This window comes from Gammaproteobacteria bacterium, assembly GCA_035546635.1.
Taxonomy (GTDB): Bacteria; Pseudomonadota; Gammaproteobacteria; order JAURND01; family JAURND01; genus DASZWJ01.
Window position 1 is genome coordinate 1 of record DASZWJ010000024.1, and the last position, 40481, is coordinate 40481.

A 40481-nucleotide genomic window follows, 5' to 3' on the forward strand; every position below is an offset into this window, starting at 1 on the left:
ATCTTTTTAAAGTGGATGGTGTTTTTAGCTCAATAAATGGCGCTGGTTTTGTGGACATATATTTCTCCAAAATGTTTTATATTTTGGAGAGTTTAAATGTTTGATGCGTGGTTATTAGGTGGGATTATTAGGGGTTTACGATTTAAAGCAACAATCCGATAATTTTCGCGCGGGGAAGCAAAAAACTCCAATTGATAATCCTCATTTTTTTATCGCTAAAAACCCGCAATTGCAGGATGAAATATTGGGTAAAACAGAAAGCAAATTGAAATCAGATAGGGTTGGATTACTTGAAGGAGGTCTATCTCAATTGGCGATGGACTATGCGCGGCGCTTTCGAAAAAATGGCTATACCGAGCCGGATAACAATGATCGCAGCCCAAAAGAATTTAAAAATTTACATGACTTTCTAAATACGCTGCTAGAAAACAATGAACAGACAATACAAGATACTTTAGATTGGCTGAATAAACACCACGGACGTGTCACCAGCCAAAAAGCATTAGAATATGGAGCCGAGATGCATACAGATATCGTAGCGACAAAATCTACCTTCTTGGCCAATTGCGATCAAATGGGATTGCTGGTATTAGATTTTTTAGAGCAACTTGGGTACAAAGGAGCTGCTGCTCTTGTTGAAATTATTGAAGACCAAGAAGAACAGGAGTCTACAACTGATAAAGCAGTGCAGGGTCATACTTTTGTTGTAGTAAATACAGATGCTGGACAGCAAATTTGGGATCCCTGGACTAATAAAGCCTATTTTCTTAATGAACAAAATGCAATGGATCATTTAAAGATCTGGAAGTGGGGTACCAAATCCAATGGCACAGCCAATCATCAGTTGGAACCATATCACCCTGAGAAACATGAACTGTCACCCATTCCATTTCGTACTTTGGAAAACCTAAGATCATTTCGCGAGGCTATGGCATTGGCTCGTGAAAATGAACTTGGACAAACCCAAGCGGATAGTAAAATCATTGCGAGCACTATACAGCCCTCTGATACTGAGCCTAAAATAGCAGACAATAAGGAAACAGCCGCTTCACTGTCTCAACAGACACAGCCCGTCAGTGATATCCCCATACCCGATGAAGCAAAGATAAGCTTATCTGCGCGAGATACACTTTCAGTACAAGTTTTGTCCCAAAAAGGAAGTCCAGCAATGTTTGGATTAAAAGGTACTACAGAAAACCCTACAAAAACCGTTTACACGCCGCCTACACCGCAGAACGGCATTCATTGCAATATGCGATTTTCATAATTTGTCACTCTATTCATCATCAACTTAAATAAAGTTGTCAAAAATAATTTTGTGATTCCTGTCACCAAACCTCCCCAAATGGCCGTATTTCCACTTCAAAAGACCATGTTGAAACCGGCTGCTCGGTTAACCAAAACGCATTGGCTGCCACATCTTCCGGCTTAATAAAAAAAGACTCCGGTTTATCAGGCATTCTCTTTCGGGTACTTGGCAAGTCAATAACACCATCAATAATTATTAAAGACACATGAATACCCAAGGGACCCAAATACTTAGCCATTGATTCCGCAAGGCTGCGTTGTGCTGCTTTTGCAGATGCAAAAGCTGCCGTTTGAATTTTACCTCTTTTGGAAGAAGTGGCGCCAATGATGACAATATTTCCCGATTTGTTTTGTTTCATCATGGGAAGAACTTGTTGACTAACCAACATTAAACCCAAAGCATTCACCTGCCAACATGACTCAAAATCCTCGGGTTTAATTTCTTCAATATTGCCCCAAACTCCTTTGCCTGCGTTGTAAATAACTATATTAATTTGACCAAAATCCTGCTTAATTTGTGCAAAGGCTTTTTCGATAGAAACATGACTTGATACATCGCAGACATAGGCTTTAGTATTTTCCAATTCCATCGCAAGCTGCTGAATAAAATCAGTGGATCTGGCTAATAAGGCCAAAGAGTAGCCTTCTTTGGCAAATCGTTTCGCAAAAGCTGCGCCGTTGCCTGGTCCAACGCCAACAATCACACATACCCCTTTTTTCATGTTTTGCTCCTTTTAAAGTTTGATTGCTCAAGCTAATGAGTTTTGTGAAATATTCTAGCACTTTTGATAGAACCTGCATAAATAACCCTCGACAACACCAACAGTTGCCGCCTGGGATATTGCTCAAATGACATTTCATAATTCGAACTATGTCACCTGAAATGCGATTAATGAGACTTATACTAGGGAATTTCAAAGGAGTTTTTTTCTATTTCACCTTTTGATTTAGCACCCGATATCCTGGGTAAACTTGATGGTGCTTCAAACTTTATTCGGGAAGGATTGGATGCAAAATTTAATGATTGAAATTTCTGCTCTTGTTCTAGATTTTTTTTCAGCGTGATCGCATCTTCATTTCCATGTCGAGCAGCAATTTCTATAAGCCGAATAGCTTCTGAGTCATGCTTTAGTACTCTACCACGTTCATCCAGTAACAATTTAAATTGCGCCTCTATATGCTCATGGTCGGTAGCAAGGTAATTATAGAGTTCTAGCGCTTTCAACCGGTTTTTTTTGACACCGCGGCCTTGTTCATAACAAATACCTAAACGATAAGTTGCCCACACATGGCCTTGCTGGGAGGCACGCTTATACCAATATGCAGCTTTTCTCACATTTCTTTTAACTCCTTGGCCTTGTTCATAACACAAACCCAAATGATATTGCGCAGATACATGCCCCATTTTCGCGGCAAGACTGTATCGATAGACTGCTTCTTTTAAATCTTTTGGTATGCCTCGACTTTGTTCATGACAGAGAGCCAAGTGATAGTGTGCGGCTGCAACCCCCTTCTGTGCCGCAAGCTTATGCCAGCTAAGTGCTTTGCCTATATCTTCTTTAACCCTTAAAGCAAACTCATAGCAAAGGGCTAAACGGTATTGGGCTAAAGGATCATTTTCAGAATTGTCCAAGCAATGTGCACTGACATCTTTTTTAATTTGATTTGGTTTTAATGATCTAAAGATAATGGAAAAAGGCTTAAACTCAGACTGCACATCCAAGCCTTGGTCGACAGCTAATTGATAACATGCTTTGGCTTTAGTTGTATTTCGCGGCACGCCCCAACCATTTTCATAACATAAACCTAAATGGTATTGCGCCGGCACATGATCTTGGTCAGCAGCCAAACGATACCAGTGTACCGCTTCTCCTAAATCTTTTTTAACACCTTGACCTTGCGCATAACAGCGACCTAATGCATATTGTGCCAAAGGATGACCCTGATCGGCAGCAAGACCATACCAACGTACAGCTTGTTTCATATCCTTTTCGACACCTTGGCCATTTCCGTAGCACCAACCTAAATGATATTGCGCGCCAGAATGATTCTGATTAGCTGCCTGCTCATACCAATGTACAGCTGTCTTTTTATCTTCTTCGATACCCCGGCCTTCTTCATAACACAGCGCTAAATGATATTGCGCGGCAACATGACCTTTCTTTGCGGCAGAATGATACCAGTGCACAGCTTGCTTCATATCCGCAGGACCATCATCCTGACCACTTGCATACAACATGCCGAATTTAAATTGCGCATCAGCATTATCCTGGGCAATGCCAAGATTAAACCAATGCAGAGCTTGTTCTTGGTTTATCTCAACGCCTCGACCGTGTAAATAGCATTCGCTCAAACGGTATTGTGCATCCTTCAAACCTTGTGTAGCCGCAAGCGTATGCCAGTGTATGGCGGCTTTTCTATCTTGTTCGACACCCCGCCCTTGTTCATAACAAAGACCTAAACTAAATTGGGCAGGTGCATAACCTTTTTCAGCGGCAGGATAATACCAGCGTACTGCCTGCTTCATATCTTCGGGAACACCACAACTATGTTCATAGCACCAACCGAGATTTAATTGCGCTTCAGGGAAGTCCTGAACCGCCGCCAAATTTTCCCAATATATAGCTGCTTTCACATCCTGCGCAACACCCAACCCTGTTCTGTAGCAATGCGCAATTTTATGTTGCGCCCGCGCATCCCCCTCTGTAGCTGCGAGCTGCAACCAATACACAGCCTCCTGTGGATTTTTTCCCACACCTAAGCCGTCTAGATAACACTGACCCAAGGCATATTGGGCATCAACCATGCCTTGTTTAGCAGCGGACAAAAACCAATGCACTGCTTCTTTCATGTCTGCTATAACCCCTTTGCCTTCGGCATAACAGCAGGCTAAAAGGTGCTGTGCCTCTTTATCGCCTTTTTCAGCAGCAAGACGATACCAACGTGCGGCCTGCTTCAAGTCCTTATCAACGCCTTGACCTTGTTCATAGCATAAGCCCAAATTCAACTGCGCAGTTAGCTCATCTTTTTCGGCAGCAAGTCTATAGCAACGCACAGCCTCTGACTGATCTTTTTCAACCCCCTTGCCTTGTGCATAACAGTAACCCAAATAGCACTGCGCCGCTGGATGACCGCCCTCTGTCGCAAGTAAAAACCAATAAACAGCTTCTCGTTCATTTTTTGCGACACCCTGGCCTTGGAAATAACAGTCACCTAGCAGAAATTGTGCCTCAACAAAGCCTTGATTAGCCGCCAATTGTAACCATTTAAATGCTTTTGACGGATTGCTTGGTACACCAAGACCGTCTTTATAACAGCATCCCAAATGATACTGAGCACCGGCATGGCCTTGTTCCGCCGCGAGATAAAACCAACTTACCGCTTCCTTATAATCCTGTTTAACTCCTATCCCGCGTTCATAACAAAGACCTAAATTACATTGCGCAGCTGGATCAGCTCTGCCTTCTTTAGCATCAAGATAATGTATCCTGGGAATTTCTTGTATCACTTTCACTTCAGCACTCATTATCAATTCTCAATCAAGCCTAAAATGTTTGCTATCTTCTGGTTGAACCTCAAGCCGCTTAGCTGTAATTAAACTGGCTCCGGTATAGAATTTGATTCGGCACTCCCTTGGCAGTTTTGGAATCTCTTTTTTCATCTCCTCTATCTCATCTTTATTTCCGTATCCCAATATTTCATTTAACAATAACAGCCCGGTCTTTGAATCGGGTTTAGGATTCTTTTCTAGATAACTCGTTTCAAGTCTTAATAAGTCTAAAGCGATTTCGGCAGATGCCTCATATTTACGTGCAGATTTTAAATAATCTGCAATTATCGAAGATTTTTTAAAAAAGATACTGTGATTTTTCTGAAAAAGATCTGCGTTAACTAAGGATTCAATGGCATCAGCGCGAATGGATTGAATTGCTTCACTGTCTCTATCTTTGGGAATTTTTTCATAACTTGTTGATGACATAATAATACCTTTAATAATTCATTAATGTTGTGGAAGCTTTGTAATTCTCAACACATAGTCTTGCAATAAGGAATATTACTAACGCAGAATTAACAAATTATTAATATATATGTCATGAAACACTCAACTTAGCAAAAACGATCAAAACTGATTGTGATTTCATTGCTATATTTACCTCGTTCTTAAATCAATGGGCGGAAGTTAAAACATGAACTGTCACCAGCGCTTAGAAAAAGTCATTACTTTTATCGGTGAGCATTTAGATAAAGATATGTCTCTTGAACAATTAAGCGCCGTTTTTTGTGTTTCAAAGTTTCACTTCCACCGTTTGTTTACAGCACTCACGGGATTATCCTTGCAGCAATATATTCGTTGGCTGCGTTTAAAACGCACGGCCTACCAGCTGATTATTTATCAGGATCAATCCATTATTCATAAATATTGGCGAGACTGTTTATCCATTATATAGAGATTGGTTACCTAATTCTGGAGAACAGTTAGGCGATTTGCCTTGCATTTTTTGTTATTACAATTTCGATTATGAAGTGGCTGAAACTGAGGCGTTGACAGAAATTTGGCTTTTGTTGTGTTGAAGTTTTAAGACCTTTACCCTTGCGGGCTGAGGAATAGCCATAAATTTAGCAAGAGAAAAAAATCCTTAAGTTAGCAATTAATGCTTGAGTGCAGTCCGCCTGAGATCCCGCAATCAAGTCGCGGGATGACGAGTATTTTGGATAGCTTTCGTTGCTTTTAGCTTAAAACCTGCGATCTTGAGTAGGGAACCGAACCTTTACAAATTAATCATTTCCCTTCCCACCCAAGCCAGGAGAAGAGCCACTGTTACTTACTCCCATTGTCTCACTAGCCGAGCTTGAAGCAGAGTTTGATATTGTTGCTGAACTTGAAGAAGAAGATGACGATGATGGTGGAAAGCCAAATTTACTAACCAAATTGACTTTGACCTCTTCTAATTTTCTTGTAACTTCTGCATTTGATCTTTTAGGAGACCTAGCTGGTAATGGTGGTGGTAAATCTGGTGTTGTAAAACTCGATGAGGAATAACTGGGAGAAGAAGGAGTCCTGGGAGTCGTCGGGCTAGTCCTAGCAGAAGAAGTAGGAATACTTAGAACTGATGGCACATATGTCCTGAAAGCATCTAAAATTTTTCGATTATCATCTATTTCAAATCGTTTGTGCAGTAATTTTAACAAAGCTGCCGAAAACTTAGGTATAGGATTTTTTCCTATATTCTCATTTAAATGTTTATAAATAATTCCAGCAGCTTGCACAGAAGTAATGCTTAGGTTGTCGGTTAAATCCTTAACTACTTCACGAGAACCTTTTTTCTTATCATTGATTGAACCACCTGGGTGGCTATTAGTAAATGCATCCTTAGCCATACGCACAATTTCAAGCTGGCCATCTTTATTTCGTGTTTCCAAAAGAGACTGCATTACCGATGTTATCTTAGCTTCCTCGGAAACTCCAACCTCTGTTGTTTGGGCTTCCCCCCTTAATTGCTGGATTTTTGCTTTAAGAGTAACTAAGGAGCTTTCAACTGCTGATCCTATTGAATAAGTCCATATGTCTTTCCCCTTCAAATCCTTCATTTTTTCCTCGATGGGAACTGGTGCTTGCTCTTTCAGAGTTTCTTTGAGTAATGCTTTCTTAGGTTCACGTTCTTCACTAGAAACATCTTTCAAAAAATTACGTTTAGCCATTTCGAAGGCTTCGAAAGCTTCCGTTTATTCTAACAACTTATGGGCTATTTCTAATACTTTATTGGAATCAGGAGGGGGAATTGATGTTTCTGAGGAGAACTTCTTTGATGATAAAACTTCGGTTTCAGTCTGTTTATACTCTTTATCAGCTGCTTTGACCCTTTTCTCTATCTTATATATTATTTTATATAGTTCTGTATACCTTCCTATGACATCCTCTAAATCTGTTTTGTGCTTTATTTCATTAGGTCTACTAGACATTTTCTTAATCTCCGAGTTCAATTATTATTTATGCAAATACTCATGATTACGTTTTATGACTTATGCTATATTTATGTTCGCATATTATCGATATACAAGTAAAGTTTGATATGATTCTGCCTGCTGATATTACTCATAGATCATCACATTAAACCTAAAATTATTTTAATTTTTCGTTACCACTATCCCCTTTTTTAAAGGGAGAAAGTAGTTACAATTTTTATACCACCGGGAGAACTCATGCCATTAATTACCGTCACTATGCTCAAACCAAAAACAACGGAATTTAAAACTCAAGTAATCGATGCAGTTCATCAAGCACTAATAAACTCTGGTGTACCACACAATGATAAATTTCAAAGAATACTCGAATTAGACGCTGTGGATTTTCGCTTTGACCCAAGCTATCCTGATGTCAGCACGCAGCGCAACAACGATTTCGTTTTAATCGAAATTCTACTTTCTGTTGGTCGCAGTGTTAAAGTGAAGAAAAAAATTGTCGCAGATATTATTAATACTCTGAAACAAGCTAATTTTGATCCAGAAAATATTATGATCTGTTTTAAAGAAACCACCTGGGAAAATTGGTCATTTGCCGGCGGAAGATTTATTCATGTATGATTGAAGCTGCCCATTTATTAAAACCTAAATGCCCGCAAGCGCAGCGCATTCATAATCACCGATATGGAACTAAGCGACATCGCCAAAGCCGCGATGGCTGGACTTAAAAGCAAACCCAAGGACGGGTAGAGCACGCCTGCTGCAATCGGAATGCCAATCACATTATAAGCAAAAGCAAATACCAGGTTTTGGCGAATATTACGCATCACCGCTCGACTCAAAACGATAGTGCGTAGAATACCGGCAAGATCACCTTTAACCAAAGTAATCCCAGCACTTTGCATCGCCACTTCAGTTCCTGTGCCCATAGCAATACCTACTTCTGCTTCCGCCAAGGCCGGTGCATCATTGACCCCATCACCCGCCACAGCAACAATACAGCCTTGTGCATGCAGTGATTTTACAATATGGTTTTTATCCTGCGGTAAAACACCCGCTACAACTTCTTTAATACCGAGCTGATGCGCAACAGCTTCAGCGGTTTTTTGATTGTCCCCTGTGACCATCACAATACGTATATTTTGTTGCTGCAAATGATGTAAAGCAGCTGGGGTTGTCGGCTTAATTGGATCAGCGATAGCGATAATTCCAGAAGCGCTACCCTCTATTGTAAGAAACAGCACAGTTTCTCCATCAGTTCGTAATGTTTCGGCTTGGTTTTCAAAATTACCCAGTTCTATACCCAGCTCGGTCATTAATTTTGCATTGCCCAATGCGACAAACTTACCTTGAACTTTACCGGTAACACCTTTTCCAGTGACAGAAATAAAATCTGTTGGCGAAGTAGTGGCAATCCCGCGATTTTTTGCAGCAGCGACAATCGCAGCAGCTAAAGGATGTTCGCTCGCTTGTTCCAAACTGGCTGCCAATGCCAATACATCAGATTCCGACAACGCCGGCGCCAAAATAATCTGCGTTACCCGAGGTTTACCCTCGGTGAGTGTGCCAGTTTTATCTATGACCAGGGTATTGACCTTTTCCATACGTTCCAGCGCTTGAGCTGATTTAATCAAAACACCGGCACTTGCCCCTCTACCCACACCTACACTAATCGACATAGGCGTAGCCAAACCCAGCGCACAAGGACAGGCAATAATCAGCACAGAAACAGCTGCAATTAGCGCATAAGCCAGAGGGGGTGCCGGTCCCCAAATAGCCCAAGGGATAAAGGCAATAATCGCCACACCCAATACCGCCGGCACAAAATAGCCGGAAACCGTGTCCGCAATTCTCTGAATAGGCGCTCGACTCCGCTGTGCTTCAACAACCATCGCGATGATTTGCGCCAATAAGGTATCAGCGCCAATTTTGTCGGCACGCATGACTAAAGAACCTGTGCCATTGACAGTCCCGGCAATTAACTTATCACCGGGTTGTTTAACCACCGGCATCGCTTCGCCAGACACCATAGATTCATCTACCGAACTTTTACCTTCCAACACTTCACCATCCACCGGTACACCGTCCCCAGGCCGTACACGTAGACGATCACCCACCTGAATCGCCTCAAGCGCCACTTCCTCATCTTCTGTGCCAACAGTTAAACGGCGAGCGGTTTTGGGGGTTAATTTCAGTAAGGCTCGAATGGCTCCGCCTGTTTGTTCACGCGCGCGCAACTCTAATACCTGGCCTAGCAATACCAGCACTGTAATCACGGTCGCCGCTTCAAAGTAAACAGCGACGCTACCATCCATTTCGCGAAACCCGGCGGGGAATATTCCAGGTGCAAGCGTAGCAAACACACTATAAACATAAGCCGTGCCTGTGCCTAAGGCAATGAGGCTGAACATGTTCAAACTGTGGTGCACAATGGATTCCCAGGCGCGCTGAAAAAACGGCCACCCCGCCCATAAGACTACGGGGGTCGACAATATCAGTTGAATCCATTTTGAAATCGTCGATGGTAGGAGGTGATGCAAGCCAAGCAAAGTAAAATGGCTAGTCATTTCTAAAATGAAAACTGGTAAAGTGAGAACTACTCCCACCCAAAAACGTCGTGTCATGTCTTTAAGTTCGGCATGGGTACCTGAATCTGCTGTTGAGGTGACTAACTCCAACGTCATCCCGCAAATAGGACAATTACCTGGTTGGTTTTTTCGAATTTGCGGATGCATGGGGCAAGTATAAACAGTGTCAGATGCAGTAATTTCTATTTTAGGTTTTGGTTTATTTTGATGAGGATTAGGTTCCATGGATTTTTTCCTGTCTTTTAGAATTCGTGCATAATCCTTCTCCCACAAGGGGTGAAGGATTATGCAACCCCTTGAAAAATAGCTAAAATTGAGATATTATTTGTACACAATATTTGAATAAAACTCTTAACTTCATATTTAAACTCTACTCCTTGAGGTTGCATCATACCATGAACATCCACTCTTAAAGTTGCCCGTCACGGGCAGAATCGCATCGCCTGCGTTCACTGATTTTTGCCCCAAACACTTTAAGAGAGTTTATGATGCACAAACCCATTCGAATCCAACAACTTAGCTTAACCTTTCCGCACAAAACCTGCTTTGAAGATTTTAGTACAGAAATCCATCACGGCAATCGCATTGCCATCATTGGGAGAAATGGCAGTGGCAAATCCAGTCTGCTCAATTTATTATGCGGTACAATTGCAGCCACTTCCGGTCAAATTATCATTCCAGAGGACGTGAGCATCGGTTACATTGCACAAGTGATTAAAGATTTTTCTATCCAAAGCGGTGGCGAACGCGTCAATAGCGCACTGACCGAAGCGCTTAGCCTAAATCCCAATATATTGCTTCTGGATGAACCAACCAATCACCTCGATCAACGCAATCGTCGTAATATCCTGCGTTGGTTGGCACATTTTTCAGGAACCTTACTCATCGTTTCACACGACGTCGAACTATTACGCCAAAGCGTCAATAGTTTTTGGCATATCGATCAAGGTCAAATTCAAATTTTCACCGGCAATTTTGACGATTATCAACAAGCTAGAAACATGCAGCGCCTAAAGCTTGAAACTTCCCTCCATGCACTCAAACGCCAACAAAAAGCCTTGCATCATTCACTCATGCAAGAACAACAACGCGCAGCTGGCAGTAAAACCAAAGGCGCCAAAAGTATTGAACAAAGAAAATGGCCAACGATAGTCAGCCGTGCCAAAGCCGGCCGATCTCAAGAAACCAGCGGCCGCAAAAAAGCTGCGATTTTTGATAAAAAACAAACGCTGTTAGCAGAATTAGCTGAATTAAATCTCCCTGAAATCATTATTCCCAAATTTCAAATAACCACGACGCCGCAAAATCAACAAATATTATCCATTAGCCAAGGAGCTATCGGTTATAGCGCTGATACGATGTTGTTGCAGGATATCTATTTATCCATCACTGCCAACAGCCGCGTGGCTTTATTGGGCGATAACGGCTCCGGTAAATCTACTTTACTTAAAGCCATTATGGGTGCAACTTTCGTGAGGCGTTCTGGAGAATGGTCATTACCTAAACTAAATGCGATCGGTTATTTAGATCAGCATTATCAAACACTCTCTACCACCGACACCGTGCTAACCTCTATCAGCGGCCTGATGACCAATCACTCTCATATTGAAATCCGCCGCCATTTAGCTGATTTTTTATTTCGCTCAAAAGAAGAGGTCAACGCGCCAATTAGCCAGTTATCCGGTGGCGAAAAAGCCCGTTTGTCATTAGCGCACATTGCTGCACAAACTCCAGAATTGCTACTCTTGGATGAGGTAACAAATAATTTGGATTTAGAAACTCGCCAGCATATGATTGAAGTACTCAAACACTATCCTGGCGCACTGATTGTCATTGCGCACGATATGGATTTTTTAGATGCTATTGCTATAGAGGATTATTATGAGATTGGCGAGGGTAGAATTTATCGGCGCTGAAAAACCGATCCGTAGCCTTAACTAATTGCAAAGCAATACCTGGCTCTCCCGCCGAGTGCCCAGCATCAGGCACGATAAAAAGTTCAGCTTCCGGCCAGGCTCGATGTAATTCCCAAGCATTAGTTACAGGGCAGCACATATCATAACGGCCATGGATGATAACTCCCGGAATATGTCGAATTTTATCGACATCACGTAATAATTGATTGGCTTCTAAAAACAAATGATGCATAAAGTAATGATTTTCAATTCGCGCAATCGCTAAGGAAAACTCTGGATCACCATAAGTATCAACTAAATTTTTATTAAAAAATAAAGTACTGATATTGGCCTCCCAAACACTCCAAGCTTTGGCAGCTTGATATTGTATTTCCTTATTTTCGTTGGCTAATAATTTGCTGTAAGCTGATATCGTATCGTGACGTTCATTTTCTGGTACTAAAGCAATGAAATCTTCCCAAGCATCTGGATAAACTTCGCTTGCACCGCATTCCGCTTGATAAATAAAACGTAGTTCTTTTTCACGCCCTAAAAATATACCTCTCAAAACCAGTTCGGTTACCCGCGATGGATGCATTTGGGCATAGGCCAGTGCCAAAGTACTGCCCCATGAGCCGCCAAATAACATCCATTGATCAATCCGAAGATGTTCACGAATTTTCTCAAAATCAGCGATAAGTGCTGACAACGTATTATCGCGTATCTCAGCATGAGGTGTGCTTTTACCACAACCACGTTGGTCTACCAAAATAATACGATAGTGATTTGGATTAAAATAAGTTCTATGCATGGGATAAACACCACTGCCAGGACCACCGTGAATAAATAAAACTGGCTTGCCTTGAGGATTGCCGCATTCTTCAAAATAAAGGGTATGCAGTGAAGATACGCTGATTAACTCAGTGTGATAAGGTTCAATAGCGGGGTAAAGAATGTCATTTATATTTAACATGAGTGTTCCTGAATGTTAGTTTTAAAAGGTGGTTTTAGATTTATTGTTATTACACGTCGTCCCAGCATGGATGCGACGATCTAATGCAGGCAGTTACGGTCTATCTCAGCATCTTCATATTATTTTAATAATAAACAATTAGTATACATAATCAATTCTTGCTTTCACTATATGAATCTATGATAACCACTGACGAAATAAAATTTACTTTTAACCAACCTGAAGATGTCGAGATTGGTATAGATCACTTTTCTACAAGCCCAGCACCTGCTCCGCCTGCCTGGCCAATATTCAAACCTCCAAACAATAGCTTCAACAAAGAAGAACTGTTATTTCGCGCATGCCTTAAGGGAAATTTAGAAGAGGTTCGCTTACTACTCAAGCACGGTGCTAACGCAAAACTAAAGTTGGATGTAGAAGCCGCTTATTTATCCCTGATGCCCAGAGCCCACCCCATCGTTACGCCGTTGATGGGTGTTGTCAAAAGCCAGGCAAGCATCGAAGATAAAAAAGCCATTATAGATGAATTAATAGCGTATGGTGCCAATATCAATTACATTTCAGAATTAAATCCCAACAGCTCACTGCCTTTTCAGAGATCCGAAACTGTATTGGATAGGGTGGGCAAACATTCTGTGTTAGGCCAGTATCTTATTAAGAACTATAACGCAAAAACTAAAGAAGAGTTAGTAAAAACTTTTTCCTGGATTGAAATGATTTGGCAAGAAAAATATAGAAAAACTAAAAAATGGAGCGAAGAAAGAGCGCAAAAACAAGTCAGTTCTAGTGACAGCCATTCTGTCACATTCAGCACTTTTAGTGATATTGATGACAGCAAACACCGAAAAATCCCGAATACAATCAATGGACGACTTGCAGCTAAACAAGCTTCAAGTATCGTTGATAAAATACAAAATATTTTAGACTTGCGACTGGATGTGATTGTTGAGATTTTAATAAGAGCTGATGCGCTGGAGGAAATAGATCAGCTGGACAGAAATCCTAGAAAACTCGTTGCGTTTTGTGGAAATATGGATAGGTTCCGTCCTATTTTAAAACAAGCCGTTATAGCGGAAATTTTGAACTCCCAAGATGAAGCAACTTTTAATAAATGCACTTTCTTTCGGCATACACTTATCAGACCATCTGAGATCAAAAAACCCTCAGCCTTAAAATCTACGCCATTCGAACTGGAAGCTTCCAACGGAATAAACCACCAAAGGAGTTGACATTTCGGTGGGTCAGCACTCCTAATTAAATTAAGGTTGCATAAACATGAATGATAATTCCCGTCCAAACTGCACGGGAGTTATCATTAAAGAACATAGTTGTCTTGAGGGATCAGATCAATTTTTTGATGTAGCTGTAATGTTGCCATCCTGGGTGACGGAGAATGTATAATTACTTACATTACCCACTAACACCAGTGGAAGGTTAACTTGTGATTTATTAGGATTATGTGAATACAATTGAAATGTATACCAACACTCAACATTTTGGTTGCCAGAGGTCAATTTGGCACCCACAAAACTAATTGCCTCACTAATAGCACCAGACCTTTGGGGATATGGAACCGCTGTTAACCATTTGCGGAAATCACTTGGTGTTCCAGTTGTTGGGCTGGCTTCTGCCGTATTCAAAAATGCTAAATGTGTTACTTTTACATCTGAATACTTTGGGCACGAAAAGCTATATACCGTTGAATCTGCCATGGCCGTCACACTTAAACAAGAACCAAGTACAAAAACTAAGGGAAGTGCGATTTTTTTAATCATTAGATTCTCCAAATTATTGGGATATGCCTAAGAAATTTTATCAAGAATGTAGCATAAAAAATTAAGGAAATCTTAAATCTTCTCGCTCTGCGGCATTAAAATCTCTGTACTAGACAAAAAATACTGTCATTCCCGCGAAGGCGGGAACCCATCCTTGAAAGGCATAAAAACATCATTAATTTTATCAAAATGAAGTTCTAATGGTCTTTAATGAATTTGAGTGCCTGTTAAAGATGGTTTCCCGCCTTCGCGGGAATGACAGTGCTTTTTTGTAAAAGACGTTTTTTGTCTAGTACAGAGCATTAAAATACTACCGTTCTTCCTTTCCAAAGCTCACGGTCACCCCATAACTTCAATCTCCATGCGTTGAATTCAACAATATTTTTTGCATTCATCATCAGATTCACATCAGGGCTTACATTTTTTAAATACCATTTAAAGGTTTTTCTTGCTTCATCATCTTCTGGAGATACCTCAAACATGAGTTTTTCATAGCCAAACTTTTCAACCAAGGCAAATATGATATCGCTGCGCCAATCTTCGGGATCTTCAATTCCTTCCGTAATGCCTTCTGATTCAATCATTAACATGTAAGCACCCGCTTCAAAAAAGCGTTCGCCTTCTTCGAGTAAATTTTCCACGGATTTCACGGTTTTGACTTTAGCCGCATAACCAAACTCTTTAACTCCGCCCCCGACACCAGCCATAATGGTAATTTCTGGCTTAGGTTTTAAACCTAATTGTTTAATCTTTTTTACAATTTCAATTTGATCTTTAAGCCTAAAATCCTCACTATGCTCAAACATACCGCTTGAAACTTCAACCACATCGAAGCCTAATTCTTTGGTTTCCGATAGGTACTTATCCACATTGGCAGGATCTTGAATGACGATTCTTTCAATGAAACCACCAGTATTGACATAGACATGATGTTTATGCGCGAGATCAGTAAAAGTTTTTACCACACTCGCCTCAAGCAGTGACTGCACGCCACCTGCAAATTTAAAACCATCGATATAATAACCCCAGGTTGACAATAAATCATTGAGCTGTTCAGTTGTAAAGGCTTCGTAATAAGGTCCTCTTATTTCAATAAGACCTTTTTTACGCGGCTTGGGTGGTAATTCTCTCAGATCAACAAAATTAAACGCTCTTTGATACTTTTGCTCCATGACATTTCACTCCTTCATCCTGCTGGATTAATTTTCAAAACCATACGAAATCTAGCCGCGTTCTTTGCCATTTTGGCGTAAGCCTCTGGTGCCTGCTCCAGAGAAACAACCTCATTCATAGAATGCACATGCTGAAGGCAGCTGAATCTAAGCGTATCCTCGATATCGATGGCTGTTCCAGCTGCAGATCCTGCAATCGTCTTCATACCCGTAATGAGTTGTGGGGTAGTTATTTCTACTGGCTCAGCCGATACACCAACGACAATCAATTGACCGCGCGCTTTTAAACCACCAACCAGGGGAGCTATAGATTTGCCACTGGCTGCTGTGGCTAAAATTGCTTCGGCACCACCTATAGCTTGCAGCGCTTTGGCCGGGTCTTCGGCATTGCTATCAATATATTTGTGCGCACCCAATTCAAGCGCCAATGGTTGCTTCTCGGTACCACGGGCAATCGCTATCGTATAAAATCCCATACGCCGAGCAAATTGCACTCCCAAATGTCCTAATCCACCAATGCCCTGTATCGCCACAACATTCCCAGCGCGCAGTTTAGCATTTCTCAATGCGTTGTAAGTCGTCACGCCAGCACAGAGCAAAGGCGCTGCGTCATCGGCCGTGAGCGCATCGGGAATGGCAGCAAGTGCACGGGCTTCAACAATGACGGATTCAGCATATCCGCCGTCAGTTGTAATGCCTGGAATGATGAGTCGAATACAGTTAATAAAATCTCCGCGCCGGCAGGGTTCACATACATAACATTGCCCGCCAAACCAACCGACACCAACACGTTGCCCAACTTTCCAAACCTTAACATCTGCTCCGACTGCATCAATCCGGCCAGCAATTTCATGGCCTGGAACCAAAGGATATTTTAAACCAGGCCACTGTCCTTCTACAGCGAATACATCCGTATGACAGATACCAGCTGCTTCAACACGCAAGCGTACCTGCCCCGCCTGAGGCTCGCGAAGAGTTCTTTCAACTAAATTGAGTTTGCCAGGTGAGGTAATTTCAATTGCCTTATAAGTTTTCATTCCTTGCTCCTAACTTGGATGATTAAATACATCTTAAATATCGAAGCACCAAGATGCAATACTATTCTGCTAAAGTTTGTACTAACCCATAAATATTCTCATTGATTACTTGCAAAATCTGCTCATTATTTTTTTCCATCATCAGCATATGTGTATTTCCGTTGATACCCAGATCTGGCAGAGAACCAGCGCTTTATCCGTCACCGCCACCACATCATTTTCAGCAACCAACATTAAAAGCGGAGTCGGTGCAATACGCTCAATATACGCACCCTGCTCATATTCAGAATACATTTCCACTGAACGCAGCGTCACTTCATTACGCCATTTTTCAAATCGCCATTGATCTTCAACAGGCGCATGCTACCAGCATGGATCAAATCGCCACTACCGCCAATGTTTCTAAAAGAACGGTTTACGACCATTTTAAAACTAAAAAAGCGCTGTTTGAATCGATGCTCAATGCGCACTGGCAAACAGTTTCAATTTCTCATCAGCAATTATTTTTAGAACAGCAACCTATTGCTGCACAATTAACCCAGTTTGCAAAAGTTTTCTTAAAATTTTTATATCAACCGGATACGATCGCGCTATTTCGATTGTTGATAGCAGAAATTAATCAATTTCCAGATTTAGTAAGCAATCTGCTGTTGGCGAGAAAGCGCCATTCACTCGACTATTAGTAAAATTTTTAGAGGGCAAAAAGGCTAGCGGTGAATTATCTATAGACAATCCTGAACGTTCAGCCTCTTATTTCATAGGTATGCTAAAAGAGCACCATTTCTGGCCGATGATGCTGGGTTTCACTAAACAGAAACAATTGCCTCATGCTAACAGTTTAATTGAGGATGTGGTAAGGGTGTTTCTTAAGGCCTATCATCCTGAGTCATAGTCTTCACCTTGTATTGATTGTCATCATGCCCTTGGTTGTCATCCTTCGCTGTGCTTAGGATGACAGCGAATGTTGGGTTAAGCTTGAAACTGGAGCTTGTTCCAACACAGGATTTATATTTTTCTTTTTATCTTTCGGTGAATTTTCTCTATGATAATGAAAAGTCACGGGTAAGTTTATCGACGATTCAGTATTTTTTGAATCCATAGGTAATCTAACAGATGATACCAATTCTTCTTTATCACACAAAAAATCATCACCATAATCTAAAGAATTCAGGTTCATATGATCTTCCATGTTGATTTGATATGGAGTCATATACGATTTCCACAAATCAGGCAGATCAGATACCAAGGCTGACTTTCCCCAAAAAGGATCGCACCACACTGCATTAGGTCCCCACGTAGAAATATCTCTAGGATCACTGTTGGGTAAACGCCCAAGTATTATAAATACATGATCTTTCTTTTCTGATGAAAAAATTTCAGCGGCCACACCCCCGAATATATCTCTATGTTTGTCACGCAGTTTACTGATACACCTTAAACCAACAAATGATTGCTCCGTACAATTTCCTCTGTGAGTTTTCTCAGCCAGTGTAGCCCTTAATGACATGAATATCCCTAGGATCTGCGCCTTAGTGAACAATTCTCCCTGGGTTACTACCTCAAGTTGCTTATAAGCCAATGATCTATTTTTCTTTACTGTTGCTTCTATTTCATCAAACTTTTTTGATGGTTTTTTTAAATTGTTTTCATTTGTATTTCCTCCTTCATACACTAACCTCTGAGCCATTACACAAGCAGCTTTCGCAATATGCAACAGTGGATGTGTATCTGGAGATTTGCGATGATAATAGAAATTCATATGGCCGACCTCCAAATGTCTCCAGTGAAACCATAATTCTTCACATGGAAAACTTCTATCAGTTTTTCTGTCATCAGTTATTCTTTTCGACAGCACCATGATCATTTTCAATGTTTCTTGAAAATTAATTTCACCCGATTCAGATCGTTCAATCAGCTCTAAAATAACCGCGATTGATTTAGGCTGTTGTTTCTTTTCATCTTTATGTGTCCATTCTCGATTATGAATGGCCAGTTTTATGGAGTTAATTAATTTTTTTGCATCTGCTTCAGACGGGAGTTCTTTGATGAATTTTTCATCATTAATTGTTTCAGGTGATGAAAGAGAAAGAAATTTTAATCTATTTATTTCTCTTTCTATGGATTCCTTGGCTTTATCATCGCTGTATTCTGAAGCAACAGATATATGTGATCTAGATTTTACATCTTTCACTTTATCTGAGCATGAGTAATCATCGTGCTCAACATCTGCCGTCTCTTGATTATCTGAAATATTGTCTTCCTCTAGAGAGCCGTATTGTTGCAGCGCTTTTTCGACTCTGGCACGATCTCCACTATTAGAGAATGAAAGAAAAATCTCCTTGAAGCTTTCAAATGTTAACCCATCGGATTTACCTGAACTCGAACGCTCTTGATAAAATTGCTCAATATCTCGCAGCATTCTACAAATTTCTTGCTGGCTTACATGGTTTGCAGCATACCGCATCAACTCAGTTAAGATTTGCTCTTGATTGTTTTGCGGAAAATTTATACGAAAACTTTCACTTAATGCAAGATTGACTAAATTAGCTACAACAAAATCAGGGATTTCTCTTATCAGATAAGCAGTTAAATCTTCTTGATTATCCTTCTCAACAAATGCTTCAATGGCATTAAATATCTCCTGACAATCTTCAAGATTAAATTCTTTGAACTTGCCAGCTTGAGACTGCTTTTTTTCAGTACTTATACCTTCGCTCATGGTGCCAAAATACGCTGTGAATTATAGAATTAACATTGTAATTACCCATGATTAAGAGAGTCTTAATGCAACCTGTAATTTTTAAGCCCCTGCTTTTAGCAACCGTCATTACGCTGGACTTGTTAGCCGGCATGGAATTTGATCTGTTTGTACCAAGCTTCCCTGAACTACAAAGCCAGTTCAGCTTGTCATCATTTTGGGTGGAAGCCTTGTTATCGGCTAATTTTGTAGGCTATTGCTTGAGTCTGTTTCTGGTGGGTAGTTTTGCTGATCGCTATGGCCGCAAACCTATTATTTTGCTGGGTCTGATGATTTTTATGATTGGCAGCGGCTTTTGTTGGTGGGGGATCTCCTATCCATTGCTCTTGGTTGGCCGTTTCTTACAAGGCATAGGTATAGCCGCTCCGGCAATTCTCAGCTTTTTAATCATTGCCGACACCTACTCCTTGAAAAAGCAGCAATTTTATATGGCCATGTTAAACGGCGTAAAAAACACTTCTGTAGCCATTGCACCCGTTATTGGCAGCTATATCACCCTATATTTTCATTGGCAGGGAAATTTTGTTGCATTATTACTTTTAGGTTTGACAGGATTTATCATGACCTTAATTTTTATCCCCGTTCATAAACCCATTGTGCACGGAAACGCCCACCCTAAAAGTGGCTACAAACTGGTGTTTAGATCAAAATCTCTGTTGCTGTTAATGACCAATATTATTTTTATGTTTGTACCCTATTGGATTTTTGTGGGGATGTCGCCGCTGCTATACATGAAAGATTTAGGCGTAAGTCTTACCCATTTTGGTTATTATCAAGGCGCACTGGCCTTAGTATTCGCCCTGGGCAGCGTAACATTCGGACTGATTATGCATAAATTCCGGCAGAAAAACTTACTCTCCGTCGCAACCGTAATTTACTTTGCCAGCTTAATCAGCGTACTTTCTATCACCCTTGCCAATACGACCAATCCATTCTTGATTACTTTGGCATTTCTGCCTTTTATTATCAGCCAGATTATTCCGTCTAACCTCTTGGTACCTTTATGCCTGAACTTTATACCTCAAGTTAAGGGCAGAATTTCAGCGGTTCTACAAGGATCGCAATTGCTATTTTCAGCACTTAGCTTGCAGATTGCTGGTTATTTTTATCAGGGTTCTTTCAGGCATATTGGTATTATCATTAGCATTTTTATTGCTATGATCTTAATCACGCAGTTTTGGGTTGTTAAAAATCAGGAAATTAGACAATTTATTCGAGAGTGACTAACAGATTAGACAATATTTACGTAATACAAACGCTCTATACTTTAATGTAAACTACCCAGAATACTTCTTTATATCACCCCCTTTGAAAAGGGGGTGAGCTTACCTAAAAGGATAAGTTATGTCCCGTTACCTTGACCCAAAAACTGATATTGTTTTTAAAAAAATTTTCGGCGAACATCCACATTTGCTAAAAAGTTTTCTCAATGCTGTGTTGCCTTTACCTGAAAATGGTCTCATCGATACCCTGGAATATTTACCCAGTGAACAAGTCCCCTTGATCCCTAGTTTTAAATACACCGTGGTAGATGTACGCTGCACCGATCAACAAGGCCAAGTATTTATCGTGGAAATGCAAATCCAATGGACGGCAAGCTTTAAACAACGCATGTTATTCAACGCCAGTAAAGCTTATGTGACTCAATTGGAAAAAGGTGAGGATTACGATTTATTAAAACCCGTCTACGGACTTGGGCTCATTAATACACAATTTGACCCCGATGAAAATGACTGGTATCACCATTACAAAATCGTCAATGTCGCCAAACCACATTTAGCTGAAATTAAAGATTTACAGCTGGTATTTATTGAACTGCCTAAATTCAAAGCTAAAAATTTTCCGCAAAAGAAATTACAGGTGCTGTGGCTACGTTTTTTATCCGAGTTGAGTGAAAAAACCAAGGAAGTGTCAGCTGAATGGTTAGCCGTTCCAGAGATTAAACAAGCTATTACCTTGGCCGAAGAGGCGGCTTATTCACCGGCTGAATTGGCATCTTATGACAAATACTGGGATGCCATTAGTATAGAAAAAAGCCTAGTATCCAGCGCCGGAAGGCGGGGACATGAAGCAGGCTGGGAACAAGGCAGAATAGAAGGCAGGGTAGAAGGCAGGGTAGAAGGTAGGCTAGAAGGCAGGAAAGAAGGCAGAGAAGAAGGAATAATCGAGGGAAGAGAAGAAGGTTCTCTCAAAACTAGATACGCCTTTGCACATAAATTAATGGCTAAAGGATTTCCGTTAGAAGAAATTGCTGCCTTAACTGAACTGCCATTGACAGTGATTAATTCTTTATTACTGCAAGAACAGGAATGAGTCTCACAATATCAATTTGGAATCTTAACCTATGTCAACCTACGCCATTGGCGACCTGCAAGGCTGCTATGATGAGCTACAGCTGCTGTTGCAAAAGATAAATTACGATCCGAATAAAGATCAGCTTTGGTTTGCCGGCGACCTGGTCAACCGCGGACCGAAATCATTACAGACACTGCGTTTTATTAAGAACTTAACCAATGCAGTTACTGTGTTAGGCAATCACGACCTGCACCTGTTAGCCATCGCCACTGGTCACCCCTATAAAAATCACACGCTTTATGAAATTCTTCAGGCAGAAGATCGTGATGAATTAATCGATTGGCTACGTAGGCAACCTTTACTGCATTATGATGCAAAGCTAGGCGTTGTGATGACCCATGCCGGCATACCACCACAATGGAATCTGGAGCAAGCACAACATTATGCCGCCGAAGTCGAAGCGATTCTGCGCAGCGATGATTATGCTTTATTTCTTAAACATCTCTATAGCGATACCCCCGTAGTCTGGCGACCTGATCTTAACGGCTGGGATAGATTACGTTTTATCATCGATGCGCTAACACGTATGCGTTTTTGTAATGCCGAAGGACATCTCGATCTCAGCGCTAAAGGCGGCCTTGATTCACAGCCGCAAGGCTACATGCCTTGGTTCAAAGTACCCAATCGCGCCACAACTAACTTAAAAATTGTATTTGGCCATTGGGCGGCTTTAGAAGGCGAAACCCATACCCCCAATGTTTATGCGCTGGATACGGGTTGTGTTTGGGGCAGATATTTAAGCGCCTTACGACTAGAGGATGAACAATGGTTTCGTGTGCGTGCTTTAAAAACTACGAATTAAGGGCACCTCTAGAAATTCAGATTTTTGTTCAAGTCAAGGCGGATTTGAACAAAAAGATAATTTCTAGAGGTGCCCTTAATATTCTTTTCACTCTCTGTGAAAAAGAGGGGACAGTTACAATTATTTTATCGTCCCACCTCAGTTATTACCGTCAACCCTTCCATAAACCCTTCAATACCCAACCCAGGCCGATCAGATAATACCACCTGGTTATTTATCAGCTGCGCCCCATTAATAACCGGGTTATTTTTAATTAAAGCAATTGGATCTAAATCCGCAAATAAAATATCCGGCTTACTTAGCGCAAAACTGGCCATGGCAGCGATGCCAATCGGTGATTCCAACATACATCCCACCATGCAGCTTAAATAAGCACTACTGGCAATATGATAAATAGCATTCGCCTGATAAATACCGCCAGATTTCATTAGCTTGATATTAATGCCATCGCTGGCATGGATTTTAGCAATAGCCAATGCATCCATTGGTGAAAAACAAGATTCATCTGCGATGATGCTACTTTCAACTGCATCGCGGACAAATTTCAAATTTTCTAAATCTTGGGCTTTGACGGGTTGTTCTACGAGTGCGACCGCTAAATTTTGTTTTTCTAGCATCTTGATGATTTTCACTGCACTCTTGGCATCCCAACCTTGATTGGCATCAATTAAGATTTTAATGCTATCACCCACTGCGCTACGCACCGCTTTAATACGTTCCATATCTTCTGCTGGATTCAAACCTACTTTTATTTTCAGTACTTCATAACCTTGTTCTGCAAATGTTTTTGCATCCTCGGCCATAAGATGGGCGTCTTTAACACTGACGGTGATGCAAGTTTTGATTTTATTGCTGGAGGCGCCTAATAATTTATATAAAGGCAACTGACAGTATTGCGCAAATAAATCATGTAATGCGATATCTAATGCAGCTTTAGCTGAGCTATTTTTTTTGACAGTGGTTTGAATGCTGTGCAGTAATTGATTGAAATGATCGATACGCTGCCCAATTAATTTCGGCGCCAACAGCGTTTGAATGATATGGATAATAGAACTTTGACTCTCACCGGTAATCGCTGGCGTAGCTGCAGCCGATCCATAACCGATAGCACCATTATCAGTTTTTATCATGACAACCACATCTTCAACATATTCCGTACGTCGCACCGCGGTGATAAATGGACGAATTAAAGGTATTTTTAATGTTGCGAGGGTGATCGTTGTGATTTGCATCATGGACGTCCTTGAAAAGTCAGAAAATTATAAGCATATGGATTCTTGGCATCAGCTGAATGTTTAACATCTTCGACTAACTGCCAACGCAGTGGATTATCCACTGCTATTTCTTCAGGAAGAAAACTATCGCCCTCGAATGTTGCATGAATGATAGTTAAATAGAGGCGATCTGCGTATTCTGCAGCAGCTTTGAATAGTTGCGCACCGCCAATGACCATCGCTTCGGGTGCTGTTGCAACTAGGGCGAAGGCTGCTTCTAATGAAGAAACGACCTCACAATCAGCTATTTTTAGTTGCGTATTATGCGAAACGATTATATTGCGTCGGCCAGGTAACGGTTTACCGATGGATTCGTAAGTTTTGCGACCCATGATGATAGGCTTGCCCCAGGTCAATTCTTTAAAATGTTTAAGATCGGCTGGTAAATGCCAAGGCAAACGGTTGTTGATGCCAATTACATGATTGCTGGACATGGCGACGATGAGAGATATATGCATGAGATGCCCCATTCATTTCCTTGTCCACAAGTAGACATCGGCATCAAACTAACCTCTCCCCTTGTGGGAGAGGTCAATATTTTTGCTTAACTTAACGCCAATACCCTGCCTTTTACGGGGGAAAAAGTTTGGTTGAAAACTTTATTTAAGACAATGCGCGAGAAAAATCCTCTATTAAGTCATCCGTTGCCTCAATCCCCACCGAAAGCCGTATCAAACTATCGGAAATGCCTAATTGTTTACGCTCCTCAAAGGAGAACTGACCAACCCTGGATAATTGACTTTAACCACTGCTGGATGCTGCTCTAAAAATTGGGCAATTTTAAGCGCTTGATAACGCACCCGCAAGGCTAAGGTTTTAATACCGCGCTGCAATAAAAATAGCGCATGCGGATCTAAACAACCACCCAGATAACATAATTTTTCATTTATATTATGAATTAACTCCTTAGAGCCAATAGCAGCACCTGCCACCACATCGGAGTGACCGTTTAGATACTTAGAGGCACTATGCAAAGATAGATCAAAGCCATAATCAAGCGGCCGAAAATTAATTGGACTCGTGAAAGTATTATCAATAATAGATTTAAGCCCATTGGCTTTTGCGAATGTTACTACTGCTTTGAGATCACCAACCTGTAACAAGGGGTATGTCATCCCAATACTCAGGATGACTGTCACACACCCAAAACTAAACGACTCGGATCTTCAAGCAGCTGTTTGATGGTTAATAAAAAACTCACCGATTCACGGCCATCAATCAAGCGATGATCGTAAGACATCGCGACATACATAATCGGCCTAATCACAATTTGGTCATTTTCCACTATCGGGCGTTTGACAATATTATGCATGCCCAAAATAGCACACTGTGGCGCATTGATAATCGGCGTAGATAACATAGAACCAAAAATACCGCCATTGGTAATGGTGAAAGTTCCGCCAGTCATTTCTTCTAAAGTTAATTTACCGTCGCGGGCTTTTTCAGCATAACTGGCAATGGTTTTTTCAATATCACCCATGCTTAAACTATCGGCATCGCGCAAGATCGGCACTACTAAACCGCGTGTTGTCGACACGGCAATACCAATATCGTAATAACCGTGATAGACAATATCGTCACCATCAATTGACGCATTGACCACCGGAAAACGTTTCAAGGCCTCAACCGCGGCTTTAACGAAAAATGACATCAGTCCCAGTTTAACGCCCTGACTTTTTTCAAATACATCTTTATAACGCGCGCGCAAATCCATAATCGGTTGCATATTGACTTCGTTAAACGTGGTCAGCATGGCAGCATTATGCTGTGCTTCTACTAAACGCTCTGCGATGCGGGCTCTGAGACGGGACATGGGAACACGTTTCTCTGGACGCTCACCGATAGCAGTGGATATTTCTGGCAAGGATACGCCGGAAGTTGCAGTGGTTGCGCTTTTGACTTGTGCTAACACATCTTCTTTGGTGACTCGACCATCTTTACCCGTACCTTTAAGCTGTGCGACATCCACTTCATGTTCACCAACCAAACGCCGCACTGCCGGACTAAGTGCGCTGGTTGCAGGTTTTTCCTGAACCTTAACTGGCTGCGTTTCTGTTGCTGGTTTTACCGCTGGTGTTTTTTCCACTGCGAAAGGCACAGCACGACCCGCACCAGAAGCGATCAAAGCCAGCGTCTCATGCGCTGTTACCGTACTACCCACCGGTTTAAGAATTTTCTCCAGCACACCATCTTGTGCTGCTGGCACTTCCAGCATGACCTTATCGGTTTCCAGTTCTAACAAGGTTTCATCACGTTTTACCTCGTCACCCGGTTTTTTCAGCCATTGGGCTACTGTCGCGTCGGCAACTGATTCAGGGAGTGCAGGTACTTTAACTTCGATGCTCATGGATGTTTTCCTTTTATGACGATTAATTGATGACTTTAAAGTAAGATGTGCGTGGCAATCCTGTCTTGGTAGCTGACAAAGTCATGTTATGGGAAGACTTGCCCACTCATGTACTGTGCTTATCTATAAACGTTCTCACCACCTTAATAAATTCTTCCGGCCGCTCAATAAACGGTAAATGCCCCACACCTTCGAAATTATAATATTGTGCGGAAGGAATCAACCGCGCTATTTCACGCATATGCGCCTCACTGACGATTAAATCCTGATCCGATCCCAATACCAAAGTTGGTTTTTTTATTTGATGAATCCATGCAGAAGTATCAACTTGCGCTATTGCATGCAACTGATTTCTATAACCCACTTCATCAATAGGATAAGGATTAGCCAAACTCGTTTCGATTAACACTTCAACTACATCCGGTTGTTCCAGAAAATTACTGGAATAAATCCAGCCCAACATATTTTTGACTAACGCCCTACGGTCAGCTTTGGCCTGTATCAAGGTTAAGGTCGCAGCTGCCGCTAAAGAAAATTTAATATCCGGCTTCATCAATGAATTGCAAAGCGTAATCGTACGCACATGCTGAGGATATTTATACGCCAATACCTGAGCAATTATGCCACCCATAGAACTACCTACGATATGACAAGGACCTAAATGCAAGGCTTCACACAATGCCACTACATCCTCTGCTAGCATATCGATGCTATAAGGAAAATCGGGGCGGTCAGATTGTCCAGAACCCCGATTGTCCAGCAATACTGCCTGATAAGCTGTTGAGAATACCGAAGGGATATCTACCCAGCATAAATGATCCACACTGTAGCCGGAAATAAAAACGATAGGTTGACCTCGCCCCTGCTGTTCATAATACAAGTTGATGTCATTAATTTTAATTTTTGGCATGTTGCTCCTTTAACCCCAGTGCAGCATTAATTAATTCCGCCTGTTGTTTCAAATGCAGTTTCATATAACCCACCGCTGGCGAAGCAGCAGCCGGCCGACCGGCATAATGCAAACGCTGGCCTTTAGCCAGACAAGCCTCAAAACGGTGACGCATGATGTACCACGCACCTTGATTTTCAGGTTCCTCTTGACACCAGATGACATCTTTAACGTTCTCATACTGCTTAAGCTGTGCTTGCAACTCATCCCGCGGGAAAGGATAAAGTTGTTCAATGCGTATTAAAGCGATATCTTTTCGCGATAATTCACCGCGTTTTTGCAATAAATCATAATAAACTTTGCCGCTGCATAAGATAACACGCTTAATCTGTTTAGTATCGGTGTGCTCTGTTTCAGGAATCACTAACTGGAAATGCCCCTGGCTTAACTCCGCAAGCGATGACACAGCGAGTTTATTGCGCAACATACTTTTTGGCGTCATCACAATCAGCGGTGTACGATACGGCCGTATGATTTGGCGTCGCAGTAAATGGAAGATCTGCGCAGGCGTGGTGGGTACACAGACCTGCATATTCTTTTCAGCACACAGCTGTAGATAACGCTCAAGACGTGCGGAAGTATGCTCTGGACCCGAGCCTTCATAACCATGAGGTAGTAATAGCGTCAAGCCACATAATGTGCGCCATTTTTGCCAAGCCGAGCTGATAAATTGATCCATGACGACTTGAGCGCCATTAGCGAAATCGCCATACTGCGCCTCCCATAACACCAGGGTATGCGGATCGGTCGTCGCATAACCATATTCAAAACCCATGGTGCCGACCTCAGACAACAGGGAATCATAAATTTGAAATCGCACGGGTGATTTAGCAATGTGCGCAAGTGCCGTGTAGGTTTTACCGGTTTTTTGATCGTGTAGCGTTGCATGCCTATGGGCAAAAGTCCCGCGGCGCACATCCTCACCTGATATACGCACCGAATAGCCCTCATCAAGTAAGCTGGCATACGCCAAAGTCTCAGCATAACCCCAATCCAGCGGTTGCTGACCTTGGATCATGTGTGTGCGTGCAGCTAAGGTATGACTCACTTGTCTTTGCACCTCAAAATCTGGCGGTAATTGTGCCAATTTTTCTCCAAGTGCCACGAGTTTTTGCAGAGGAACACTGGTTTCAACTGGCGTAAACCATTCTCGATCAAGATAAGGGGCCCAATTGGCGGCATATTTAGAAGATAAGCCATCGGGTTTGGTTTTCACGACAGAGCCACCTGTATCTAGCAAATCACGGTAAGACTTGATCCAATTTGCCACTTCCTCGGCAGTACAGACATTTTGGTCTATGAGTTTTTGTGCATACAATTCATGGGTGACCGGATATTTGCGAATAAACTGATACATCATTGGCTGGGTGGCGATAGGTTCATCGCCTTCGTTATGACCCTGACGACGGTAGCAGACAATATCAGCGACCACATCTTTGTGGAAACGGTTACGGTATTCCGTTGCTAATTGTGCGACAAATACAACGGCTTCTGGATCATCACCATTGACATGAAAAATTGGGCAATCAATCATTTTGGCCGGATCGGTACAATAAATGCTGGAGCGAGCATCTTTAGGATCACTGGTGGTAAAACCGACCTGGTTGTTAATTACCACATGCACTGTGCCGGCAATCTGATAAGCATTAGTCTGAGACATGTTCAGCGTTTCTTGCACAATGCCTTGACCTGCAAATGATGCATCACCATGCACCAACAAACCCATGACTTCAAATGGTTGCTCTCGCTCTGGTCTTTCTTGCCTGGCACGAACAGAGCCCATCAATACAGCATTAATGACTTCCAGATGGGAAGGATTAAATGCCAGCATTAAATGCAAAGGTCCTGATTTGGTTTCTACATCGGAGGCATAACCTAGATGATATTTCACATCGCCTGAAGTTAGCCCATAATCTTTGCGCCCTTCAAATTCTTGAAACAATTCTTCTGCGGGTTTGCCATATATATTAATTAACGTATTGAGCCGGCCACGATGCGCCATACCCATCAAAATCTCTTTGACACCTTGCTGACTGGCTTGCTCATTTACTGCATGGACAAAAGGAATAAAGCTATCACCCCCTTCAAGAGAAAAACGTTTTTGTGCGACGTATTTATTTCCTAAGTATTTTTCCAAGCCATCCGCAGCAATTAACTGTTTGAGAATTTCGCGTTTTTGTTCGGCTGATAATTCTGGACGTTTTTGCTCTAAGCGTTGCTGCACCCATAGCGCTTCTTCCAGATTGGAAATATACATAAATTCTGAGCCGATACTGCCGCAATAGATTTCCTCTAAGCGGACAATAATTTCTCTGAGTGTGGCTTTATCAACTCCCAACAGTGATTGTGTATGGAACTGTTGATCGTAATCTTTGGGGGATAAATCAGGATAATAAGACAAGGTCAATTGTCGCGGATGCGCGCTTATCTTACCCAAAGGGTCAGTTTTTGCCGCTAGGTGGCCGTAGGTTCTATAGGCGTTGATGAGTTGCTTCACGGCTGCTTGTTTGCGTTCATGTAATGCATCACCCGTGACTATTTGGCGTTGCAGCGGCTGCTTGGCAAGCTGTAAAAATTGTTTGCGAATATCGGCGTGAGAGACGTCTGTGCCATTGGGTAAGCGCTGAAAATAAGCGCGCCATTTCGGATCAATGGCTTGTGGGTCTTTTAAGAAAAGATCGTATAGTTCTTCCAGATAATCGGCATTACCGCCGTATAAATAAGAATCGGATAAAAGTGATTGCATATCTGAGGTTGACATAAAAGTCTCTTTAGGAAATTTGGAGTTGCAGTTCAAAATACTCACCCCCTTTGCAAAAAGGGTCGAAGGCCGCAAGGCCTGAGGGGGATTTAAAAAGCTGGGAGTACTAACGCACAATATTAGGCACCCAAAACTCTTTAAATCCCCCCGCAGCCTAGGGCTGGCGCCCCCCCTTTTTCAAAGGGGGGATTATACCGATTCCTTCACCATCTCATCGCGAATATGACCAATTGCCTTAGTCGGATTTAAGCCTTTGGGGCAGACATCTACACAATTCATAATGCTACGGCAACGAAATACTTTGTACGGGTCTTCCATATTTGCTAGACGCTCTTGTTTTTTAGTGTCACGGCTATCGGAAATAAAACGGTCAGCCCAGAGCAGTGCGGATGGACCTAAAAATTTATCGGGGTTCCACCAGTAAGACGGGCAGGAGCTAGAGCAGCAGGCGCATAAAATGCATTCATACAAGCCATCCAATTTCGCACGCTCTTCAATCGATTGCAGGCGTTCCTTTTCAGGAGGGGGTTGATCGTTCTGTAGATAAGGCTCAGCTTTTTCATATTGTTGATAAAACTGTGTCATGTCGACAATTAAATCGCGAATGACGGGAAAACCAGGTAGCGGTCTTAAGATGATTTTATCGGTTTTCATTTCCAAAAAGGAAGTAATGCAGGCCAGGCCATTTTTGCCATTGATGTTCATGCCATCTGAACCGCAAACACCTTCGCTGCAGGAACGCCTGAAAGTTAAGGTTGGATCTTGGACTTTTAGTGCTTCGAGCACATCAAGCACCATCACGCCGTGACAATTGACGCTGTCAATTTCATAGTCTTTCATGTAGGGGGCGGTATCTACATCCGGGTTATAGCGGTAGACAGAAACGTATAAATGTTTGTTCCGCACGCCGGCAGCGGGCTGTTTTGCAGCGCAGGTGTTTTGGGTGGGTGCGTTTTCTGTCATGTGTTTGCCTCTGATATGAATTAATTGTCTCTTATGGCCGTTGCTTCTTTCCTTCTCCCCTTGTGGGAGAAGGGAATAGGTGTCCCTAACGTTGTTAGGGCTATAAGAGAAGTCCTAATGATCTCTCTCTTTCAACTGCAACGGATCTACCTCATGCGGCCTCATATTAACCGGACGTTCCCCAATTCGACCATCAGCAAAATAGATAGAATGTTTTAACCAGTGCTGATCGTCTCGATCAGGATAATCCATACGGGAATGACCGCCGCGACTTTCCGTGCGGAGTTCTGCACAAACGGCTGAAGCCATCGCGACCTCCATCATATTATCCAACTCTAATGCTTCCATACGGGCGGTATTAAACACTTGGCTTTTATCCCGCAATACCGCGTGGGGTAAGCGTTCTTTCAATGCCTGTAATTTTTTCAAACCTTGGCGCATTGGCTCACCATCACGAAAAACACCAAAATCCTCCTGCATGATTTTTTGCATCTCTATTTTAATTTCATGCATATCTTCGCCATCTTTAGAGTGATCCCAGCGTTGCAATCGCGCCAAAGCTTCTTCTACATCGCTAACGCCCGCCACCGGCATCTCCAAATCATGCTTTAGCGCTTCTTCCAGATGCAAACCCGCGGCACGTCCAAAAACCACAATATCCAATAATGAATTAGCACCCAAACGGTTAGCCCCATGCACTGAAACGCAGGCGCATTCGCCTGCTGCATACAAGCCATTGACTATTTGGTCATTACCTTTTTTATCTAAGGTAAGCACTTGACCATGAATATTGGTGGGAATACCGCCCATCAGGTAATGGGTGGTGGGTACAACAGGAATTGGATCTTTGGTAGGATCAACCCCCGCAAAGGTTTTAGCGAGTGTAGTAATACCCGGTAAACGTTCCTGCAAAACTTTAGCACCTAAATGATCCAACTTAAGCAACACATGATTACCATGTGGTCCTGCGCCGCGGCCTTCACGTATTTCCATCATAGAAGAACGCGAAACAACATCCCGGCAAGAAAGATCTTTAAGATGCGGCGCATAACGCTCCATAAAGCGTTCGCCATCTTTATTCAATAAATAACCACCTTCACCACGTGCGCCCTCAGTGACCAACACGCCCACCCCAGCAATGCCCGTGGGATGGAACTGCCACATTTCCATATCTTGAAGTGGAAACCCGGCGCGCAAGGTCAACCCTAAACCATCACCTGTGCAGGTATAAGCATTAGTGGTTGTTTGAAAAATACGGCCAGCCCCGCCCGTGGCCAATACAGTCGCTCGGCTATGCAGGAATACGGTTTCACCCGTCTCAATATGCAGCGCGATCACACCGGCGACCCCGCCGCTTGTCGATTTCACTAGATCAACCGCGTACCACTCATTAAAAAAATGGGTTTTGGCTTCGACGTTTTTCTGATAAAGCGTATGCAACATCGCATGACCGGTGCGGTCTGCCGCACAGCAAGTGCGGTGCGCTAAGTCTCCACCAAAGTTTAGGGTCTGGCCACCAAATGCGCGTTGATAAATTTTTCCTTGTTGGGTACGGGAAAAGGGTAAGCCCATGTGCTCCAATTCAATAATGGTCGCAGGCGCATATTTACACATGTATTCGATGGCATCCTGATCGCCTAGAAAATCTGAGCCCATAATGGTGTCATACATATGCCAACGCCAATCATCCGGCCCCATATTACCCAAAGCGGCATTAATACCCCCCTGTGCTGATACGGTATGTGAACGCGTTGGAAATACTTTGGATATCAACGCAACTTTTTTGCCAGATTCGGCAAGCTGTAGCGCCGCACGTTGTCCTGCACCGCCCGCGCCTACGATAATTGCATCAAAAAATTGTTCTGCCAAGCTCATTTACGCCCCCCACACAGTAGAAATACCCCACACTAAATAACCCAGCAGTGCAATAACGACTATCGCCTGCAGAATTAATCTTAAGCTTGAGCATTTAATATAATCTGTAAATACTGTCCATATACCTACCCAAGTGTGATACACAACACTGAGTAGAGCTAAAAAAGTAAATATGCGCATGAAGCCATTGGCAAATAAAGCTTGCCAATCGGCATAAGTCAACGCGTGGTGGCACAGAATAAAAGCTAATAGAAATAATGTATATAACGCCAATATGACAGCGGTAATGCGCTGGATCAACCAATCACGCAACCCACTGCGTGTGAGGCTTGTGACACTGCCTACCATAAACAAATTCCTGCAAAGATAATGAGTACAATGGAAATGACTAACACGAGATACGCGCCTGCCCGTCCGCCTTTTAAGCTTTCACCAACACCCATATCCATCAAGAGATGCCGAATACCGGCCACCAAATGATAGATTAATGCGCTGAGTGTAACCCAAATAAAGAACCGCAACACGGGATGGGTGAATGGCTGTTTGAGTGCGTTAAATGAAGCTTCAGAAGCTAAAGATTTTGCTAATAGCCATAAAAGAAGCGGCAACAGCAAAAAAAGTATGACTCCAGAAACACGGTGTAAAACTGAGACAATAGCGGGTAACGGTTGCCTAATTTGTAATAAATTGAGATAAACTGGCCTTGGCTTCACGGTGCGAAATCCTGCATGGTAGATCGAAAGAACATTATATGCCTCAAAAATCTGAAACTGAAGTATCTTGAATGGTTGAAATCACTCGTCTTGCCAGAACCTATAGCGATAAGTGTATAATGCCTGCCTCATTTTAAACCCTCACCTTCTGTGGCCAATATGGGACAAAAAACGCCTCTTTATACAAAACACCTAGACGCCGGCGCTAAAATTGTAGACTTTGCCGGTTGGGATATGCCATTGCACTATGGCTCACAAATCGATGAGCATCATCAGGTGCGCAAAGACGCCGGAGTATTTGACGTTTCTCACATGCTGGTGGTTGATCTAGCTGGCAGTCGGGTCGAAGATTTTTTACGCCGCTTATTATCCAATGATGTAGCCAAATTGAAAAATCCAGGCAAAGCATTGTATACCTGCATGTTGAACCCACAAGGCGGCGTACTTGACGATTTGATTGTCTACAAACAAGATGGCGATCGATATCGTTTGGTCATCAATGCCGGTCGACGTGAGCAAGATTTGGCTTGGATTAAGCAACAAAGTCAGGGTTTTGCCGTAGAAATCACTCCTAGGACTGACTTATGCATTTTGGCTATTCAGGGTCCCAATGCACTCACTAAAGCTTCCACCATTTTTCCAGCGGCGCTTTATGAAAAAATTAAAGCCCTGCGTCCCTTTGAAGCAGTCGAACAAGCGGGTTATTTTATTGGCCGCACCGGCTACACTGGTGAAGAGGGTGTAGAGGTATTAGTACCCGCCAGCGAAGCGCCAGTTTTCTGGGACAAAATATTAGCATCTGACATTAAGCCTTGCGGCCTTGGCGCACGCGATACTTTAAGACTAGAAGCAGGTCTCAATCTATATGGCTCTGATATGGACGAAAGCACAACACCGCTTGAATCTAACTTGGGTTGGACCGTCGCTTTTGAACCGAAAGATAGAGATTTTATTGGCCGCGCAGCGCTAGAGGCACAAAAACCATTGATTAGCCGAAAGCTTGTGGGTTTAGTGCTAGAACAAAAAGGTGTGCTGCGAAACCACCAAAAAGTAATTATTTCTGAAAACGGCTGCGGTGAAATTACCAGTGGCAGTTTTTCACCGACGCTACAGGAAGCCATTGCTTTGGCACGTATTCCTGTAACCGAAAGTACCCAATGTTCTGTAGAAATTCGCGGACAGCAAATACCTGCACGAATTGTAAAACCGCCGTTTGTGCGGCATGGGAAAAAAACTTTTGAGTAAGCTTTTTTCCATTACCAACTGTTAAAACAAACCCAAAGGAACCCCACAAATGAGCAATTTCATACCCAAAGAATTAAAATATACCAAAAGCCACGAATGGGTGCGCGAAGAAAGTGATGGCACGGTAACCATTGGCATCACCCACCACGCCCAAGAATTACTGGGAGATATCGTTTATGTTGAACTCCCCGAATTACAGAAAAACTTTAAGAACGAAGAAAGCATTGTTGTCGTTGAATCGGTTAAAGCAGCAGCCGATGTGTATGCCCCCGTGACAGGACAGATTGTCGCCATCAATAACACTTTATCCGATCAACCTGAGTTGGTGAATGTCGACCCTTACGGTGATGGCTGGCTATGTCAAATTAAACCCCTCGATAAAAGCGAATTGGCAAAATTACTGGATGCGGGAGCTTACCAACAAAGTATTGAAGCTGAATAGTCATATTCTTCATAAGAGGTTAAAACTGTGCCATTTATCCCCCATACTGAAGCTGAAGTTAAAGAAATGCTCGCCACCATTGGCGTCAACCAGATCAATGATTTATTTAACGAAATCCCCTCAAGCCTCTTGATTGCCGATTTACCCGGTATTCCCGAAGGGCTATCAGAAATGGAATTGACCCAACTGCTACAAAAGCGTGGGGCACAGGATCGTTATAACCTCTGTTTCATTGGTGCGGGTGCTTACCAACACCATGTCCCTGCCGCGAGTTTGGATTTAATATCTCGCGGTGAATTTCTAACTTCTTATACGCCATATCAAGCAGAAGCCAGCCAAGGCACGCTGCAGCTTATCTATGAATACCAAACCATGATAGCTAGCTTAACCGGTATGGATGTCTCAAATGCCTCTTTATATGATGGCGCGACGGCTTTAGCGGAAGCCTTGTTTATGGCCGTCCGTGTGAACCGCCGTTCGCAAAGCAAACGCATCCTGATACCCAGCAGCGTGCATCCCTATTATCGCGCGGTTGCCAAGAGTATTGTCGGGCTACAAGATATTGAGCTGATAGAAATTCCATTTTGCCAGGGTGGCGGTCATGTATTGCTAGAATCTTTACAAGCTTATGCTGGACAAGACTTCGCGGCATTTGTTATTCCTCAGCCAAATTTCTTTGGGGTACTGGAAGAAGTCGATGCTTTAACTGACTGGGCTCAAGCACAAGGTATGCTGTCGATTGCCCTCGTCAACCCTACTGCGATGGCTCTCTTGAAAGAGCCAGGACAATGGGGTCAGTCCGGGGTCGATATTGTTTGCGGTGAAGGTCAACCCTTAGGTGTTCCCTTGGCTTCCGGCGGACCTTATTTTGGGTTTTTGTGTTGCCGCTTAGCGCATGTACGCCAATTACCAGGCCGTATCGTGGGACGTACCGTCGATCTTGAAGGAAAGCCTGGGTTTAGTCTCACACTGCAAGCTAGGGAGCAGCATATCCGCCGCTCCAAAGCCACTTCTAACATTTGCACGAATCAGGGGCTGATGGTTACCGCTGCTACCATTTATATGAGTTTATTAGGCCTTGAGGGGTTGAAGCGGGTTGCTGCCGCTAGTCATCGCAATGCGGTGACCTTGTATAATCAATTAACTCGCATTGCTGGAGTAGAGGGGGTGTTTTGCCGGCCGATTTTCCACGAATTTGTGCTGAAGTTGAATAAGCCTGTGGCATTTGTGTTGGAAGAGTTGGCACGTGAAGGGATATTAGGCGGTTTTGATTTAACGCCTTATTATCCTGAATTGGGACAAGCTTTATTGGTATGTGCGACTGAAACTAAGACTGAAGAAGATTTACAGGCTTTTCATGATGCATTGCGCAATGTGATGGAATCGAGACAAGAGAAACTTATTTCCCCTTCTCCTTTTGTGGGGGAAGGTGCCTGACAGGGCGGATGAGGGGTGAGTTTGGGTTGGCTTTAAATAGTAAATGCTACTGCAAACCTACCCCTCATCCGCCCTTCGGGCACCTTCTCCCACAAGGGGAGAAGGAAAAAAGTGTAAACGCTATAATAGAGGTTAAACATGCTTATTTTTGAAAAATCTGCGAAAGGACGCCGCGCAACCGCTCAAGCACCGCTGACTGATATCGCGATTGATGACATTCCGCAAGCATTATTACGTAAAAGCAAAGCCGTGCTACCAGAAGCCTCGGAATTGGATGTGGTGCGTCACTACACCAGTTTGTCTCGTAAAAATTTTTCCATAGACACGAATTTTTACCCCTTAGGTTCTTGTACTATGAAATATAATCCCCGCGCCCATCGTATCGCCTGGTCACCGGAATTTGCTAATCGACATCCTTTGGCGCCATTGGCATTCAGTCAGGGATTTATGCATTGCATGTATGAGTTACAAGAATACTTAAAAATCGTCACCGGTATGGCTGCAGTCTCCCTGACACCCATGGCCGGGGCGCAAGGCGAATTTGCTGGTGTTGCGACTATTCGTGCCTGGCATCAATCTCGGGGCGATTTTGAGCGTACAGAAATTTTAGTCCCTGACGCTGCACACGGTACCAATCCCGCCTCTGCCGTAATGTGTGGCGGTTATACCATACGTGAAATCCCGACCGACAAACAAGGTGATGTGGATATTGATGCATTAAAAGCCGCCCTAGGACCTAAAACTGCCGGCATCATGCTGACTAACCCTTCTACACTAGGCGTTTTTGAACGTCGTATTCGTGAAATCTCTAATTTAGTGCACGCTGCCGGCGGGCAGTTGTATTACGATGGCGCTAACTTGAACGCCATTGTTGGTAAAGCCAGACCCAGCGATATGGGGTTTGACGTGATTCATATGAATTTACATAAAACCTTTTCCACGCCACATGGCGGTGGCGGTCCGGGTTCTGGACCCGTCGCTGTAGCAGCACATTTAGCGCCTTTTTTACCCACACCGATTGTTAGCAAAAAGGACGATCAATGGGTGTGGCTGACTCAAGAAGATTGCCCACAATCTATTGGCCGTCTGTCGACTTTTATGGGTAATGCCGGCGTGTTATTGCGCGCTTATATTTATATCCGCCTACTGGGACGCAAAGGCTTGCAACGTGTCGCCGAATACGCAACCTTAAACGCAAATTATTTGTTTAAACGTCTGCAACAAGCGGGTTTTACCGCCGCCTTTCCACAGCGCCGCGCTACGCATGAATTCATATTAACGCTACAAAAACAGGCTAAAGAATTGGGTGTAAACGCCATGGATTTCGCCAAACGTTTATTAGACTATGGCATCCACGCGCCAACAGTTTATTTTCCGCTATTGATTCCTGAGTGCATGTTGATTGAACCCACCGAAACTGAAAGTAAAGCAACGATGGATGAATTTGTCGCTGTGATGGAGAAAATTCTACAAGAAGCCAAACAAGACCCTGAAAAACTGCGCGGTGCACCATTTACTTTACCCGTGCGACGACTGGATGATGTTAAGGCGGCTAAGGAATTGAATTTGGTTTGGAAAGGGGATAAATGAGGAGTTTAACTTTTTAGAAATAGCTAAAGCTATGAACTGATTAACAGAGATATGTTCGTTTTTTAAGGGCACCTCTAGAAATTAGAGATTTTCGCTCAAGACAAGGCGGATTAGATTTTAAATCCGGAATTTATACGGGAATAAATGAGGATTTAAAATCTAATCCAACGCCGTATTGAGCGAAAAGATCAATTTCTAGAGGTGTCCTTAAGTCAGATTTAATGTTGGCCGACTCGTGCCTAGCACAATCACACTGCAATGAGTATAAATTTTATGTTACGTTTAGTATCGTATCTTGCAAGGCACCACGCATAAAATAAAACCTAGTTATCTTAATTGAACTAAATAAATTGATTACTAGGATTCACAAATCCTTATTGAGTAAGGAGTGAATTAAGGTTAAAAATAATTAAATCGCTAAGCATAAGTCGAATCTATTCGACGATTACTTATTAAGTAATACATAGCCTTCCATCTTCTTTTCCTTAAGCCACAAAGTTTCCAACAAAGAGTTTAATCTCTAGTCAAAATTATAAAAACAAAAAAATTATATTTACAGATTATTTAGGATAAAACCATGACTATATTAATGAACAACGAAGAAACATAGACCATTTCCTTATGGTTTTGAAAAATTAGATACAACAACACCACCATTAATAACTTTCACAAGGGAAAATTCAAAAAATATATCGGTTAAAGCTTCATTTTCTAAATGCCCAATTGAAAACAGGAAAAAAAGATTTTTACAATCTAACTGCATTGCACCCATAAGCGTTGGACAAGGACTAAAAGTTCATGAGGGAAAGAAGCTCCACGCAACATTATTGTTAGTAAATTCATCATTTAAAAAATTTACATTATTAATTGACGATACCGTGCAACGTCATACGTTAAAAATATTTAATACGGAAAAAGATGTTATAAACAAGTGTTTGTTAGAAGGTGATTTATGGTTGGAAAGGAATAAATCCATATATAGCCTCTTAACTGTAGATTACAACATACTGAGATGGAATGATTGGCTAAGTCACCCACAATATGTATTAAAACGGGAATTAATGACGGAACTTTATTCTAATAATGATTCGTATAAGGAAGCTGTTAATTTTACAATACACGAGTATTTAACTCGAATCAAAAATAGAGAATATTTAGATTTTGATAAAAACCATGCCTTTAATTGTTGTTTAGAGTATCTCTTAGAAGAGTGTGCCGTCATGTGTTTATGGGCGCATGAAGGGTTTGATTTTGAATTGTACCCAACTGGTAGAAATCTAGCTATGAAAGTCGCATATGAGATCGTTGTTAAAAAGGAATACCCTGGTAAGCTCATATCAGTGTCTCTACATTTTAGAAAAATATATAATAAAGCGACAACTTAGAGATCGTATGAAACAATATATAATTTACGCTATACACACTATTTTTGGGATTGGATTATTTCTGAATGCTGCTCTTTTCATCCCATAAGCCATACAGATATATCGCACTAAATGTACCAAAGGAGTGTCTATCATCACGTTTGCTGGGTTTAATATAATGCAGCTTTTTACCACACTTCACGCATATCTTGTGAAAGATTATATATTGATGATTGGTTTTTTACTCAGTTTCATCACTTGTGGCGCAGTAACAACGTTGTTAATTATTCACAAGAAATGATTAACCATTGCAAAATCTAAAAACAAACCCATAAAAGGAATTTATGGAAAAATTTAAAAAACTGGAAGAATACGATATCACCCTTATATCAATTATAAATATGATTCCTGGGCATATTTACTTGAAAGACAAGCTAGGGAGATATTTGTGGTGCAATAATCAGCAAGTTAAAACCTTTAACCAGTCTTCTCAAAATGATGTTATTGGAAAAACTGATTATGAACTAATGGACAAGGAAACAGCTGATATTTTTCGCAAAACCGATAACTATGTGATGCAATCTGGTTCTTCAGTGACCACTGAAGAACCTGAAACTGCTGAGGATGGTTCAACGATTTATTATTTATCAAAAAAATCCCCACTATATGATAGCAATAATACAATAATAGGTATTATTGGTTCATCTTTTGATTTATCTGAACAAAAAAAATTAATTACCTCTAAGGAGCAGAATGAACGTAAGCCCCTAATAATTCCATCCCATATTTGAATTTTTCTAGCGAATGTTTTCTTTATATAAATAAGGACTTATTGATAAACTGCGGCAGGAGAGAGGTGGGTTCTACTTCTTTGCGTCTGATTTTGTGAGCTTGATT

Annotated in this window: 36 protein-coding genes and 1 pseudogene; 15 read left to right on the forward strand and 22 right to left on the reverse strand. The window is 42.2% G+C overall.

Annotated elements, in window-relative coordinates; translation table 11 throughout:
* Window positions 1-118 precede the first annotated feature (118 nt).
* Complete coding sequence (locus VHE99_06140) at window positions 119-1267, forward strand: hypothetical protein (GenBank protein HVV68594.1); 1149 nt, start codon at window positions 119-121, stop codon at window positions 1265-1267.
* Between the two features lie 61 nt (window positions 1268-1328).
* On the opposite strand, the gene VHE99_06145 is transcribed toward VHE99_06140, so the two are convergent.
* From VHE99_06145 to VHE99_06155, 3 genes are all read right to left on the reverse strand, one after another.
* Window positions 1329-2030: an SDR family NAD(P)-dependent oxidoreductase gene (locus tag VHE99_06145; protein HVV68595.1), complete on the reverse strand. Its 702-nt coding sequence runs from the start codon at window positions 2028-2030 to the stop codon at window positions 1329-1331.
* Between the two features lie 182 nt (window positions 2031-2212).
* Window positions 2213-4834: a tetratricopeptide repeat protein gene (locus VHE99_06150; GenBank protein HVV68596.1), complete on the reverse strand. Its 2622-nt coding sequence runs from the start codon at window positions 4832-4834 to the stop codon at window positions 2213-2215.
* 9 nt (window positions 4835-4843) lie between these two features.
* Window positions 4844-5287, reverse strand: coding sequence for a hypothetical protein (locus VHE99_06155; GenBank protein ID HVV68597.1), 444 nt, complete (start codon window positions 5285-5287; stop codon window positions 4844-4846).
* 208 nt (window positions 5288-5495) lie between these two features.
* Here VHE99_06155 and VHE99_06160 point away from each other — a divergent pair.
* Window positions 5496-5880: pseudogene (locus tag VHE99_06160) on the forward strand (GyrI-like domain-containing protein).
* A 204-nt stretch (window positions 5881-6084) separates the two neighbouring features.
* Here the strand turns inward: VHE99_06160 and VHE99_06165 are convergent.
* Together VHE99_06165 and VHE99_06170 are read right to left on the reverse strand one after the other, a co-directional pair.
* Window positions 6085-7008, reverse strand: coding sequence for a hypothetical protein (locus VHE99_06165; GenBank protein ID HVV68598.1), 924 nt, complete (start codon window positions 7006-7008; stop codon window positions 6085-6087).
* A 24-nt stretch (window positions 7009-7032) separates the two neighbouring features.
* Window positions 7033-7269 (reverse strand): hypothetical protein, encoded by a 237-nt coding sequence (locus VHE99_06170; protein ID HVV68599.1) that lies wholly within the window; start codon window positions 7267-7269, stop codon window positions 7033-7035.
* A 240-nt stretch (window positions 7270-7509) separates the two neighbouring features.
* On the opposite strand from VHE99_06170, the gene VHE99_06175 reads away from it, so the two are divergent.
* Entirely contained in the window at window positions 7510-7890 is a 381-nt protein-coding gene (locus VHE99_06175) for a tautomerase family protein (protein ID HVV68600.1), read from the forward strand.
* 17 nt (window positions 7891-7907) lie between these two features.
* On the opposite strand, the gene VHE99_06180 is transcribed toward VHE99_06175, so the two are convergent.
* A complete protein-coding gene (locus VHE99_06180; protein ID HVV68601.1) occupies window positions 7908-10082 on the reverse strand; it encodes a copper-translocating P-type ATPase in 2175 nt (724 codons plus the stop codon).
* A gap of 260 nt (window positions 10083-10342) precedes the next feature.
* Between VHE99_06180 and VHE99_06185 the strand changes: the two genes are divergently transcribed.
* Window positions 10343-11773, forward strand: coding sequence for an ATP-binding cassette domain-containing protein (locus tag VHE99_06185; GenBank protein ID HVV68602.1), 1431 nt, complete (start codon window positions 10343-10345; stop codon window positions 11771-11773).
* On the opposite strand, the gene pip is transcribed toward VHE99_06185, so the two are convergent.
* The gene (pip, locus tag VHE99_06190) at window positions 11724-12725 is read right to left on the reverse strand and encodes a prolyl aminopeptidase (GenBank protein ID HVV68603.1); all 1002 of its coding nucleotides are present in this window, start codon (window positions 12723-12725) and stop codon (window positions 11724-11726) included. The two genes, VHE99_06185 and pip, sit on opposite strands and share 50 nt — an antisense overlap.
* Before the next feature lie 179 nt (window positions 12726-12904).
* On the opposite strand from pip, the gene VHE99_06195 reads away from it, so the two are divergent.
* A complete protein-coding gene (locus VHE99_06195) occupies window positions 12905-13954 on the forward strand; it encodes a hypothetical protein (protein ID HVV68604.1) in 1050 nt (349 codons plus the stop codon).
* A 117-nt stretch (window positions 13955-14071) separates the two neighbouring features.
* Here the strand turns inward: VHE99_06195 and VHE99_06200 are convergent, their stop codons facing one another.
* From VHE99_06200 to VHE99_06210, 3 genes are all read right to left on the reverse strand, one after another.
* On the reverse strand, window positions 14072-14500 hold the full coding sequence (locus VHE99_06200) for a hypothetical protein (protein ID HVV68605.1): 429 nt from the start codon (window positions 14498-14500) through the stop codon (window positions 14072-14074).
* 302 nt (window positions 14501-14802) lie between these two features.
* Window positions 14803-15672, reverse strand: coding sequence for a phosphosulfolactate synthase (locus VHE99_06205; GenBank protein ID HVV68606.1), 870 nt, complete (start codon window positions 15670-15672; stop codon window positions 14803-14805).
* A 14-nt stretch (window positions 15673-15686) separates the two neighbouring features.
* The gene (locus VHE99_06210; GenBank protein ID HVV68607.1) at window positions 15687-16709 is read right to left on the reverse strand and encodes an alcohol dehydrogenase; all 1023 of its coding nucleotides are present in this window, start codon (window positions 16707-16709) and stop codon (window positions 15687-15689) included.
* Between the two features lie 161 nt (window positions 16710-16870).
* On the opposite strand from VHE99_06210, the gene VHE99_06215 reads away from it, so the two are divergent.
* Window positions 16871-17392, forward strand: coding sequence for a TetR/AcrR family transcriptional regulator (locus VHE99_06215; GenBank protein HVV68608.1), 522 nt, complete (start codon window positions 16871-16873; stop codon window positions 17390-17392).
* A gap of 263 nt (window positions 17393-17655) precedes the next feature.
* Here the strand turns inward: VHE99_06215 and VHE99_06220 are convergent, their stop codons facing one another.
* Window positions 17656-19428: a hypothetical protein gene (locus tag VHE99_06220; protein HVV68609.1), complete on the reverse strand. Its 1773-nt coding sequence runs from the start codon at window positions 19426-19428 to the stop codon at window positions 17656-17658.
* Between the two features lie 65 nt (window positions 19429-19493).
* Between VHE99_06220 and VHE99_06225 the strand changes: the two genes are divergently transcribed.
* The 3 genes from VHE99_06225 (at window position 19494) to VHE99_06235 (ending at window position 22624) form a co-directional block, all read left to right on the forward strand.
* The gene (locus VHE99_06225; GenBank protein ID HVV68610.1) at window positions 19494-20690 is read left to right on the forward strand and encodes an MFS transporter; all 1197 of its coding nucleotides are present in this window, start codon (window positions 19494-19496) and stop codon (window positions 20688-20690) included.
* Between the two features lie 121 nt (window positions 20691-20811).
* A complete protein-coding gene (locus VHE99_06230) occupies window positions 20812-21780 on the forward strand; it encodes an Rpn family recombination-promoting nuclease/putative transposase (protein HVV68611.1) in 969 nt (322 codons plus the stop codon).
* Window positions 21781-21811: 31 nt separating this feature from the next.
* Entirely contained in the window at window positions 21812-22624 is an 813-nt protein-coding gene (locus VHE99_06235) for a symmetrical bis(5'-nucleosyl)-tetraphosphatase (protein HVV68612.1), read from the forward strand.
* A gap of 125 nt (window positions 22625-22749) precedes the next feature.
* On the opposite strand, the gene VHE99_06240 is transcribed toward VHE99_06235, so the two are convergent.
* From VHE99_06240 to sdhC, 11 genes are all read right to left on the reverse strand, one after another.
* A complete protein-coding gene (locus VHE99_06240) occupies window positions 22750-23859 on the reverse strand; it encodes a dipeptide epimerase (GenBank protein ID HVV68613.1) in 1110 nt (369 codons plus the stop codon).
* Complete coding sequence (locus VHE99_06245) at window positions 23856-24356, reverse strand: dihydrofolate reductase (protein HVV68614.1); 501 nt, start codon at window positions 24354-24356, stop codon at window positions 23856-23858. The genes VHE99_06240 and VHE99_06245 overlap by 4 nt, the downstream gene beginning before the upstream one ends.
* Before the next feature lie 145 nt (window positions 24357-24501).
* Window positions 24502-24573 carry a hypothetical protein gene (locus VHE99_06250; GenBank protein ID HVV68615.1) on the reverse strand — a complete coding sequence of 24 codons (72 nt, stop codon included), beginning with the start codon at window positions 24571-24573 and terminating at the stop codon, window positions 24502-24504.
* A 14-nt stretch (window positions 24574-24587) separates the two neighbouring features.
* Window positions 24588-25013, reverse strand: a complete 426-nt coding sequence (locus VHE99_06255) for a PLP-dependent transferase (protein ID HVV68616.1) — start codon at window positions 25011-25013, stop codon at window positions 24588-24590.
* 20 nt (window positions 25014-25033) lie between these two features.
* Entirely contained in the window at window positions 25034-26245 is a 1212-nt protein-coding gene (gene odhB / locus VHE99_06260) for a 2-oxoglutarate dehydrogenase complex dihydrolipoyllysine-residue succinyltransferase (protein HVV68617.1), read from the reverse strand.
* A 106-nt stretch (window positions 26246-26351) separates the two neighbouring features.
* Entirely contained in the window at window positions 26352-27155 is an 804-nt protein-coding gene (locus tag VHE99_06265) for an alpha/beta hydrolase (GenBank protein HVV68618.1), read from the reverse strand.
* Window positions 27142-29955 (reverse strand): 2-oxoglutarate dehydrogenase E1 component, encoded by a 2814-nt coding sequence (locus VHE99_06270; protein HVV68619.1) that lies wholly within the window; start codon window positions 29953-29955, stop codon window positions 27142-27144. The genes VHE99_06265 and VHE99_06270 overlap by 14 nt, the downstream gene beginning before the upstream one ends.
* A 189-nt stretch (window positions 29956-30144) precedes the next feature.
* The gene (locus VHE99_06275; protein HVV68620.1) at window positions 30145-30918 is read right to left on the reverse strand and encodes a succinate dehydrogenase iron-sulfur subunit; all 774 of its coding nucleotides are present in this window, start codon (window positions 30916-30918) and stop codon (window positions 30145-30147) included.
* A gap of 114 nt (window positions 30919-31032) precedes the next feature.
* Window positions 31033-32793: a succinate dehydrogenase flavoprotein subunit gene (gene sdhA, locus VHE99_06280; protein HVV68621.1), complete on the reverse strand. Its 1761-nt coding sequence runs from the start codon at window positions 32791-32793 to the stop codon at window positions 31033-31035.
* Window positions 32794-33141, reverse strand: coding sequence for a succinate dehydrogenase, hydrophobic membrane anchor protein (gene sdhD / locus VHE99_06285; protein ID HVV68622.1), 348 nt, complete (start codon window positions 33139-33141; stop codon window positions 32794-32796).
* Window positions 33135-33506 carry a succinate dehydrogenase, cytochrome b556 subunit gene (gene sdhC, locus VHE99_06290; GenBank protein HVV68623.1) on the reverse strand — a complete coding sequence of 124 codons (372 nt, stop codon included), beginning with the start codon at window positions 33504-33506 and terminating at the stop codon, window positions 33135-33137. Before sdhC ends, sdhD begins: the two co-directional genes overlap by 7 nt.
* 159 nt (window positions 33507-33665) lie before the next feature.
* Here sdhC and gcvT point away from each other — a divergent pair, with 159 nt between their 5' ends.
* From gcvT to VHE99_06320, 6 genes are all read left to right on the forward strand, one after another.
* Window positions 33666-34751, forward strand: coding sequence for a glycine cleavage system aminomethyltransferase GcvT (gcvT, locus tag VHE99_06295; protein HVV68624.1), 1086 nt, complete (start codon window positions 33666-33668; stop codon window positions 34749-34751).
* Window positions 34752-34800: 49 nt separating this feature from the next.
* Entirely contained in the window at window positions 34801-35193 is a 393-nt protein-coding gene (gcvH, locus tag VHE99_06300; protein ID HVV68625.1) for a glycine cleavage system protein GcvH, read from the forward strand.
* 27 nt (window positions 35194-35220) lie between these two features.
* The gene (gene gcvPA / locus VHE99_06305) at window positions 35221-36630 is read left to right on the forward strand and encodes an aminomethyl-transferring glycine dehydrogenase subunit GcvPA (protein HVV68626.1); all 1410 of its coding nucleotides are present in this window, start codon (window positions 35221-35223) and stop codon (window positions 36628-36630) included.
* A 138-nt stretch (window positions 36631-36768) separates the two neighbouring features.
* A complete protein-coding gene (gene gcvPB / locus VHE99_06310) occupies window positions 36769-38220 on the forward strand; it encodes an aminomethyl-transferring glycine dehydrogenase subunit GcvPB (GenBank protein ID HVV68627.1) in 1452 nt (483 codons plus the stop codon).
* Window positions 38221-39098: 878 nt separating this feature from the next.
* Window positions 39099-39605: a hypothetical protein gene (locus VHE99_06315; protein ID HVV68628.1), complete on the forward strand. Its 507-nt coding sequence runs from the start codon at window positions 39099-39101 to the stop codon at window positions 39603-39605.
* A gap of 323 nt (window positions 39606-39928) precedes the next feature.
* Entirely contained in the window at window positions 39929-40375 is a 447-nt protein-coding gene (locus tag VHE99_06320; protein ID HVV68629.1) for a PAS domain-containing protein, read from the forward strand.
* Window positions 40376-40481: the final 106 nt, after the last annotated feature.

Excerpts from the sequence above, each read along its gene's own strand:
- VHE99_06165 (HVV68598.1), bottom strand. The coding sequence starts at position 7,008 with ATGGCTAAACGTAATTTTTTGAAAGATGTTTCTAGTGAAGAACGTGAA.
- VHE99_06195 (HVV68604.1), top strand. The coding sequence starts at position 12,905 with ATGATAACCACTGACGAAATAAAATTTACTTTTAACCAACCTGAAGAT.
- VHE99_06210 (HVV68607.1), bottom strand. The coding sequence starts at position 16,709 with ATGAAAACTTATAAGGCAATTGAAATTACCTCACCTGGCAAACTCAAT.
- VHE99_06185 (HVV68602.1), top strand. The coding sequence starts at position 10,343 with ATGATGCACAAACCCATTCGAATCCAACAACTTAGCTTAACCTTTCCG.
- VHE99_06150 (HVV68596.1), bottom strand. The coding sequence starts at position 4,834 with ATGAGTGCTGAAGTGAAAGTGATACAAGAAATTCCCAGGATACATTAT.
- VHE99_06320 (HVV68629.1), top strand. The coding sequence starts at position 39,929 with ATGGAAAAATTTAAAAAACTGGAAGAATACGATATCACCCTTATATCA.
- VHE99_06155 (HVV68597.1), bottom strand. The coding sequence starts at position 5,287 with ATGTCATCAACAAGTTATGAAAAAATTCCCAAAGATAGAGACAGTGAA.
- VHE99_06230 (HVV68611.1), top strand. The coding sequence starts at position 20,812 with ATGTCCCGTTACCTTGACCCAAAAACTGATATTGTTTTTAAAAAAATT.
- VHE99_06220 (HVV68609.1), bottom strand. The coding sequence starts at position 19,428 with ATGAGCGAAGGTATAAGTACTGAAAAAAAGCAGTCTCAAGCTGGCAAG.
- VHE99_06170 (HVV68599.1), bottom strand. The coding sequence starts at position 7,269 with ATGTCTAGTAGACCTAATGAAATAAAGCACAAAACAGATTTAGAGGAT.
- gcvT (HVV68624.1), top strand. The coding sequence starts at position 33,666 with ATGGGACAAAAAACGCCTCTTTATACAAAACACCTAGACGCCGGCGCT.
- VHE99_06200 (HVV68605.1), bottom strand. The coding sequence starts at position 14,500 with ATGATTAAAAAAATCGCACTTCCCTTAGTTTTTGTACTTGGTTCTTGT.
- gcvH (HVV68625.1), top strand. The coding sequence starts at position 34,801 with ATGAGCAATTTCATACCCAAAGAATTAAAATATACCAAAAGCCACGAA.
- VHE99_06270 (HVV68619.1), bottom strand. The coding sequence starts at position 29,955 with ATGTCAACCTCAGATATGCAATCACTTTTATCCGATTCTTATTTATAC.
- odhB (HVV68617.1), bottom strand. The coding sequence starts at position 26,245 with ATGAGCATCGAAGTTAAAGTACCTGCACTCCCTGAATCAGTTGCCGAC.
- VHE99_06180 (HVV68601.1), bottom strand. The coding sequence starts at position 10,082 with ATGGAACCTAATCCTCATCAAAATAAACCAAAACCTAAAATAGAAATT.
- gcvPB (HVV68627.1), top strand. The coding sequence starts at position 36,769 with ATGCTTATTTTTGAAAAATCTGCGAAAGGACGCCGCGCAACCGCTCAA.
- sdhA (HVV68621.1), bottom strand. The coding sequence starts at position 32,793 with ATGAGCTTGGCAGAACAATTTTTTGATGCAATTATCGTAGGCGCGGGC.
- VHE99_06205 (HVV68606.1), bottom strand. The coding sequence starts at position 15,672 with ATGGAGCAAAAGTATCAAAGAGCGTTTAATTTTGTTGATCTGAGAGAA.
- VHE99_06275 (HVV68620.1), bottom strand. The coding sequence starts at position 30,918 with ATGACAGAAAACGCACCCACCCAAAACACCTGCGCTGCAAAACAGCCC.
- VHE99_06265 (HVV68618.1), bottom strand. The coding sequence starts at position 27,155 with ATGCCAAAAATTAAAATTAATGACATCAACTTGTATTATGAACAGCAG.
- VHE99_06240 (HVV68613.1), bottom strand. The coding sequence starts at position 23,859 with ATGATGCAAATCACAACGATCACCCTCGCAACATTAAAAATACCTTTA.
- VHE99_06245 (HVV68614.1), bottom strand. The coding sequence starts at position 24,356 with ATGCATATATCTCTCATCGTCGCCATGTCCAGCAATCATGTAATTGGC.
- sdhD (HVV68622.1), bottom strand. The coding sequence starts at position 33,141 with ATGGTAGGCAGTGTCACAAGCCTCACACGCAGTGGGTTGCGTGATTGG.
- VHE99_06255 (HVV68616.1), bottom strand. The coding sequence starts at position 25,013 with ATGACATACCCCTTGTTACAGGTTGGTGATCTCAAAGCAGTAGTAACA.
- pip (HVV68603.1), bottom strand. The coding sequence starts at position 12,725 with ATGTTAAATATAAATGACATTCTTTACCCCGCTATTGAACCTTATCAC.
- VHE99_06145 (HVV68595.1), bottom strand. The coding sequence starts at position 2,030 with ATGAAAAAAGGGGTATGTGTGATTGTTGGCGTTGGACCAGGCAACGGC.
- VHE99_06225 (HVV68610.1), top strand. The coding sequence starts at position 19,494 with ATGCAACCTGTAATTTTTAAGCCCCTGCTTTTAGCAACCGTCATTACG.
- VHE99_06175 (HVV68600.1), top strand. The coding sequence starts at position 7,510 with ATGCCATTAATTACCGTCACTATGCTCAAACCAAAAACAACGGAATTT.
- VHE99_06235 (HVV68612.1), top strand. The coding sequence starts at position 21,812 with ATGTCAACCTACGCCATTGGCGACCTGCAAGGCTGCTATGATGAGCTA.